This window comes from Paenibacillus sp. PvR098, assembly GCF_017833255.1.
Lineage (GTDB): Bacteria > Bacillota > Bacilli > Paenibacillales > NBRC-103111 > Paenibacillus_G.
The window spans coordinates 3433015-3490685 of the sequence record NZ_JAFIBU010000001.1; the positions used below are offsets into that span (position 1 = coordinate 3433015).

Sequence of the window (57671 nt, forward strand, 5' to 3'; positions counted from 1 at the left end):
CGGAATTATTGGGCGTAAAGCGCGCGCAGGCGGCTACTTAAGTTTGGTGTTTAAGCCCGGGGCTCAACCCCGGTTCGCACCGAAAACTGGGTGGCTTGAGTGCAGGAGAGGAAAGCGGAATTCCACGTGTAGCGGTGAAATGCGTAGAGATGTGGAGGAACACCAGTGGCGAAGGCGGCTTTCTGGACTGTAACTGACGCTGAGGCGCGAAAGCGTGGGGAGCAAACAGGATTAGATACCCTGGTAGTCCACGCCGTAAACGATGAGTGCTAGGTGTCGGGGATTCGATTCCTCGGTGCCGAAGTAAACACAATAAGCACTCCGCCTGGGGAGTACGCTCGCAAGAGTGAAACTCAAAGGAATTGACGGGGACCCGCACAAGCAGTGGAGTATGTGGTTTAATTCGAAGCAACGCGAAGAACCTTACCAGGTCTTGACATCCCTCTGAATACGGTAGAGATATCGTAGGCCTTCGGGACAGAGGAGACAGGTGGTGCATGGTTGTCGTCAGCTCGTGTCGTGAGATGTTGGGTTAAGTCCCGCAACGAGCGCAACCCTTGAACTTAGTTGCCAGCATTCAGTTGGGCACTCTAAGTTGACTGCCGGTGACAAACCGGAGGAAGGTGGGGATGACGTCAAATCATCATGCCCCTTATGACCTGGGCTACACACGTACTACAATGGCCGGTACAACGAGAAGCGAAACCGCGAGGTGGAGCGAATCTTTATAAGCCGGTCTCAGTTCGGATTGCAGGCTGCAACTCGCCTGCATGAAGTCGGAATTGCTAGTAATCGCGGATCAGCATGCCGCGGTGAATACGTTCCCGGGTCTTGTACACACCGCCCGTCACACCACGAGAGTTTACAACACCCGAAGTCGGTGGGGTAACCCGCAAGGGAGCCAGCCGCCGAAGGTGGGGTAGATGATTGGGGTGAAGTCGTAACAAGGTAGCCGTATCGGAAGGTGCGGCTGGATCACCTCCTTTCTATGGAGTCCATGTCGTCTGTAGGGCGACGGACAAATCTGCAGCGAAAGCTGTATCACACTCACTCGTTGTCAGTTTTGATGGAGCTTTCATTTGAAGTATGGGGCCATAGCTCAGCTGGGAGAGCGCCTGCCTTGCAAGCAGGAGGTCAGCGGTTCGATCCCGCTTGGCTCCACCATTCTTTCGAGAATGGAATACTTGAAACAACCCCATCAATATGCTAAAATATCATTCGTTGCCGCCAAAATCGGCAGCAGGTTTGTTCCTTGAAAACTGGATATCGAAACAAAGTAACAATGCTGAATCATCCTTAGATCTTTGATCTATAACTACGCTAAGACTTCATGTCGAAGCATTGGTTAAGCTATAAAGAGCACACGGAGGATGCCTAGGCACCAGGAGCCGAAGAAGGACGTGGCGAACGACGAAATGCCTCGGGGAGCCGTAAGCAGGCTTTGATCCGGGGATGTCCGAATGGGGGAACCCGCATGTGGTAATTCGCATGTACCATGCAGTGAATACATAGCTGCATTGGAGGCATACGAGGGGAACTGAAACATCTAAGTACCCTCAGGAAAAGAAAACAAAAGTGATTCCGTCAGTAGCGGCGAGCGAAAGCGGATTAGCCCAAACCAGGAAGCTTGCTTTCTGGGGTTGTGGGACGTCAATGTGGGTTGAGCAGAGTAAGTGAAGCGGTCTGGAAAGGCCGGCCAAAGAAGGTAAAAGCCCTGTAGCTGAAATTCTGCGAAAACCCTAGACGGATCCCGAGTACCGCGAGACACGTGAAACCTCGTGGGAATCCGGCAGGACCATCTGCCAAGGCTAAATACTCCCTGGTGACCGATAGTGAAGCAGTACCGTGAGGGAAAGGTGAAAAGAACCGCGGGAGCGGAGTGAAAAAGAACCTGAAACCGTGTGCTTACAAGAAGTCAGAGCCCGTTAATGGGTGATGGCGTGCCTTTTGTAGAATGAACCGGCGAGTTACGTTCCCGTGCGAGGTTAAGGTGAGAAGCCGTAGCCGCAGCGAAAGCGAGTCTGAATAGGGCGCTTGAGTACGTGGACGTAGACCCGAAACCGTGTGATCTACCCCTGTCCAGGGTGAAGGTGCGGTAACACGCACTGGAGGCCCGAACCCACGAATGTTGAAAAATTCGGGGATGAGGTGGGGGTAGCGGAGAAATTCCAATCGAACTCGGAGATAGCTGGTTCTCCCCGAAATAGCTTTAGGGCTAGCCTCGGGAGATGCGTCGTGGAGGTAAAGCACTGATTGGGTGCGGGGCCCGCCAAGGGTTACCAAGTCCAGTCAAACTCTGAATGCCACAGACGTTATCCCGGGAGTCAGACAGTGAGTGCTAAGATCCATTGTCAAGAGGGAAACAGCCCAGATCATCAGCTAAGGTCCCCAAGTGTGTGTTAAGTGGGAAAGGATGTGGAGTTGCACAGACAACCAGGATGTTGGCTTAGAAGCAGCCACCATTTAAAGAGTGCGTAATAGCTCACTGGTCGAGTGACTCTGCGCCGAAAATGTAACGGGGCTAAACACACCACCGAAGCTATGACTAGACGTCTATGACGTCATGGGGTAGGGGAGCGTTGTAATCGGGTTGAAGCTAGATCGTGAGGACTGGTGGACTGGTTACAAGTGAGAATGCCGGTATGAGTAACGAAAAGATCAGTGAGAATCTGATCCGCCGAAAGCCTAAGGGTTCCTGAGGAAGGTTCGTCCACTCAGGGTTAGTCGGGACCTAAGGCGAGGCCGAAAGGCGTAGTCGAAGGACAACAGGTTGAAATTCCTGTACCACCGTGAACCGTTATGAGCAATGGGGTGACGCAGAAGGATAGTGACGCGAGCTGATGGATGCTCGTCCAAGCAGTAAGGCTGATGTGTAGGCAAATCCGCACATCATTAAGGCTAAGCTGTGATGGGGAGGGAAAATTACAGTACCGAAGGTCATGAGTTCAGGCTGCCAAGAAAAGCCTCTAGCCAGGGAGAAGGTGCCCGTACCGCAAACCGACACAGGTAGGCGAGCAGAGCATGCTAAGGCGCGCGGAAGAACTCTCGTTAAGGAACTCGGCAAAATGACCCCGTAACTTCGGGAGAAGGGGTGCCTCGGTAGGGTGAATAGCCCGAGGGGGCCGCAGTGAAAAGGCCCAAGCGACTGTTTAGCAAAAACACAGGTCTGTGCGAAGCCGCAAGGCGAAGTATACGGGCTGACGCCTGCCCGGTGCTGGAAGGTTAAGGGGAGCGGTTAGGAGCAATCCGAAGCTGTGAACCGAAGCCCCAGTAAACGGCGGCCGTAACTATAACGGTCCTAAGGTAGCGAAATTCCTTGTCAGGTAAATTCTGACCCGCACGAATGGCGTAACGACTTGGGCGCTGTCTCGACGAGAGATCCGGTGAAATTTTAATACCTGTGAAGATGCAGGTTACCCGCGACAAGACGGAAAGACCCCATGGAGCTTTACTGCAGCTTGATATTGGACTTTGGTACGATCTGTACAGGATAGGTGGGAGCCTGAGAAGCATGAGCGCCAGCTTGTGTGGAGGCGACGTTGGGATACCACCCTGATCGTATCGGAGTTCTAACCTGGTACCGTGATCCGGTATGGGGACAGTGTCAGGTGGGCAGTTTGACTGGGGCGGTCGCCTCCTAAAGAGTAACGGAGGCGCCCTAAGGTTCCCTCAGAATGGTTGGAAATCATTCGAAGAGTGCAAAGGCATAAGGGAGCTTGACTGCGAGACAAACAGGTCGAGCAGGGACGAAAGTCGGGCTTAGTGATCCGGTGGTACCGCATGGAAGGGCCATCGCTCAACGGATAAAAGCTACCCTGGGGATAACAGGCTTATCTCCCCCAAGAGTCCACATCGACGGGGAGGTTTGGCACCTCGATGTCGGCTCATCGCATCCTGGGGCTGAAGTAGGTCCCAAGGGTTGGGCTGTTCGCCCATTAAAGCGGTACGCGAGCTGGGTTCAGAACGTCGTGAGACAGTTCGGTCCCTATCTGTCGTGGGCGTAGGAAATTTGAGAGGAGCTGTCCTTAGTACGAGAGGACCGGGATGGACGTACCGCTGGTGTACCAGTTGTCTCGCCAGAGGCACGGCTGGATAGCTAAGTACGGAAGGGATAAGCGCTGAAAGCATCTAAGCGTGAAGCCCCCCTCAAGATGAGATTTCCCAATTAGTAAGACCCCTTGTAGACGACGAGGTTGATAGGTTCGGGGTGGAAGCGCGGCAACGTGTGGAGCTGACGAATACTAATCGGTCGAGGGCTTATCCAAATACATGAACTTCAGCATGCTTTGTTTCGATCCAGTTTTCAGGGCGCAAGCTTTGGATTTGTATAATCTTGGAGAGATACCCAAGTGGCTCAAGGGGACCCTCTGCTAAGGGGTTAGACTGCGTAAGTGGTGCGAGGGTTCGAATCCCTCTCTCTCCGTTTGATAATATGGCGGCGTAGCTCAGCTGGCTAGAGCGTACGGTTCATACCCGTAAGGTCGGGGGTTCGATCCCCTCTGCCGCTACCAAATTTTTAATTGATTTTCATGCAATTTTTATGTTATGATTCGACATGTTGTACAAGAATGTATGGAGGCTTAGCTCAGCTGGGAGAGCATCTGCCTTACAAGCAGAGGGTCGGCGGTTCGATCCCGTCAGCCTCCACCATAATTTGCCGCTGTAGCTCAACTGGTAGAGCAACTGACTTGTAATCAGTAGGTTGGGGGTTCAAGTCCTCTCGGCGGCACCAGTTTTAATAATGCGGAGCCGTGGTGTAGAGGCCTAACATGCCTGCCTGTCACGCAGGAGACCGCGGGTTCGAATCCCGTCGGCTCCGCCATTATTTTAAAAACGGTATAATCAATATAAGACAAGCTATAGTACATAAGGCTCGGTAGCTCAGTCGGTAGAGCAGAGGACTGAAAATCCTCGTGTCGGCGGTTCGATTCCGTCCCGAGCCACCATTGCTTTATTATACGGAGGCTTAGCGAAGTGGCCAAACGCAGCAGACTGTAAATCTGTTCTCGTCCGAGTTCGGTGGTTCGAATCCATCAGCCTCCACCAGTTTATTTTAAGAGCCATTAGCTCAGTTGGTAGAGCACCTGACTTTTAATCAGGGTGTCGTAGGTTCGAGTCCTACATGGCTCACCATTAGGTGAATAGTTAAGAGACCTGTCAGGGTCTCTTTTTTGTTTTTTAACGGCCACAGGGCCATGATATTATCCTCTCTTGAGGTTAAATAGTCGGCTGCTCGAAGCGCTTCAAATGCACGAAGCGGCGAGAGTTTTGCCCGATAAGCCCAAAACTTTTCGCTTGTTCCGAAAACAGGAGGACAGGAGCCCCGGGCAGTACCGGAGGAAGCGGCAAGGCGGATACGTGATTTGGAGCTTGATTTAAACAAGACCGCTTCGGCCAGGTGCCGTGGCGGTCTTGTGTCTTGTCACGGGCCTATAATTCCATCCGGGATGCTCTTTTTTTAATATAGTCCGCAGTACGGGAGGCCAACGCCATGACGGTATTCGTCGGATTGCCAGCCCCCGAGGTCACGAATATGCTGGCGTCGCAGACGAACAGATTCGGAATGTCGTGAGTCTGGCCGTAGGAATTAACGACAGAGCTATCAGGGTCCGATCCCATGCGGCAGCCTCCCATGAGATGGGCTGTATCGGGCACGACGAACTCCGGCTTGCCCCCGGCTGCCTGTAGGATGCCCTTCATTGTACTTACGGCGTGATCGATGAGCAGCTTATCGTTATCTCCGTAGCTGAAAGTAACCTTGGCCCGCGGCATGCCGTTCAAATCTTTCTCATCGCACAGTGTGACGGTATTGTCGGGGCTGGGAAGCACCTCGCCGACCATGGTGATGCGAGCGTAGGCGTTGTAATCGAGCATCGCCTCGTGCAGCTTAGACCCCCAGACCGGGCGGTTTCCATCGGATTTGGAGATTCCTTTGGCGAAGCTGAGCGGCCTGACGCCATGGGCATGAAGCGTATAGCCCCGAGCTACCTCCCCCGATAGGTGATAGAAATCCTGCGTAGTCGCGAGCACCGGGGTTCCTTTATACAGCCGTACATCGTGATCGAACCGCGCGTAGACATCGTTGCTGCTGTGCGTCATGAACGCCTTGCCCACCCAGCCGCTGCGGTTTGCAAGCCCGTTGGGAAACTGGGCATTCGCCGAATTCAGCAGAAGCCTTGGCGTCTCCACCGCATAGGCGGATATAATGACCAGTTTAGCCCGCTGCTCGTACGCCGTGCCGTTATGAACGAAGGTGACCCCCGTCGCCCTGCCGTCCTTCCCCATATTCACTTGCGTGACCATACAGTCGGGAAGAACTTCCGCGCCGGCTTGAATCGCTTTAGGGATATGCACGATCAACGTGCTGAATTTGGCGTTCGGCATGCAGCCCTGCGTGCAGAAGCCGCGGTTGATGCAGGGCGGCCGGTCCTCGAAGGGAGCGGACAGAATGGCGAGCGGGCTGACGACCCAGCGGATACCGAGCTTTTCGCAGCCCTTGGCGAACAATTGGGCGTTCAGACTGATCGGATCCCGCTCCGGGTATGGATAGGGGCCGTGAAATGATCCCCAAGGATAATGCTTCGGACCCGATACGGCGATTTCTTTCTCGACTTTATCGTAGTAGGGGGCAAGGTCTGCATATCCGATTGGCCAATCCTCTCCTACGCCGTCAAGCGATTTGGCATTGAAATCGGTCTCGTGAAAACGCAAGAACACGCCGGTAAAATGCACGGTGCCTCCTCCTACGCCCTTGCCGCAATTGTTATGTCCCATCTGGAGTGGGTCGGCGCCGTCTACGATGCGCGTGTCCTGCCAGCCGAGCTGCTGCATGGCCAGCTCATCGCTAGCAAAGTCGTGCTGCGGGTCGCGCCATGGGCCCGCTTCCAGCACCACGACCCGCATCCCGGCTTCGCTGAGTTCCTTGGCCAGAACGCCTCCCGCCGCACCGGCACCCACAATGACGACGTCCACCGTCTCGCCCTCGTATTTACGCTTCATGCTTTTCTCTGCTCCTCCTTCGCTTCCCAAGGATCGAGCTGCTCCATACGCGCGTAACCGCGCGGATAAGCCGGTCCGCCGAATCCGATCTCCGACCATACTTCCGGATGGGAATAATACGCCTCTATGCTCATGGTCAGAAGCTTCTGGAAGAAAACCTGCTGGGGGACGTGCCTCCATACCTCGAGAGGAACGGCCTCGCCTTGACTGACCTCTTCCATGAGCTGTTTTTGCTGCTCCTCCTCCAGATGAAAGAAAAGCTCCGTATGTATGGATTGGCATGCCTTTTCCAACGCTTCAAGTCCCTTGCGAACCAGCACTTGAGCAGGCGGAATTCCGGGCTTGCGCTGGCTTTCCTCTCCCGATGAAAGCGACTGATCGATGTGGTCGAGCACGAACTGGATGATCTCCGGACGATGGTCATCCACTAACAGAGAGCACCACGATCGCAGCATTTCTGCTTCCACGACCGTAAGGAAGCTATGGTTCCCGGAGGTTTGCAGCCGGGAGTTTAGAATTTTTCGTGTATGCTCATCCCATTCATGCTGCTCGTTCATCACATTGTAAGAGGGATAGCGGGTTAAACGTTTCATAGGCAATCTCACCTCCAATAGTAAGCGATCAGGCCGAGCACGCTGATCGCCATATACATGATAGGCATCATGATGGGCGGGCCAACCAGGAAATTCCGCATACTATAGCCGCCGACACGCACGCCTACGCCGTGGAAGTGATAGTAGAATCCGACCGCTCCGGTCATCACGCCGAGCCACATCAGGAAGACGAACAAAGAAAGCAGCCAATCCGGCCGGGAGACCGCGATCCAAATGGCTGCCAAGCTGTAGATTGGCGATGAGATGACAGGCGACCACATTGATTTGTGGTGGAAGTTCTGGCGGTAATGCGAGAGAGTGACCTGTACCCAAACGGCCAAAAAAGCAATGCCAACAAATAAAAATACAACGCGCTCCAAGGACCAGCCGGTCCAATTCATAGGGATCTCCTCCATGTAATATTAGGAATGGGCATCGGTCTGTCCGGGATAGGTTAAGGAACCAAAAGGCATGATAGCCAATTCAAGCCCGGGTTCCTTCAACAGCTCTTTCAGCGTCGCTTCTAGATTGTCTGCCGGTCGGAAGCCCAGAAGCTCCGTCATATGACGTGGAAGGGAGGAATGCAAATAAACGGGATAACGGCTGAGAACCTCGTCCACGTGGAGTACTTTGTGGGCGCCGAGCACAAAGTGCTCCTTCAGTTTGGCCGTCATCCGCTGCCGGTCCGTCATCGTTTCCACCCAGTACTGGAACACGCCGTTGCCGAGCCCCTCGGAAAGCTCCGCTGCCATCACGATGGAACCTCCCGGTTTGGTGAATGCTGCGGCGTTGCGCAGCGCTTTTAATGCTTGATAGAGCTGCCGGTCCTTCGGGTCCCCGCCGGGAGCAACAATAGAGAGATCGTATTGCTTGCGTACGGGAATCACAAAACGGGACGCCGCGAGGGATACTCCGGCCCGATGGGCCATCGTCAATTGCCCTGCTACCGCATCCAGCACATGTTTGTCCATATCGACGATCACGTTCAGAAGAAAATGAATCGGGGCGAAGGTATGCGCCTCCTCCAGATCACGATGGATCGGATTATCCGGATCTCCTGCAGCAGCGCGGTGCTGCAGCGATAAACTGTGATTGCTCTCAATACAGGGTTGGGAGGCGACGCCGGGAATCAGGGCCTTTACTCCCCCGGAGATGCCGACCAAGGCATGCGGCTCGATGTTGCCCGTAGCGATGCGCAGCGGCGCCTCCACGACCCGCCTGTTGATCTCCACCGGCGTGCCGAGAGAGGTCATTCCGACACGTACGCAATCCTCAGGCGCTGCGGAATGATTATGCACCCGTATACGCTGATACACGGTCTCCCCGACGAGCCCTCGCAGTTCCTCGTCAGTATGCTTTCGGTGTACCCCAAGCGCTACGATGATATCGATCCCGTCGTCTTGAATTCCGGCAGCCCCGAGCTCCTCAAGCAGCGGTTCCAGCAGAAGAGGGGTTGGGCAGAGCCTTGTACCGTCACTGACCAGAATGACCGCCTGACTATGTCCGGCAGCCAACTCCCGGAGCCTGGGTGAACCGATCGGTGCTGCCATTGCTTCCCGAATCCGGTGTAAGGAGCGGTCATCCATGTCGGAACGCTCCTGCACATAAGTAATCGTTTCAAAAGAATAGGTTGAGGGGATTTCGAAAGAGACTGTCCCCCTGCCGTAATGTAAGCTATAAATGATCTTGTCCCCCTCGGAATGCTCTAAGATGAAGCTTGTTGTAAACACTTTAAATTATTGCCACATTCCAATAATTTATCCTGATTTGATGAGGTATTAAGCGAGGCTACCGCTTCCTTTTGGTTTAGGCGGCAGGGCAGTTGTGCTACAATATAGACAAGAAAAGCGAGAACATCTTCATATATTAGATAATAAGGGTTGGGAGCCAGGAGATGGATTGGGAACTGTTAAGGGAACAGCTCGAGAAAACGTTGAATGTCCCGGTAAAAGCAGTCAAATGGTCATGGGAAGACTGGCGGCGCGATGCGCGGGAGAACGGATCGGGCAGCTTGACCAAGGCTGGGGAAGTGTTTTTTCTCGTACAGAAGGAAGGGCCGGATGCCCGGCTGCTCTCCGTGCAGGAGGAAGCGGTTACTCCGGTAGAACGCCGGCTTATGGAGCTGATGATGGACACGCGGAAGGCGCAGGACAAAAAGAGCCCGGCTTCCGTAAGCGAATTGGAGCGCAAGGCGGGGCTTGTGCGCGAATGGTTTCGAGAGCAGCAGGAGCTCGGATTTGTCCAAGCCGAGATGCCGGATACGCTCATATCGCAGTTGTCGCTGTATTCTACCAAAATTCCGCTGCTGCTGTACGGCGATTATACGACGTCCCGCCGCGTGCAGTATCATGAGCTGAAAAAGCTGCTGGAATCGTTTTTTGATGCGGAAATTACTTTGGTTCCCTTGACGGACAAAGAATGGCTCATGCTGGCCCCGGAAAAAATACTATCCATAGATGACAAAGGGGAACGCGATCCTCATGAAGAATCGCAGGATGATCTGCTCGCGGCAGCAAGCTACGGCTTACATGAAATGCTGGAGAATGAATGGGTCGGCGAGTGTCACCTGGCTGTCCATTATCCGATCCTCCCTTCCAAATCGCTCTACTCTGCCATTTTGCAGCTGAGGGAGACGATGATGCTGGGACGAACGTATCAGGTCGGCAGTAATACGCATTTGCCCTGGGAGCTTCAGCTGGAAAAGTTGGTGCATCTGATCCCCGAAGCGGAAAAGGCCAGTTTTTTGGATCGCGCGCTGAAGCGTTTGGACGTGGCGTTCGACCCGGAGACAATCACCACGTTGGAGCATTTTTTTCAGCTCGACTGCAACGTTAGCGAAACGGCCAAAAAGCTGTATATTCACCGGAATACGCTTTTGTACCGTCTGGATAAGTTCAAGCAGGAGACCGGATGGGACGTTCGGACGTTCAACCATGCGGTATTGGTCAAGATTGCCATGCTATTGTACAAAGTAACGAAAAGAAAGTGATTTTTTTGTGAAGATTGTGCATAGTCATCTGATGGTGAGGTAGGGTATGATTTAACCATATCACGATACTATCTCGTAGGGGGAATTAATCATGGCAGGTGTACGCTTAAACCACGTCGTCAAAAGATATCCGGGTGCTGAAGAAGCAACGGTAAAGGACTTTCATCTTGATGTTAAAGACAAAGAATTCCTGGTCCTCGTAGGCGCTTCCGGTTGCGGTAAGTCTACTACACTTCGTATGATCGCCGGTCTGGAAGAAATTTCTGAAGGCGAACTGTATATCGGCGACCGTTTGGTGAATGACGTAGCACCGAAAGATCGCGACATCGCGATGGTTTTCCAATCCTACGCGTTGTATCCTCACATGAACGTGTATCAAAACATGGCTTTCGGTTTGAAGCTTCGTAAGTTCAAGAAAGCCGACATCGAAGCTCGTGTACGCGAAGCGGCGAAAATTCTCGACATCGAGCATTTGCTGGATCGTAAGCCGAAGGCGCTCTCCGGCGGTCAGCGCCAGCGTGTAGCCTTGGGTCGTGCGATCGTCCGTGAACCGCAAGTGTTCCTGATGGACGAACCGCTTTCCAACCTTGACGCCAAATTGCGCGTACAGATGCGTGCGGAAATCAGCAAACTGCACAAACGTCTTGAGACTACCGTTATTTACGTAACGCATGACCAGACGGAAGCGATGACCATGGGCGACCGGATCGTCGTTATGGATAAAGGCATCATTCAACAAGCGGCTACTCCTGAAGAAATCTACAACCACCCTGTGAACATGTTTGTAGCGGGCTTTATCGGTTCCCCGTCCATGAACTTCGTTACCGGCGGATTTGCGGATCAAGGCGGAAGCTTGTACTTCAAAGCTCCTGGCGTGGACGTAGAATTGCCAGAAGGCAAAGCAAAAGTCTTGCGTGAAAAAGGTTATGTAGGCAAGGAAGTTGTGATGGGCGTTCGTCCGGAAGATTTCCACGAAGAAGCCATCTTTATGGAAGCTTCTCCGAACACGATCGTCAACGCTCATATCGAGGTTGCTGAGAACCTGGGTCACGAAATGTTCCTGTACTTGAACGGGATCGGTACGCAAAGCGTAGTAGCTCGTGTTGACGGACGCGCAGGCGTGAAAGAAGGTACCAACGTGAAATTGGCTATTGATATGAACAAAGTTCATTTCTTCGATAAAGAAACAACGCTTTCCATCATGCTCCACTCTTAATTTCTACGAGTTTTCAAAGGCTAGCCCTGAGGGGTTGGCCTTTTTGGATTTTGCGTTATCCTAAGGGTATCTTCTTCCGGTTGATTTATGTGCCGGATTTCGTTAGGATGAGAATATTGGGATAAAAAGGAGAAAGAGCACGATGCCGAAAAAAGTGAAAGTATCCGATTTGGTGAGAGAGTTCCATTTGGAAATCATTTGTGGTGAAGAAGGACTCAAGCGACCGATTGCAACCTCAGATTTATACCGACCGGGCTTGGAAATGGCCGGCTATTATGAATTTCACCCGCACGATCGCGTCCAGATTTTGGGGAAGACGGAGCTCACTTTCTTTGATGGCTTGTCTGCCGATGAACGCATGGACCGAATGCAGAGGCTTTGTTCCCCGGTAGAAACGCCATGCATCATTATCAGTCGCGGGATGGAAACGCCCATCGAGTTGCTCGCAGCGGCGAATGAACATCAAATCACCGTGATGCGGACGAATATGGCAACGACGATCCTGGCCAGCAGACTGACGGGATTTTTGGAAAATCGGCTTGCTCCCTCGACAACGATACACGGGGTATTGGTTGATGTATATGGGATCGGTATGCTGATCTCAGGCTCAAGCGGCATCGGGAAGAGTGAGACGGCGCTCGAACTGGTCAAGCGCAGCCATCGGCTTATAGCTGATGATGCGGTGGAGATCCGGCAAACCGCAGACAACCAACTGATCGGCAATGCGCCTGAGCTGATTCGGCATCTGCTCGAGATCCGAGGTATCGGGATTATCAATGTAATGACGCTGTTTGGTGCAGGTGCGGTACGCACGGCGAAGAAAATCTCGGTGGTATGCAAGCTGGAAAACTGGCAGCAAGATAAGCAGTACGATCGACTAGGACTGGATGAGGAAACGACGCGTATCATCGATACCGACATTCCGCTGGTCACGATCCCTGTACGGCCTGGTCGTAACCTGGCGGTGATCATCGAAGTGGCGGCTATGAACTACAGATTGAAGCGAATGGGATACAACGCTGCGCTCCAGTTTACCAATAAGCTGACGGAATCGCTTGCCGAAGACATGGACGATATGGAATAGAAAAATTACGGCTCATCATTTTATGAAGGCAAAGGGAAGGGAGTCTAAGCATGTTTCTTGCGATTAATCCGGTTGCGTTCTCCATCGGTCCGCTGAGCGTTCATTGGTACGGCATTATTTTGGGTACGGCCGCTTTGATGGGTCTGCTGCTTGCTATACAAGAGGGTAAGAGATTCGGTATGTCGCCCGACTTTTTTATGGACTTGGTCCTGATCGGGGTACCCTCGGCGATCGTTGGTGCAAGGATTTATTATGTAGCATTCCAATGGGATGATTATAAAGACAATCTGTGGGATGTGTTCAAAATATGGGAGGGCGGTATTGCCATATACGGCGCTCTGATCGGGGCAATTGTGGCAGCGGTCTTTTATGTTCGGCGTAAAGGCTATTCGTTCTGGCGGATTGCGGACATTTGCGCTCCGGGTTTGATCGTGGGCCAAGCGATTGGCAGATGGGGCAACTTCATAAACCAGGAAGCGCATGGCGGACCGGTTACGGAGGCTTTCCTTAGGGACAACCTGCATCTGCCGAATTGGATCGTGAGTCAAATGCACATCGGAGGGCAGTACTACCATCCAACCTTTCTATATGAATCGGTATGGAATATTGTCGGGCTTCTCTTGTTGTTTGTTCTGCGTAGACAAAAGTTTGTACGGGCGGGAGAAATCTTTTTAAGCTATTTCATCTGGTATTCGATCGGACGTTTCTTCATCGAGGGACTTCGGACGGACAGCCTTGATTTCACGGGACCGGCATGGCTGGCGGGTTTGATGAACGGACTATGGTCGCCGATGAATGCACTAGGTTTCGAGCACGGCTTCATGACCTATGGCGGCAACGTGCGCATATCTCAGCTGCTCGCGGTGCTGATCATTTTCGCGGCGATTGCGCTGATCGTGGCGCGCCGCCGGAGCGGTGCTGCCGCAGTGCGTTACTCGGATCCAATTTACCGGATCGGGGAAGACCCGGATCGTTCCGGGGTTTCGACCGATAACGAAGCGACGAAAGCCGGCGGAGCTGCGAAAGCGGCCGGTGATCACGGTCAAGACAGCAAGACAAAGGAGCAGAAGAATGATTCGAACCATACTGTTTGATTTGGATGGAACGATTCTCGATACGAACGAGCTGATCATTCAATCCTTTTTACACACGTTTGAAGGTATGGGGGATGAACCACTGACCAGGGAGCATATTGTTCCGAATATGGGGCGGCCTTTAATCGAGCAGATGGTTTATTTCTCCGGTCGGGAACAGGTTGAAGATTTGGTGGCGAAGTACCGGGAATTTAATATTGGGCGTCATGATGAGCTGGTTACGGAATTCCCCTATGTGTATGAAACGTTAGCACTGCTGCATGCTGCAGGGGTGAAGCTCGGCGTAGTCACCAGTAAAATCCGCAGAACAACGGAGATGGGTTTGAGGCTGACTGGCATGTACGATTATTTTGGTACGATCGTAACGGTAGAGGATGTCGAGAAGCCAAAGCCCGATCCGGAAGGGATTCGGAGGGCGTTGCGTGAGCTGAGAGGAGATGCCTCCACGGCGATAATGGTCGGAGACAGTCATTATGATATCGAGGCGGCGCACAACGCAGGAGTTCAATCTGTTGCCGTGTCTTGGTCTTTGAAGGGTCGGGAATATTTAAAGCGGTATGAGCCTACGCATATCATTGACGATATTCGTGAAATTTTGCCGATTGCCGGCGTCGAGGGGAAGTAATCATTGAGACAAACGGACAAGTATCCGGTGGAAGGACCAAACTCGCTGTGGCAAATGTACAGCACCATCAGCCGATGGAAGGCTGTTCGCAATTTTATATTCATCCAAATCTCCAGATATGCTCCTTCCTTGCCTTTGAAGCGCTGGATTTACCGGCGGGTATTGGGAATGAAAGTGGGGGAGCAGGCTTCCTTTGCGCTGATGGTGATGGTGGATGTGTTTTTTCCCGAAAAGATTGAGGTCGGGGATAACACGATCATCGGCTATAACTCTACCATCCTGACGCACGAGTATTTGATCAAAGAGTACCGGCTTGGAGAGGTGCGTATCGGTTCCCATGTGATGATCGGCGCGAACACCACCATTTTGCCGGGGGTGACCATAGGGGACCATGCCATCATTGGAGCGGGCTCGGTCGTCCACAAGGATGTGGCGCCGTACAGCTTTGTTGCGGGCAATCCGCTGCAGGTAATTCGCGAGGATGTGCGGGAGGGGTAGGGCTTAGCGCTTAGGCTTTAACGGCATCGCAAGGGAACAAGTCGGTTTTGGAAGATGACCCCTCAATCGATCGTCTATATATTAGCTACATTACTTTGGGAGCTGGCCAGCCGCCGGCTCCCTTCATTGTATAGGGTTGAACCCATCTCGATTATTGACGAACCGAGGGTTCCATGGTAAACTAACGAATACATTCTTTATCTTGGTAGTATGGTAGCACATTATCGAACTAAAGCAATTATGGATTGAACGACAAAACTAATTTTATGAATAGTAGGGTGAAGACGGGTGTCCAAACCGAAGGTGTTTGAAAAGCCGACAGGCGTGAAGGACTATCTCCCCGAGGCGGCAGCGACGCTGCGCAGCATCGAATTCAAGGTGCTGCAGTGCATGGAGCGCTGGGGATACAGAGAAATCATAACTCCTACCTTGGAGTATTACGATACGGTCGGAGTCGCGAGCTCCACTGAAGATAAGAAGCTGTTCAAGCTGCTCGACCGCAACGGCACGACGCTGGTCATGCGCTCCGATATGACCGCGCCGATAGCCAGGGTGGTATCCTCGCTGCTGAGGGAGCACTCGTTTCCATTGCGCTTGTCTTATCATGCGAATGTGTTCCGCGCCATTGAGGCGGAAGCGGGACGGGATGCGGAGTTTTTTCAAACGGGCGTGGAGCTGGTCGGCGACGATTCCAGCGAATCGGATGCGGAAATGATTGCGCTAGCGATTGCGTGCTTGCAAGCTGCAGGCGTGAAGGAATTCAAGATTGCTCTGGGCCATGTCGGTTTCTTGAACGGGTTGTTTCAAGAGATGCTGGAGGGTCGTCCGGATGCGCAGGCCGCACTGAAGGCGTGTCTCTTAAACCGTGACTATGTGGGTTACCGCGAGACGATTAAAGCGCTTGAGCTTCCGGCGGATGTGGAGAAGGAGCTGGAAGGGATTCTTCGTCTGCGAGGAGGGCAGGAAATTTGTCGTTTGGCGCAACAAGTGACACAGGATCCCGTAGCCGAGCAGGCGATTGCTCATTTGTGTGAAATCTGGGATGTGCTGAAGGCGTATGATGTGAGCGAGCATGTGTTAATCGATTTGACGATGATCGGAGATTTTTCCTATTATACAGGCATGACGTTCGAAGGGTATGCCGCGGACCTTGGTTTTCCCGTTTGCAGCGGAGGGCGTTACGATAATCTTCTGTCACAGTTTGGGCGCCCGGCGCCAGCCACCGGTTTTGCGCTCAAGACGAACCGCATCTTAGAGGTGGTCGGTAAGAGATCGGCGGATGTAACGGCCCGGCGGGTGCTTGTCGCATATACGGCAGAGCGTCGTGAGGAGGCGCTTAGAGAAGCCTCGGCCCTTCGCGCGCGCGAAGGATGGATGGTAGAGACAAGACTGCTGGGGCAGGAAGGCGCATTGCAAGATAAAGAGCCGCAGGATGACGGAACCTTCTGCGTGTTGGGGACGGTCTATCAAGATGTCATCGAGTTTGTGAGGTAAAGGAGCGGCGAAAGCATGCAGGAACTATTGAAAGTGGCAATGCCCAAAGGGCGTATCTATAAGCAGGCCTCCAAGCTGCTCCGTGAAGCGGGCTTGTCGATTCCCGAGGAGGCAGATGATTCCCGTAAGCTGATTATTGCGGTACCGGAAGCGCGGATGGAGTTCATCATGGCGAAGCCGGTCGATGTGCCCACGTACGTGGAGTATGGCGTAGCGGATATCGGCGTGGTCGGTAAGGATGTGCTGATGGAAGAGAATCGGGATGTCTACGAGCTGCTCGATCTCGGCATCGCGCGCTGCCGCATGTCCGTGATCGGTTTGCCGGATTGGGAGCCGGTGCTGAACCCGCGGGTTGCGACGAAATACCCGAACGTGGCTTCCCAGTATTTCCGCGAGAGAGGACAGCAGGTGGAAGTGATCAAGCTGAACGGCTCCATTGAGCTGGCCCCTTTGATCGGACTTGCCGATCGAATCGTAGATATGGTGGAAACAGGCGGAACGATAAGGGAAAACGGACTAGCGGAGCATGAGCAGATTTTTGAGATTACAAGCCGGTTGATTGCAAACCGGGTAAGCTACCGGATGAAAAATGCCGCAATTCAAGCGCTTTGCGACCGGCTCCAGCCGGTGATCGCCGCAGTGATGGCAAAGGGACGGTAATCCGGAAACGTATGAATCAATGAAGCATCATAAGGGGGCAGGGAATATGAGGGTTATGCCTGCATCGGAGTTTTCGCTGAAGCGGGAGGTCGAGTACGGCTCCTCGGAGCAGAACGAGAGCGTCCGGCAGATCATCGAAGAGGTGCGCCGGGACGGGGATACCGCGCTGCGGAAATTTGCGCAGCAGTTTGACGGCGTTCGCGTGGACGAGCTGCGCGTGACGAAAGAGGAGATCGAGGCCGCATACGACGAGGTGGACGAGGAATTTTTGTCGGCCATTCGCGCCGCTGCGGTGAATGTTCGGAAATTCCACGAGAAGCAAATGCGTTCCTCGTGGATGGATTTGCAGGCCGACGGCACGATCCTCGGCCAAGTGATCCGCCCGCTGCGGCGGGTAGGTCTTTATGTGCCGGGGGGCAAGGCGGCGTATCCGTCTTCGGTGCTGATGAACGCCATTCCTGCTCAGGTCGCAGGAGTGCCGGAGATTGTGATGGTGACCCCGCCGGCAACCGCCGGAGCCGAGGGCATTAACCCGCATATTCTGGTAGCGGCTGCGGAAGCGGGCGTCAGCGAGATCTATCGCGTTGGCGGAGCGCAGGCGGTGGCGGCGCTCGCTTATGGAACGGAATCGATTCCGGCTGCGGACAAAATCGTTGGGCCGGGCAATATCTATGTGGCATTGGCTAAACGGTATGTGTTCGGCGCCGTCGATATCGACAGCATTGCCGGGCCGAGCGAGATTGTTGTGCTGGCAGACGAGACTGCCGATCCTGCTTACGTGGCTGCGGATCTGCTCTCTCAGGCGGAGCACGACGAGATGGCCTCGGCGATCTTGATCACGACATCAGAGCCGTTGGCCGAAGCGGTCCGCGTAGAGGTAGAACGCCAGCTGCACGAGCTGCCGCGGCGCGAGATTGCCGCGAAGTCGATTCGCGATTACGGAGCGATTCTGACGGTGGCCGCTCTCGACGAAGGTATTGATGCAGTCAATCACTTGGCGCCGGAGCATTTGGAAATTATCGTGCGGGAGCCGTTTCAATATTTGAGCCGGATTGAGAATGCAGGCGCCATTTTCCTTGGGCCTTACAGCTCCGAGCCGGTCGGTGATTATTTTGCCGGACCGAACCATGTGCTGCCGACGAACGGTACGGCGCGGTTCTCATCACCGCTCAATGTGGATGATTTTATGAAGAAATCGAGCGTCATCTATTACAGCAAGGAAGCGTTGTTGCGGGACGGCGATCAAATTATTTCACTTGCTCGTCATGAAGGGTTGGACGCGCACGCGCGGGCAATTCAAATTCGTTTGGAGAAAGAAGGGAACTCTCGTGGCTGAACAAGATTTTCAGGGAGCAGGGCGCCGGGCAGAGATCGCGCGCAAAACGAATGAAACCGACATTAAGCTGGGCTTCGCCGTCGACGGCTCGGGTGTATCCGAGATCGAGACCGATGTGCCATTTTTGAATCATATGCTTGATTTGTTTACGAAGCACGGCCAGTTTGATCTGAAGGTGGATGCCAGGGGCGATGTGGAAATCGACGATCACCATACGGTAGAGGATATCGGTATCTGCCTTGGGCAAACGCTGCGGGAAGCGCTGGGCGACAAGAAGGGGATCAAACGCTATGCGAGCGTGTTCGTTCCGATGGATGAGGCGCTGGCACAGGTTGTGATCGACATCAGCAACCGACCGCATCTGGAGTATCGTGCCGAGTATCCATCTGGAACAGTGGGCAGCTTTACGACGGAGCTGGTGCATGAATTTCTTTGGAAATTCGCGCTGGAAGCCCGCATTACACTGCACGTCATCGTGCATTACGGGCACAATACGCACCATATGATCGAAGCGGTATTTAAGGCGCTTGGCCGCGCATTGGACGAAGCAACGAGCATCGACCCGCGCGTACAGGGCGTACCGTCCACGAAAGGGGTTCTGTAAGCCATGATCGCGATCATCGATTACGGCATGGGCAATCTGCACAGCGTCCGTTCAGCGGTGGAGCGTCTTGGCTACAGCGCATTGGTTACGGCTGACGAGCGCGAGTTGATGGAGGCGGAAGGAGCGATCCTTCCCGGAGTAGGCGCGTTCGGCGATGCCATGGAGCATCTGCGCGATTCCAAGCTGGACGAAGCCGTAGTGCGTTACGCGCAAAGCGGAAAGCCGCTGCTGGGTATTTGTCTTGGGATGCAGCTGCTGTTCAGTAAGAGCGAGGAGCACGGCGTGCATGAAGGATTGAACCTGCTGCCGGGCGAAGTCGTCCGCTTCCGCGGCGGCTATAAGGTGCCTCATATGGGCTGGAACAAGCTGTCGTTCAAGCAGCCGAACCCGCTGCTCCAAGGTTTAGAGGAGGGTCACGTCTACTTCGTTCACTCCTATCACGCGCTTCCCGAGCGGAAGGAAGATCTGCTGGCCACGACGGATTATCATCAACAGGTCACGGCGGTTGTCGGCCGCGGGAACGTGTATGGCATGCAGTTTCATCCCGAGAAAAGCGGGCCGGTCGGCATGCAGCTGCTCGGCAACTTTTTGAATCTGTGCAATAAGAAACAGGTTGTAGGATAATGAGGCACAAGCAGGCTGCTTCCTGCGGGGGAACGAATTCCTTGTTTGCAGCCTGTACATATAAGATTCCAAGATGGAGGAACAGTCCATGTCTTCATTTATTATTTATCCCGCTATCGATATTCGCGGGGGCAAGTGCGTACGACTGATTCAGGGAGATTACAATCAGGAAACGGTGTATAACGAAAATCCGTTAGAAGTGGCTAAAGCTTGGGAAGCGCAGGGCGCGAAGTGGATTCACTTGGTGGACCTGGACGGAGCCAAAGCGGGCTATCCTGTGAACGATAAGCTGATCGGCGACATCGCTCGATCCGTTCAGGTTCCGGTGCAGATCGGAGGCGGCTTGCGCACGGAGGAGGACGTGGACCATGTGCTCTCGCTCGGCGTATCGCGCATTATACTCGGCACGGCTGCGATTGAAAACCGTGAATTCGTGAACCGCGTGCTGGCGAAGCACGGGGATAAGGTAGCCATCGGACTGGATGCCCGTGACGGCTACGTTGCTACGCGCGGCTGGCTGGAAACGTCCGCAGTCAAAGCGGATGAGCTTGCGGTGGAGCTGGCCCGGGAAGGAGCCCGTACGTTCATTTTCACGGATATTTCCCGTGACGGCATGATGGGCGGTCCGAACGTGGAGGCGATCGTGCACTTGGCTAAGGTGTCGGGACAGACCGTGATTGCGTCGGGAGGCGTTAGCCAATACGACGATTTGAAGCGTCTCGCGCAGCACGCATCCGAGGGTGTCGGCGGTGCCATCGTCGGGAAGGCGCTGTACACCGGCAGCATCAAGCTGGAGGAAGCGCACGGCCTGGTATAGCTGATCGTGAACGAGTGCCGCCCGTTGGAGAGCGAGGCGGCTTTACGGCAGAGAAAGGGGTACAGTAATGCTGGCCAAACGGATTATTCCCTGCCTTGACGTTAAGGACGGACGGGTCGTCAAGGGAGTTAATTTTGTAAATTTGCGCGATGCCGGAGACCCGGTGGAGCTGGCTTCGATCTATGATCGCGAGGGGGCAGACGAGCTTGTCTTCCTCGATATTTCCGCTTCGCATGAAGGCCGTGCCACGATGGTTGAAGTGGTGCAAAAAACGGCTGGAGAAATCACGATTCCGTTCACGGTAGGCGGCGGCATTGCCAGCGTGGACGATATGAAACGGCTGCTTAGGGCAGGTGCGGATAAAATCGGAATCAACACCGCCGCGGTCAGGAATCCTCAACTGGTGTCCGACGGCGCACGCCGGTTCGGATCGCAGTGCATCGTGGTCGCGGTCGACGCCCGTTACAATGCCGAGTGGGGCGAGTGGGAAGTATTCACCCATGGTGGACGGACCGGCACAGGCATTCGGGCTCTCGAATGGGTTAAGCGGGTGGAACAGCTTGGAGCAGGGGAGATTCTCCTGACCAGCATGGATGCGGATGGTACGAAGGACGGGTTTGATCTTCCTTTGACGAAGGCCGTGTCAGAGCTGGTGACGATTCCTGTCATCGCATCAGGCGGAGCAGGGAAGAAGGAGCATTTTTACGAGGTATTCGCGGAAGGCAAGGCCGATGCAGGTTTGGCCGCGACCATTTTTCACTATAAAGAAATGACGATTGAAGAGGTTAAGGATGACCTCAGGGGCAAAGGAGTGGAAGTACGATGAGTGGACAACAACAGACGTTGGTGGATAACGTGGAGGCTTTGCTGGCGGGCATTAAATGGGACGGCAGCGGGTTAGTGCCGGCGATTGTTCAGGACGCGGTCAGCAAAGAGGTTCTGATGATGGCCTACATGAACGAGGATTCGCTGAAGGCAACCTTGGAATCGGGCGAAACCTGGTTCTGGAGCCGCTCGCGCAGCGAACTTTGGCATAAAGGGGCTACAAGCGGTCATATCCAGAAGGTAAAGGCGCTGAAATACGACTGCGATGGGGATACGCTGCTGGTGCAGGTTGCCCAAACGGGTCCTGCGTGTCATACGGGCAGCTACAACTGCTTCTATAACGATGTCCGGATCGGGGCTTTGGCCGAGCAGGCTGAAAAACCGGCGTCCGAAGACGCAATGAAGGATCGCTTTGCCATGCTCAGCACGCTGGAATCGGTTATTGCGCAGCGCGATGCCGAGCGTCCGGAGGGCGCTTATACGACTTATTTGTTTGAGAAAGGCGTCGACAAGATTTTGAAAAAGGTTGGCGAGGAAACGGCAGAGGTTATTATCGCGGCCAAAAACAAGGACAACGACGAGCTGCGCTGTGAAGCCAGCGATTTGATCTTCCACCTCTTGGTTCTGCTTCGTGAGAGAAAACTGCCGCTGGATGAGCTGATGAAAGAACTCGATCGCCGTCACAACAAGTAAAGCTTAGGATAGATTTCCAATAATGAATCGCTCGCCGAGCAACGAGTAAGGGAGAGCCGCTCTATGCGCATTGATTATCATACGCACCATGTAAGGTGCGGGCATGCGTCGGGTGAATTGGAGGAATATGTGCTGAAGGGCATTGAGATCGGACTGACCCAGCTTGGGCTGTCCGATCACATGCCCTTACTGCATGTAGATCCGGCAACTTATTATCCCGGCATGGCCATGCCCATGGAAGAGCTGCCGCAATATGTCGAAGAAGCGCTGAAGCTGCAGCAAAAATATAAAGACCGGATCGACATTCGTGTAGGACTCGAAGGAGACTACATCGAAGGCTATGAAGACGAAATTCAGCGGATCATTCAAGCCTATCCTTGGGATTATGTGATCGGCTCCGTGCATTTTCTCGGTGAGTGGGATATTACCGACTATCGTCAAACCGACGGTTGGAAGGAGCGGGACGCTTACGAGGTGTATGAGCGGTACTATGATGCGGTCGGCAAAGCTATTAAAACCGGCTTTTATGATTACATCGGTCATATCGACGTGATCAAGCGGTTCGGCTTTAAACCGGAGCAGAGCGTAGAGCACCTCGAGCGCCAAGCACTGGAGGTTGTGAAGGCGGCAGGCATGGCGATTGAGCTTAATGCAAGCGGCCTGCGTATGCCGGTAAACGAAATGTTCCCGAGCCGCCGGATGCTGGAGTACGCGCTGAAGCTGGGCATTCCGCTTACCGTCGGATCGGACGCTCACCAGCCGGAGCGCTTGGGACAGTACCTCGATCAGGCCGTGGTCTTGCTTCGTGAAGTCGGTTTTAACGAATTAGCCACATTTAAGGGCCGGAAACGCCATATGGTGCCTATTGGATTCGACAAATATGATGTATAATGGGAAAGCAAACGTTTTAAAATGATCTAAAATACCATTTATTGCAATACTTGAGGCGTCGTTTGATGACCCATGAAACATAGCACAAAGCGGAGGTAACCATGTATAGCGACAAAATGAAGATTTTTTCGGGTTCGTCCAATCCGAAATTGGCGGAGCGCATTTGTAAGGAGCTTGGCGTGCCGCTCGGTCAGATCAAGCTGTCCCGTTTCAAGAGCGGGGAAATCTACTGTCTCTATGAAGAAAGCATCCGGAACTGCGACGTATTCTTGGTGCAGACCTTTTCCCATTCGATCAACGAGAATTTCATGGAGCTTCTCGTGATGATGGACGCCGCCAAACGGGCATCGGCGAGAACGATCAACCTTGTCGTTCCTTACTATGGTTATTCCCGCCAAGAGCGTAAAGCCGCTCCCCGTGAACCGATCTCGGCTAAGCTGGTGGCAGACCTGCTGACGGCAGCGGGTGCGGATCGTGTCATCACGATCGATCTGCATGCACCGGCGATTCAAGGCTTTTTCAATATTCCGGTGGACCATTTGACGGCGCTGGATTTGATCAGTGATTATATTAAGAAGAAAAACATTCCGAACCCGATTATCGTTTCTCCTGATGCGGGACGGGCAACGACGGCGGAGAAAATGGCCAACATTCTCGATGCGCCGTTCGCAATGATGATCAAGAAAAGACCCGCGCATAATGAAGCGGTGATCACGCATGTCATCGGCGAAGTTGAAGGAAGAACGCCGATCATCATTGAGGATTTGATCGACACGGGAACGACGATCGTCAATGTTGTTGAAGGCCTTAAGGAGCGAGGAGCGAACGACGCTTACGTGTGCGCAACTCACCCGGTGTTCTCGGGACCGGCGCTGCTGCGTCTGGACCATCCGAACATCAAAGAGTGTGTCATCACCGACTCCATCGCCATACCGGATGACCATTCGTCCAGATTCCAAGTGCTGACTGTCGCCAATTTGCTGTCGGATGCCATTAATATTATTATGTCCGGAGGATCGCTCAGTTCATTGTTTAAATACGGCGGCGTATAATTCATTTTAATGATTTACCAGATGACCCCTACGAACAGGATCTTACGGTTTGGGGTCATCTTGTGGTATACTTAAGAATCATTATTAACTCCGGCGATTGAGAGAGTGCCTTGCGAATCACGTTCAGGAAGGGTTTCTCATGAATTCCGGTCGGGTCATGGAGGTGCCTTATTAATGGAAAAGAAAAAACGTGCGATGCCCAAGCACAGCAATGTCGTACCGATGAAGATGGATGCCACGTTCTTTTTCGAAAAAGCCGTTCAGTCCTTGGACCGTTATCATTATGATAAGGCATTGAAGTATTTTCGTCGCGCGGCCGAATATGAGCCGGAAAATCCGGTGAATCACTGCAACTTGGCCGGGCTTCTGTCCGAGATGGGAAATTATGAGGAATCCAACCGCATTTTGCAGCATGTGCTTGAACGAATCGATCCTTCGATGACGGAATGCTATTTTTATATGGCGAACAATTTTGCAAATATGGAGAACTATGAATCGGCTGAGGAAGCGATTATTCATTACTTGGAGAATGATCCGAACGGACAGTTTTTAGAAGAATCCGAGGAAATGATGGAGCTGCTAAGCTATGAGCTCGACCGACCTACCAAGCTGACGACGATCAAGAGCCAGGAAGGGCTGTTCGAGCACGACCGGGCCCGTTCGATGCTGGAAGAAGGCCGATTCTCAGAAGCCGTTCGGGTGCTGGAGAAGATTATTCGCAAGCATCCCGATTTCATGGCCGCACGCAATAACCTGGCTTTGGCCTACTATTATATGGGGCACTTCGAGAAGTCTGTCGATATGATTGGCCAAGTGCTGGAGCTGGAACCAGGCAATTTGCACGCCTTGTGCAATCTGGCGATATTCTATCAGCACTTTGGTGATATAGAGAATTTGTCCGGGCTGCTTGAGATGCTTCGCAAAACCTATCCTTTCCATCAGGAGCATGCGTTTAAGCTCGCCACAACGATGGGGATTCTAAGCGAGCATGAGAAAGCGTATCTGCTGTTCAAGCGTCTTTTGAAGAACGGGGAAGTAGGTCTCGATCCCTCCCTGTGTCACTATACCGCCGTGGCCGCATACAATACGGGGCGTTATGAGGAAGCGGAGCGTTGGTGGCGGCAGGCCGAGAAGTTCGATCCGGGTTCGGAAATTCCAAAGTTTTATTTGAATTTGCTCAAGAAGAATTGGGACGAATCGGTGAAGCCATCTGTAAGCTATCATTATCATCTGCCGTTTGAGGAACAATTCCGGGGAGTGGAGCGTTCGGAGAACGGCATGCCGGAGCACCTGAAGCGCGATCCGTTGGTGCGTTCATCCTTTTTCTGGGCGCTGCGGCACGGGGATACCCATACAAAGCTGCAGGTCATTCAAGCGTTTGGCTTGATCGCGGACGATGAAGTGAAGGATGCGCTTCTCGAATTTATCGGACAACCGAACGAAGATGACTATCTGAAAAAGGTAGCCATCTTCGTGCTTCGGAGTATCGGTGTGAAGGAACCACTGACGGCGGTGCTGGAGGGAAGTCAGACCACGGTCGCGCCATCGCCCTTTGCCCCGGGACTTCCGATTTGGGAGCCCAAATGGCAGCAGGTGATGGAGACGGCGATGCGGCATATGTTCCGCCGCTATGATATGGTGCAGCAGTACGATTTACAAACCCTCTGGGTAGAATACTTATCCAGAGTATTTCCGAGCGTGCCCAAAATCACCAAAGTCGAGGGCTGGGCAGCCGCGCTGGAATACTTGATTGCGAAGATGCACCGCCGTCCCGTCAGCTATCAGGAAACGGCGGAACGCTATGGTGTATCGGTGGCTACGGTCAGCAAGAACGCGAAAATGATTGATGAAGCCTGCGGACTAAAAGAAAAGATGGATGCCATCTTCAACAAGTTTGCAAGCCTGGAGTCCTAAGATTAATATAAGGTATAGAAAAATACGCTGACAACCAGCCGTAAGAAAGCGGCTCAGCAGTTGCAGTCGATTGGGAGGAAACCATAATGTACAAATCAATCGTAATCGGAACCGGCCCTGCCGGATTGACAGCAGCCATTTACTTGGCACGCGCCAACCTAAACCCGCTCATTATCGAAGGTCCGGAGCCGGGTGGCCAGCTTACGACAACAACCGATGTGGAAAATTTCCCAGGGTTTCCTGAAGGCATTATGGGGCCGGAATTGATGGCCAACATGCGCAAGCAAGCAGAACGCTTCGGCGCTGAGTTCAAAACCGGTTGGGTAAATAAAGTGGATCTTTCCGAACGTCCATTCAAGCTCAATGTAGAAGGACTTGGTGACATTGTAGCGGAATCGCTGATCATCTCCACGGGTGCGTCGGCGAAGCTGCTCGGTATTAAGAACGAGAAGGAAAGTATGGGACGCGGCGTTAGCACCTGCGCAACCTGCGACGGCTTTTTCTTCCGCGGCAAGAAGATTATCGTGGTCGGCGGTGGCGACTCGGCGATGGAAGAAGCAAACTTTCTGACACGATTTGCAACAGAAGTGCGTGTTGTCAACCGCAGAGACGAACTGCGCGCTTCCAAAATCATGCAGGATCGCGCGCGTGAGAACGAAAAGATTGCTTGGAGCTTGAACCGTACGCCGCTGGAGGTCATATCTGGCGATAAAGGCGTTACCGGTCTGAAAGTGAAGAACAACGAAACCGGTCAAGAAGAAATTATCGAAACCGACGGCATTTTCGTAGCGATCGGCCATAAGCCGAATACGGATTTCCTCGACGGGCAAATCGTAACTGACGAAGTGGGCTACATTCTCGCGAAGCCGGGTTCATCCTTGACGAACGTGGAAGGCGTATTCGCCTGCGGCGACGTACAGGACAGCAAATATCGCCAAGCGATTACGGCTGCCGGCAGCGGTTGTATGGCTGCTCTGGATTGCGAAAAGTTTCTTGAGGGACATATGGTGCACGATTGGAGCAAGTCTCTCTAATCGATTGAACGTGGAACTTTGGTTCCGCGTTTTTTTTCTTTGGCCCTATCTTGACCTCTTGTATAGGTTGGCTTATAGTTGGAACAAGAGACAATGCATATGGACCGAGAAGCGTTATATTATAAGGTATTCCGAGGTCATGTGAAGATATAGATGGCAATCTTGTATGAGGTGATTAAGAAGTGGGACATCAAGTATACGTTGGAGTCGATTTGGGAGGTACCACAATTAAGGTTGGTTTGTGTGATGAGCAGGGCAAACTGCTGCTCTCGTACGAAGGCCCGACCGGTACCGAACACGGCGCCGACGTGGTGCTGGAGAATATCGCACAGTATGTGCGCAAGCTGGTGGCCGAGTCCGCCTACGAGTGGGATCAGGTTGGTGGAATTGGAGCGGGAATTGCCGGATTTATGGATATTTCCGAAGGCTTCATTAAGCTTTCTCCGAACCTGGGCTGGCGCAATGTACCTGTGAAAAAAATCCTTGAAGAAAAGCTTGGCAAAACTGTGAAAATTGACAATGACGCCAATGTTGCCGCCCTCGGCGAAGCATGGGCCGGCGCAGGCGAAAATATCCCAAATGTCGTTTGCTATACTCTTGGAACGGGTGTCGGCGGTGGGATCATCATTCATAGCCGAATTTACCAAGGCTTTAATGGTATGGCCGGCGAGCTGGGGCATATGGTTGTTGTTCCGGACCTGGAGGCCATCGATTGCGGGTGCGGCAAAAAAGGCTGCTTGGAGACTGTTTCTTCAGCAACGGGGATCATCCGTATGGCGAAAGAAGCGGTGGAACGAGGCGAGCATACTTCTTTGGCTCTCGTGGAGAACATCATGGCCAAGGACGTGTTCGATGCAGCCAAAACCGGTGACGAAACGGCGCTGCGTATTATTAACCGTGCTGCCTTGTATCTCGGCAAATCAATGGCTGCAGTATCCGTCATCTTGAACCCTCAGCGGTTCATCGTCGGTGGAGGGGTATCCAAAGCGGGCGACATCCTATTTGACGCTATTCGTAAATACTACAGAGAGTACGCTCAAGAAACCGCACAGGAAGGCGTGGACATCGTCCCGGCCGTTCTGGGTAACGATGCCGGTGTTGTTGGTGCCGCAGGTCTCAATCTGCGGGGATAGCTCCGAGCCGATCCGTCCTTCGGGTCTTCTGAGCACGGAAGGAGAAGAACCCCATGGAAAATATACAAACCCTCGGTAAACTGGTTATTATCACAGGCATGTCCGGAGCTGGTAAAACGATTGCGGTGCAGAGCTTGGAGGACTTGGGTTTTTTCTGCGTGGATAACCTTCCTCCGATTTTGATTCCAAAATTTGCCGAGTTGATTGAGCAGTCCAAAGGTAGAATCGGCAAAGTTGCGCTTGTGATCGATCTCCGTGGCCGTGAGTTCTTCACTTCGCTGTCGGAATCGCTTCGATATATTAATGAAAACTACACGTTAACTCACGAAATATTGTTCCTCGATGCGACGGACTCCGTTCTGGTTCAAAGGTATAAGGAAAGCCGGCGCAAGCATCCTCTCGCTCCGACAGGTGCCCCGCTTGAAGGGATCCAGCAAGAGCGGAAGCTGCTGGAAGAGTTAAAAGGTCACGCCACCCAAGTCATCGACAGCAGTACGTTGAAGCCCGCCCAACTTAAAGAGAAGATCGTGTCTCGTTTCACCAATCTGGAGGTAGGCGGCATATCTATAAATGTAATCTCATTTGGCTTTAAATACGGAATTCCGATTGATGCCGATTTGATCTTTGACGTGCGTTTTTTGCCCAACCCGCATTATGTCGATAACTTACGTCCGAACACCGGCCAGGATCCCGAAGTGTATGATTATGTTATGAAATGGACGGAGACGCAGGAGTTTCTGGCGAAGCTTCTCGATATGCTGCATTTCCTCGTTCCGCAGTACAAAAAGGAAGGCAAGAGTCAGGTCGTCGTCGGTATTGGTTGTACCGGCGGTAAGCACCGCTCGGTTGCTATTGCGGAATACTTAGGTAAAATGATGGGTAATAGCGAAACGGAGGTTATCAGAATCACTCACCGGGATTCGGAACGAGATCGGGTTGAGGTGAAGAGATGACACTTGTCCACGAAAGAGAAAACTACAGGCCGCGTATTGTTGTCATTGGTGGGGGAACGGGCCTGTCGGTGATGCTTCGCGGACTAAAACTGAAGCCCATGGATATTACGGCTATCGTTACTGTAGCTGATGACGGAGGGAGCTCGGGTATTTTGCGTTCCGAGCTTGAGATAATCCCCCCCGGCGATATTCGCAATGTGTTGACTGCGCTGGCGGATGTGGAGCCGCTGCTCGGTCAATTGCTCGAATATCGTTTTGATAAAGGGAATGGATTGGCCGGACACAGTTTGGGTAATCTAATGTTGGCTGCAATGCGAGATATTACCGGAGATTTCGTCACCGGTGTGCGGGAGTTGAGCCGTGTACTGGCCGTTCGCGGCCGTGTTCTTCCGGCTTCCGACCAATCGATTGTGCTTAAAGCGGAGATGGAGGACGGTACCTTCGTGGAGGGTGAGTCAAAGATCCCGCTAGCGGGTGGCGTCATCCGTCGTGTATCCATCGAGCCGGCCGACGTACGTGCCCTTCCGGAAGCTCTGGAGGCTCTTCGGCAGGCAGATGCTATTCTGGTAGGTCCGGGGAGTTTATATACCAGCATTTTGCCGAATTTATTGGTACCGGAAATCGCCGAGACGATTCTGTCATCCAATGCGCTGAAGATATTTATTTGTAATGTGATGACCCAACCCGGGGAAACGGATGACTACAAAGTCAGCGATCATTTGAAAGCGGTTCGAGATCATGTCGGGCACGATTTATTCGATTATGTCATTGTGAACAATGAAGAGATTCCCGTAAAGATACAGAACAGATATGCCGAACAAGGCGCGAAAGTCGTGCAGCTAGATCTGGATGAAGTGATGAAGCAAGGCTACAAGGTGATCGCCGACCGTCTCGTCTTGTTCCGAACTTATTTGCGACACGATGCGGAAAAGCTAAGTCAGCACATTTATCAACTGGTGGAGAGCTGGATGTTCAAGAAGAGGTGATTACCATGTCCTTCGCCGCCCAAACGAAAAAAGAGCTAACTCTGATGGAATCGGAGCGCTGCTGCGAGAAGGCGGAGCTGTCGGCCCTCATTCGTATGAATGGTGCTGTGCAGGTTTCCAGCCAGAAAATTGTACTGGATGTCTCAACGGAGAACGCTGCGATCGCAAGGCGAATTTATTCTCTTCTCAAAAAATCGTTTCAGGTGCACACGGAGCTACTGGTCCGCAAAAAAATGAGGCTTAAGAAGAACAACGTATATATTGTGCGTGTTCCCAATCAGGTGCAGGAGATTTTGAAGGAGCTGCAGATCGTCTCCGAGGGTTTCCTTTTCACTCCGGGCATAGAATCGGATATTATTAAAAGAGGCTGCTGCAAACGGGCTTATCTGCGGGGAGCTTTCCTCGCGGGAGGATCCGTCAACAATCCGGAGGGTTCCTCGTATCATTTGGAAATTTATTCGATGTATGAAGAGCACTGCCAATCATTGTGCCGATTGGCCAATGAATTTGATCTGAATGCCCGCTGTATAGAGCGGAAAAAGGGTTTTGTTCTTTATATCAAGGAAGGCGAGAAAATCATTGAATTTCTAAGCTTAATTGGGGCGCATCAGGCTTTACTGCGGTTTGAGGATGTGCGTATTATGAAGGACATGCGAAATTCCGTGAATCGGCTGGTCAATTGTGAAACGGCCAATTTGAACAAAACCATAGGTGCAGCAGTGCGGCAGATCGATAATATTCGGCTTTTGCAAAAAGAGCTCGGTCTCAATAATTTGCCGGATAAGCTTCGGGAGGTTGCGGAGATCCGTTTGAAGCATCCCGATATGAATCTGAAAGAAGTCGGTGACCTGCTGAAGGGTCAAGTCAGTAAATCCGGTGTCAATCATCGTTTAAGAAAAATTGATGAACTCGCAGAAAAACTGCGGAAAACCTGACGAAACTTGACCAAATGTAGATTTTTTGTGTAAGTTTTCAAAATTTCTAGTGTAAACTGCCGAAAAATGATATAATGATTGACAAATCGAATTGTAACGATTGTAAACGGAAACAGCCTAAGTGAGGCTTCCGTTCTGGATCGTTTCGGAATACCGTCTTTCCTTGATGGGACGGTGAATTCATTTACTCTTAGGGCGTTCTGCCCTTCATCCTTTGGGAATTTAAAGATTGTAGGGGGTATTGGTTGCATGTCGAGACGCCCAGTAGTCGTCAAATTAAAAACAGGCCTTCATGCCAGACCGGCGGCACTTTTCGTGCAAGAAGCGAATAAGTTTTCTTCGGAAATTTTTGTGGAGAAGGACGAGAAAAAAGTGAATGCCAAGAGCATCATGGGGATTATGAGCCTCGCGATCAGCACAGGGACTGAAGTGCACATAAGTGCAGAAGGTTCGGACGCAGAACAGGCTGTGACCGCGTTAGTTACATTGGTGAGCAAAGAGGAATTGGAAAACCAATAATAACAGCTATGGCTTCCGATAAGGAAGCTTTTTTTCTTCAGCGGCTCTCTCTTCCGTTTCAATGGTACAAGCAGAGATAATACAGGAAAGAGCGCAACCTTTTTTCGGGCAGCGCGTCTATATAGACGTGTCTTATGCCGGAAAAGGTTTTTTCTGTTGTTCAATAACATCAGTACATGTAAGCTGTATCCAAAGGATCTCTTTTTGGATGGCTGAAGGAAAAAACCTCCCGCTTGCAAAGCGGGGTTTGCTCTGCAATCTTGTAGTTCCGGCATCTTAGAAAAGACTTCGATGAGAAGTTTTTCTACAGATAAAGAAAGTATAAATTTTGCAGCGAAGTCAGACGCTTTCTTTATCACAAGAAAACCTGTTTTTGCATCGCGGCCTCAAAGCATGGTTGGCCTAGTTTGTGGTTTTCTTACGACACCAGAAGAGCTGCATAAAGAGGAGTAGAAAGATGAAGCGGATGAGGAAAGAGTTGGCCTTGTTACTGATCATGGCGATGATGCTTTCGTTTGCAGCAGCCCCGTTGGCTTCTGCAGAGCAAGAAGCGCCGATGTCCTCCGGGACAACGTATGTTTTGCTTTACATTGATAAGCAGGAAGCTTTCTTGAACGGGGAGCAGGTGACGCTCGAGGCGCCGGCGACCATTTTGAAAGACAAGACATTTGTACCTGCCAAGTTTTTGGGTGATTCTTTCGGAATGAAAGTGCAGTGGATCGCCGAGAAGCGGCAGATCCAAATGGAGACGCCTGGCTACAGCATCATGCTGGATATCGACAACAAATCCGTATGGATTAACGGGTACTGGCAGCATTTTGATGAAGTGGCTGCGATCGTGAATGGCAAGTTGATGATCAAGCTGACGTGGCTGGCTGATTACATGGGGGCAAAGTATACATATAACAATGAGCTAAGACGGGTGGATGTGCTTTACGTAAATCCTCCAAGGGGAATTTACGATCCCAATACAAGCAATTCCAACCCCGTAGCCAAGTTTACGTTTGCTAAGCAGACCTACAAGATCGGTGAGCCGGTCAATTTTGTGGATCTGAGCTACGATCCGGATGCGGAAGGTCTGCCGAAGTACGAATGGCAGGGGAAAGAAGAGGCCTATTTTAAACCTGGCACTTATCCGATAACGCTGACGGTGTGGGATCGCAATGGCAACAAAAGCGAGCCCTATACCCGCAATCTTATAATCACAAATGAAACACATCTGAATGCAGTAGAATATCCGATTTACATGAAGCCGGTAGGCGGCTACATCAAGACTAACTGGAGCATACTGTGGAGCAATTTTTGGGAGCTTCCTCAACTGCCTAAGCAGGTGACAGAGGATCGATCCCGTAAGCTGCTGGTCAGCGACAGTCCGGAAACCTTCACGGAACAAGGGATTTTGTATCAAGACAACGTGGAAGGCAAAGGGCGTCTGTATGCAGATCATATTAATGGAACGAAGGAAAAGCTGACGCTTGCGATTTTGGCAACCAACTTGACTGATAAACCGGTAACGGTCAAAACGACCAATAAAGGCGAGGTATGGCCTTCGGTTTATGCAAATCTGATCGGCAGCGAGGCTACCGTCGATTTCCTAATGGGTGATCCGCTTAACGAAACGCTGACGATTCCTCCCCAAAAGACATTTGTGTATAAGCAATTCCCGGATTTTTATCCCGATCAAGGGGTGAACTTGTTCTACGATGTGGAAACGAGCGGGCAGGTGCAGTTTACGTTTGCTGTCGCTCCGGAAATCTCGCAGAATACATTGCAGCTTCCGAAGCTTGCGTTTAACGGCCATGTTCGCGGAACGTTCCCGGTATCCGAGGTGAACTGGAACATCGATGCCAGCTCATTCACAACGCCATCACGGCTAATTATTGGGGATGGGAAAGCAGACCCGTTCCAGGCAGGCTATGATCCTCAGCGTGGTCAAAATGTGCTTAACGACGGTAACTATGGTGTCGTCTACAAAATTCACGCGGACAAACCGCGAAAAATGGCAGTCATGATCCTTCCGAAGGGCGGGGTATTCAAGGGGCCGTTCAAAATCAACGGTGAAATTCGTATGGTGCCTTTCTCCGGCGTGCTGACTGCATTTGACGGGATGCAAATTCTGGCGAAGACCACCGGAAAAGAAGAATCGCTGGACATCGAATTCAGTCCTCCGGCCGGTTCTGCATTCCCGATTGATTTGATCTTCTACCCGTTGGATGATCGAGCTGAGTAATTGGATCTGATGGAGACCCTTCTCCATCGCTCTTGAAGAGCGGTGGAGAAGGGTCTTTTTGCTTGACCTGTCAAGGTTCATCAGTGAAGAATCAGTCTGGCATACGGAACTTTTGTGGGCCTGTGGCCGCTTATTTTGTTACTTGAGCCTTTATTAACAGGGGGATGCTAATGAAGCCATGGATGAATAAGCCAGAAGCGCTGTTAGCGTTAGCCGAGTTTCATTGTTGTCGGGAGTCATTAGGGGTAAACGAAAAAGCCCTGCTTCGGCTCGTTCGCCGTTCAGGGCTTTCGTCTTGCTGCGGTTTACACGCGTTCGATGACTTTATCGATCAAACCATATGCCATTGCTTCTTCCGCTGACATGAAGTTATCGCGGTCCGTATCTTTCTCGATACGCTCGAACGATTGTCCGGTACGCTCGGCCAAGATTGTGTTGAGCTTATCTCGCAACTTGAGAATGCGCTTCGCGCGGATCTCGATATCGCTGGCCTGTCCTTCGGCTCCGCCGAGCGGCTGATGGATCATCACTTCGCTGTTTGGCAGGGCAAAGCGTTTGCCCTTGGCGCCGGCAGCGAGCAAGAATGCTCCCATTGAAGCGGCCATGCCCACGCAAATCGTGGATACGTCCGGTTTGATGAACTGCATCGTGTCGTAAATCGCCATCCCCGATGTGATCGAGCCTCCGGGGCTGTTAATGTACACATGAATATCTTTGTCTGGATCGCTTGCGGCCAAGAACAACAGCTGTGCGATGATCGAATTGGCTACAACATCGTTGATCCCAGTACCGAGAAAAATGATGCGGTCCTTGAGTAGACGGGAGTAAATATCATAGGCGCGTTCCCCTCTTGCATCCGGTTCAACAACCATAGGAATAAAACTCATGAGCTGCAGCCTCCTTATAATTAAAACTATAACCATAATAACGGAAAATCAAACAAAGGTCAAGAAAGGTCAAACGAGGAAATAAAAAAAATCAGCCATAAGCTGATGTTGTTGGTAAGAATGGCGCGCCCGCAAGGAATCGAACCTTGATCTCAGGCTCCGGAGGCCTACGTCATATCCATTGGACCACGGGCGCTTAGTATTTAGTTCGCTGACTTAAGGTGACAGCAAAAGTTATTATAATCTATCGCGATGAGAAAAGCAACTCTATAAACCAAAAAAAGTTGTGGATCAATATGACAATGAATATTGGGCTGGATTCTCCAGGCAGTCCTCTTGAAGCGAGGAACATAATGGGTTATAATAAACTTATCTAAGTGAGAGTGCTTAGTTCTTTTTTTGGAGTATGTGGGACTAAAAATGCAGTACCGGGACAAAAATCGTCCATGTAACGAGCGGAGTGAATCCATGAGAGACATCCTAACCATTCAACAGCAGCTTCTTCCTGATTTGGTTGATACGATGAAGAAACGGTATTCCATTCTTCACTACATCCTGGTTTCCGGAATGGTAGGTCGAAGGACGCTGGCGGTCTCACTGAACATGACGGAGCGGGTGCTTCGCGGGGAAGTGGATTTTCTCAAAGAGCAGGGGCTAATCGATGTAGAGGCCTCCGGGATGCGTATCAGCGCGGCCGGAAGAGAGCTGCTGGAGAGGATCGAACCGTTGGTGAAAGACTTATTCGGGCTTACCGAGCTGGAGGAACGTATTCGCTCGCATTATGGCTTGAAGCAGGTTGTGATTGTGCCGGGAGATTCAGACCTCTCGCCCCATACAAAGAAGGAGCTTGGCCGCGCAGGCGCTTCCGTGCTTCGCAAGCTGGTTAGGGAAGACGAAGTCATTGCCGTGACCGGCGGATCAACGATGGCCGAAGTCGCTTACCACTTGACGGCCGCAAGCCCCATGAAGGGATGCTGGTTCGTTCCGGCCCGCGGAGGGTTAGGAGAGAGTGTGGAGCTTCAAGCGAATACGATTGCTTCTACGATGGCCAAGAAAGCGGGAGCGCGTTATCGGCTGCTTCACGTACCTGATCATTTGGGCGAGGAAGCTTACCAATCGCTCATGCAGGATGACCACATTGCCGAAATCATTCAATTTATCCGTAAGGCACGGATGGTCATTCACGGCATAGGAGAGGCTATGGTCATGGCCAGACGCCGCAAGGTGGACCAGGAAACGACGGGGAACCTGCAGCGTGACGGAGCGCTTGCGGAAGCGTTCGGGTATTATTTTGATCGAGAAGGACACATCCTTCACAAAATGCCGACCATCGGGCTGCGTATGGAAGACATCCAGAGCATGGATACGGTCATCGGGATCGCCGGTGGCAAAAGCAAAGGCGAAGCGATCGTCTCGGTTCTGAAGCACGGGCACGAGGATGTGCTTATCACCGATGAGGCAGCAGCGCAATACATTGTACAACGATTGACATCTTGATAGGCTCCGGCCTGTCTTGACATATGTTGCAGCGGCCGTGGCCGTTTGACGACACATCATAAACCCATTTTTAGGAGGCTATTACTCATGGTAAAAGTAGGAATTAACGGTTTTGGACGTATCGGTCGTAACGTATTTCGTGCGGCGCTTGGCAACCCGGAAGTAGAAATCGTAGCGATCAACGACCTGACAGACGTAAGCACATTGGCGCACCTGCTTAAATATGACACGACGCACGGCAGATTGGATGCAACGGTTGAATCCACAGAAGGCGCACTGATCGTCAACGGAAAAACGATCAAGGTGTTTGCAGAGCGTAATCCAGAGAACCTTCCTTGGGGAGCTAACGGTGTAGAAATCGTCGTAGAATCCACGGGTATTTTCACAGCTAAAGAAAAAGCCGAGCTTCACTTGAAAGGCGGAGCTAAGAAAGTCATTATCTCTGCACCGGCTACAAACGAAGACATCACAATCGTTATGGGCGTGAACGAAGATAAATATGACGCTTCCGCTCACACGGTCATTTCCAACGCATCCTGCACAACCAACTGCTTGGCTCCGTTCGCGAAAGTGTTGAACGACAAGTTTGGTATCGTAAAAGGAATGATGACAACCGTTCACTCCTATACGAATGACCAACAAGTGCTCGACCTGCCGCATAAAGACCTCCGCCGCGCCCGTGCCGCTGCTGAAAATATCATTCCGTCCACTACGGGTGCAGCGAAAGCCGTTTCCCTGGTTCTGCCGGAGCTGAAAGGCAAGCTGAACGGTATGGCTATGCGCGTACCAACACCTAACGTGTCTGTAACAGATCTGGTAGTTGAACTCAGCACGAACGTAACGGTTGACGAAGTGAACGCAGCGTTGAAAGCAGCTGCTGATGGCCCGCTGAAAGGGATCTTGAACTACTCCGAAGAGCCATTGGTATCCAGCGACTACAACGGCGACCCTGCTTCCTCCACCATCGACGCGCTGTCCACGATGGTTGTCGGCGACAATATGGTCAAAGTTGTATCCTGGTATGACAACGAGTGGGGTTACTCCAACCGCGTTGTAGATTTGGCAAACTTTATCGCTAAAAAAGGTCTGTAATGATAAAATTGTGGTAATGCTCTGATTATCGTTAAAAGAAACTCATCTTCGTAGGCAATGGGGTGAACGTTGGGCTCGCAAATCATTCGTTTCTGTATACCAACCAGAATCCGGTTGAAACGAAAGATGGAAGCTAACGCTCTGCGGCCACCCGCCTATGATGGATCGAGCCATTCTTTGAACGATGAAGAGACATTCCCACATTTTTTATGTGCGGGCAGGATAAAACCGGTTGGGGGGCATGGATAAAATGAGTAAGAAAAGCGTTCGTGACGTAGAAGTAAACGGCAAAAGAGTGTTTGTCCGGGTCGATTTTAACGTGCCACTCGAAAAGGGCATCATCACCGACGACACGCGGATTCGTGAGACGCTGCCGACGATCCAATATTTGACGGAGCGCGGAGCGAAAGTGATCCTCGCAAGCCACATGGGCCGCCCGAAAGGCGAGGTTGTGGAAGAACTGCGTTTAACCCCTGCGGCGGAGCGTTTGTCCGAGCTGCTCGGCAAGCCGGTTGCCAAGGCAAATGAAGCGATCGGAGACGCGGTGAAGGCGCAAGTTGCGGAGATGAAGGATGGCGACGTGCTGCTGTTGGAGAACGTGCGGTTCTATGCCGGGGAAGAGAAGAACGATCAGGAATTGGCCAAGGCGTTTGCCGAGCTTGCTGATTTGTACGTGAACGATGCCTTCGGTGCTGCGCACCGCGCGCATGCATCTACGGAAGGGATTGCGCATCATTTGCCAGCCGTGTCCGGCCTCCTTATGGAGAAAGAGCTGGATGTGCTTGGTAAAGCGCTGAACAATCCGGATCGTCCTTTCACGGCGATCGTAGGCGGAGCGAAGGTTAAGGATAAAATCGCCGTCATCGAGAAGTTGATCGAGATTGCCGACAACATCATTATTGGCGGAGGCTTGTCCTATACATTCTTCAAAGCCAAAGGCTATGAAATCGGGAAATCTCTAGTGGATAACGATCGTCTTGAGCAGGTACAGGAGTTCGAGCGTAAAGCGAAAGCCAAAGGCGTTAATTTCTTATTGCCGGTGGACATTGTGGTAGGCGATGCATTCAGCGCGGATGCGAATACCAAGATCGTTCCGGTGGACTCCATTCCAGCAGATTGGGAAGGATTCGATATTGGTCCGAAAACCAGTGAGCTCTACGCCCAAACGATCGCCGGGTCGAAGCTGGTCGTATGGAACGGTCCTATGGGCGTATTTGAGCTCGAGCCGTTCAAGAACGGAACTAAAGCAGTGGCGGAAGCATGCGCGAAAACATCCGGATACACGGTCATTGGAGGCGGCGACTCTGCGGCTGCAGTTGAGAAGTTCCAGCTTGGAGACAAGATGGATCACATCTCCACGGGTGGCGGCGCTTCTTTGGAATTTATGGAAGGCAAGGCGCTTCCGGGCGTCGTAGCCTTGAACGATAAGTAAGGAGGCAGCGAAACATGCGTAAACCGATAATTGCAGGCAACTGGAAAATGTTCAAAACGGTGCAGGAAGCCGAAGCTTTCGTAGGCGAAGTCAAAGGCAAGGCAGAAGTGGATGGGGTGGAAAGCGTGATTTGCGCACCATTTACGAATCTGCCTGCATTGGTGGAAGCGGTAAAAGGAACCTCACTTAAGGTGGGCGCTCAGAACCTTCATTTTGAAGATAACGGTGCCTTTACCGGCGAAATCAGCGGAGTGATGCTGAAGGATCTCGGCGTAGATTATGTCATCATCGGACACTCCGAGCGCCGCGCTTATTTTGCGGAGACGGATGAAACGGTTAACAAAAAAGTGCTTGCCGCGTTCAAGCATGGTTTGACGCCGATCGTCTGCGTTGGAGAGAAGCTGGAGGAAAGAGAAGCTGATCAAACCAAGGCTGTGTGCAAAGTGCAGACGGAAGCGGCTTTCGCAGGCCTTAGCGCAGAGCAAGCGGCGCAGGTCGTTGTCGCTTACGAGCCGATCTGGGCGATTGGAACGGGCAAGTCTTCTACGGCTGCGGATGCCGAAGATGTGATTGGATACATTCGTGAGCTGATCTCCGGCTTGTATGGTCAGGAAACAGCAGAGGCCGTTCGCATTCAGTACGGCGGCAGCGTGAAGCCGAACAACATTGCCGAGTACATGCAGCAACCGAACATCGACGGCGCCTTGGTAGGCGGCGCGAGCTTGGAACCGGCATCGTATATTGCGCTGGTTGAGGGGGCCAAGTAAGATGGCCAGACCGAAACCGGTAGCCGTTATTATCCTTGACGGCTTTGGACTGCGCGGAGATGTGCAGGGTAATGCCGTGGCGCAAGCGAAGAAGCCGAATTATGACCGGTATTGGAACCAGTTTCCGCATACGACGCTCACGGCCTGCGGAGAAGCCGTAGGACTCCCAGCGGGTCAAATGGGCAACTCGGAAGTGGGTCACTTGAACATCGGTGCGGGCCGGATCGTATATCAGGATTTAACGCGAATTTCCAAGTCGATTCGGGAAGGTGAATTTTTCGAGAACAGTACGATTCTCGGAGCGATTCACCATGCCCGCGATCATGGGAAGAAGCTTCATTTATACGGGCTGTTGTCCGATGGTGGCGTACATAGCCATATCGCTCATCTGTTCGCTTTGCTGGAGGTTTGCAAAAAGGAGCAGTTTGAAGAAGTGTACATTCATGCGTTTTTGGACGGCCGCGACGTAGCCCCGGACAGTGCGGTAAATTACATGGAGCAGCTGCAAAACAAGATTGCAGAGCTCGGCGTAGGGCGGATTGCTACCGTGCAGGGCCGCTATTACGCGATGGACCGCGATAAGCGCTGGGAACGTACCGAGAAGTCCTACCGTGCGATGGTGTACGGCGACGGGCCGACATTCGAGGATCCGATGAATGCCATTAAGGATTCTTATGTACGTTCGGTGTTCGACGAATTCGTCATGCCGACCGTCATCGTGAAGGCAGACGGGACACCTGTAGGTTTGGTCGAATCCGGCGATGCGGTGGTCTTTTTCAACTTCCGGCCGGACCGTGCGATTCAACTGTCCCAGGTATTTACCAACAGTGATTTCCGCGGCTTCGATCGGGGGGACAAGGTTGCGAAGGATTTGTATTACGTTTGCTTGACCTTGTTCAGCGAAACCGTAGGCGGCTACGTTGCTTATAAGCCGAAGAACCTGGATAACACGCTTGGGGAAGTGCTGGTGCAGAATGGTCTGAAGCAGCTGCGCATCGCCGAAACGGAGAAGTATCCGCATGTTACGTTCTTCTTCAGCGGTGGACGGGATGTGGAACTGCCCGGGGAAACCCGGATCTTGATCAATTCGCCTAAGGTGGCCACGTATGATATGCAGCCGGAGATGAGCGCTTACGAGGTGGCGGCTGCTGCGGTCGCGGAGATCGAAGCAGAAAGACAAGACGTCATTATTCTTAACTTCGCTAATCCTGATATGGTCGGACACTCCGGTTTTCTTGAGCCTACGATTAAAGCGGTGGAAGTAACGGATGATTGCCTGGGTCAAGTGGTCGATGCGATTCTGGCCAAAGGCGGTGTGGCGCTGATTACAGCAGACCACGGCAACGCAGACCTGGTAACGAATCCGGATGGGTCCCGCAATACCGCGCATACGACGAACCCAGTCCCTTTCATTCTCACCGACAATCGTGTTACACTAAGGAACGATGGCATTCTGGCGGATATCGCCCCGACGGTGCTGGAGCTGCTCAGCGTAGCCCAACCGACGGAAATGACCGGTAAAACGCTTTTAGCAGCACGAGTTTAACATAACCGAAAATTGATTAAAAAAAGACAAGGAGTGTATCTAGCAATGACTGTTATCTCCAATGTGTACGCCCGTGAAGTGCTTGACTCCCGCGGAAATCCGACGGTAGAGGTGGAAGTATTCCTGGAATCCGGAGCGCGCGGTCGCGCGATCGTTCCTTCCGGCGCATCGACAGGCGCTTATGAAGCGGTAGAGCTTCGCGACGGTGACAAATCTCGTTACCTCGGCAAAGGCGTGATCAAAGCCGTTGACAACGTGAACGACATCATCGCACCGGAAATCATCGGAATGAATGCGCTGGATCAAGTCGGTATCGACAAGCGCATGATCGATCTTGACGGCACGCCGAATAAAGCCAAACTCGGCGCGAATGCGATTCTTGCGGTTTCCATGGCCATTGCCCGTGCAGCAGCAGAAGCCCTCGATGTTCCGCTATACGTATACCTCGGCGGATTTAACGCCAAAACCTTGCCGGTGCCAATGATGAACATCATCAATGGCGGCGCGCACGCGGATAACAACGTGGACGTACAGGAGTTCATGGTATTGCCGGTAGGCGCTCCATCCTTCAAGGAAGCCCTGCGTACAGGCGCGGAAATTTTCCACAGCCTGAAAGCAGTCCTGAAGGAAAAAGGTCTGAACACCGCTGTTGGTGACGAGGGCGGCTTCGCTCCAAACCTCAGCTCTAACGAAGAAGCAATCCAAACGATCATTACGGCCATTGAGCGTGCAGGCTACAAGCCAGGCGTGGATGTATTCCTAGGCATGGACGTAGCTTCCACCGAATTCTTCAAAGATGGGAAATATCATCTTGAGGGCGAAGGTAAATCCTACACTTCTGCGGAATTCGTAGATTTCCTAGCTGCTTGGGTTGAGAAATATCCGATCATCACGATTGAAGATGGCTGCTCCGAAGATGACTGGGAAGGTTGGAAGCTGCTGACCGAGAAGCTGGGCAGCAAAGTACAGCTTGTGGGCGACGACTTGTTTGTTACGAACACAAACCGTCTTTCCCAAGGTATCGAGCAAAACATCGGTAACTCGATTTTAATCAAAGTGAACCAAATCGGTTCCTTGACCGAGACATTCGACGCGATCGAAATGGCGAAGCGCGCAGGTTACACGGCTGTCATCTCCCACCGTTCCGGTGAGAGCGAAGATAGCACCATTGCGGACATTGCCGTAGCTACCAATGCCGGCCAAATCAAAACGGGTGCACCTTCCCGTACAGACCGCGTAGCGAAGTACAACCAATTGCTTCGCATCGAGGATCAACTGTCCGACGTAGCCCAATACGCTGGCAAATCGGCCTTCTACAACCTGAAAAGCTTTAAGTAATATCGGCTTTTTATAATATCATAGCCGTCAGACGAATGAACTTTAGCAACCCCAACTGCCTCAGCGGACGGTCGGGGTTGCTGAAAATTGACAGAGTATGGCGCATCCGGGAGGGAATCCAATGAGTAATTTGATAAAGACCGTATTGTTACTGTTTGCATCGGCCTTTCTTACCCATTTGATTCCCTTTAATCATTTTTTTCGCAGCTTGAATACGATGGTTCACGAATTCGCGCATGCGATCATGACTCTCGCGCTTTCGGGCCATGTGATGTATATCGAGTTGTACGCGAACCACAGCGGAGTCACTTATTCGCAAATATCCAGCACGTGGAGCTTGATTCCGATTTCTATGGCCGGGTATACGTTTGCTTCGCTGTTCGCTTGGTTTATGTTCTATGCCAGGTCTAAGGGCAAAGACAGATTAGGCTTACAGATGGTAACTTTGGTGGCCATTCTGTCGCTGGTTCTGTTTGTCCGTAACGAATACGGCATCGTTTGGCTGGCAGGCTTCGTACTGCTGAACGCCCTGATGCTTGCCTTTATGCCTCGCTGGCTTCGTGACGGATACTATCTTCTGCTGGCGTTTCTGATGCTGGAGGAGGCTGTATTCGGTTCGTTCTCGTTAATACTGTATGCTTTGCAAGATCCTGGTGCGGCAGGGGATGCAACGAACTTGAGTCAGGCTACTCCTATTCCAGCTATAGGCTGGGCATTCTTTTTTACCGTGTTTTCTCTCTGGTGTGCGACCAGATCGCTTCGCATATTTCTTGGCGGCCGGAAATCGAGGAGAAGTAAAGCTCCCGCAGTTCAGCCGCGTTATGAGGATTAACCGCTGTGACCACTGAACAATGGGTAGGATTTGTCACTGAGTTTGTTATGTGTTATAATATGTATGCTGTCTATTTTTAGGACAAGATCGGTGTTATCCTGCAGGGGGTGGAATCATGGAAGTAGTATTGAAGATTATACTGGTGATCGCATCGCTTGGATTGATTGCGGCGGTTCTTCTGCAGCAAGGCAAAAGCGCGGGTTTATCCGGTGCCATCTCCGGGGGTGCGGAACACCTGTTCGGTAGACAAAAGGCACGCGGCATGGAGCTCTTTTTATCCCGTCTGACGATGGGGCTCGCAGCAACATTTTTTGTCTTGTCTGTAATTGTGGCTTACTTCGTAAGAGCCTAATCCTAATAAATATGTGACAGCAGGGGAATGATACTCCTGCTGTTTTTTGTTTCTTATGTATGGATTGAGGACCTGGTCCATAGGGTACTTACTCAGCATCCTATTCATTGGTTGAGCTATGATTTGGATCGAACATGGCTATACTGTGAATATGCGATCATTGATAGGGAGATGCTCCCAATGTGCTGCTGTACAATTACGGAACCTAATGTTAGAAGAAGCTTGTACATAGCTCATTTGGATGAGTGGGTATTTTAGGCAGTGCCTCCATGCTTAATTAGCCGCGGAAGCGGGTATACGAAGAATATGCGTTGTTTTTGCTGAAGCTGGAGTCAGCGGGGACAAGGAAACAGACAGCCGTCAATGATTCAACATAGTTTATAGTAAAAAGAGGTTAAGAACATAAGAAGGCAGGTGAGAATCAATGATAAAAAAAGAAGAATTACTTGATTTTATGAAGGAAACGGCATATAAACCGATGACGTATAATGAGCTGGAGCTGCATTTTCAGTTGGAGAGCGCACAGGACTTTAAAGATTTTCTGAAGCTGCTCAACCAGCTTGAGAATGAGGGCTTGATTGTGCGTACTCGCAACGATCGCTACGGTGTACCGGAGCGAATGAATCTGCTTCGGGGCAGGCTGCAGGCGCATGCCAAGGGGTTTGGGTTTCTGATTCCGGATGATCGCGATCACCCGGATGTATATATCCATGCTAATGATATGGGCACAGCCATGAACGGAGACATCGTGCTTGTGCGTATCAACTCCAAAAGTCCCTCCGGCGGACGAATGGAAGGAGAAGTCGTGCGTGTCGTTACCCGCGGCAATACGCAAATCGTCGGGCTGTTCCAAGCCCATGAAGAGTATGCTTTCGTTATTCCCGATGATAAACGGGTTGTGCGTGACATCTTCATTCCGAAGGGATTGTTCGGTGGAGCAATGGACGGTCACAAGGTCGTTGTGAAGATCGTAACTTACCCTGAAGGCCGCGCGGCCGCGCAAGGTGAAGTTGTCGAAATTCTCGGTCATAAGAATGATCCGGGCGTGGATATTTTATCGATTATCCGTAAGCATGGTTTGCCAGAGGCATTTCCCGATGAAGTGATAGATGAGGCCACAGCAGCTCCAGCCGTCATTTCTGAAGAAGAGCTTAAAGGGCAAGGCAGGCGGGATTTGAGAGACAAACGGATCGTCACGATCGACGGCGAGGATGCCAAAGATTTGGACGATGCGGTAAATGTAGAGCGGCTGCCAAACGGCAACTATGTGCTGGGTGTTCATATTGCTGATGTCAGCTATTATGTAAGGGAAGGCTCAGCGCTGGATAGTGAAGCGTACAACCGCGGCTGCAGCGTGTACTTGGTTGATCGGGTCATTCCCATGCTGCCACATCGGCTGTCTAACGGGATTTGTTCACTGAATCCTCAGGTAGATCGGCTGACGATGTCCTGTGAGATGGAATTCGATGCGGACGCGAATGTGGTGCGCCACGATATTTTCACAAGCGTCATCAAAACCAGCGAGCGGATGACCTACACGAACGTGCGGAAGCTGTTGACCGAGGAAGAGCCAGAGGCTGAGCTTGTTGAAAAGTACGGCTACCTGATGGATGATTTCCGTTTAATGGAAGAGCTGGCTATGAAGCTGCGCTCCAAACGGGTGCGGCGGGGCGCCATCGATTTTGACTTCCAGGAATCAAAAATTTTGGTCGATGAGAATGGAAAGCCGACGGATATCGTCAAAAGGGACCGGACCATCGCTGAGATGATGATAGAAGAGTTTATGCTGGCGGCCAATGAAACAGTCGCAGAGCATTTTCACTGGATGAAGGTGCCATTTTTGTACCGGATTCATGAGGACCCGGATGGGGAAAAGCTTCAGCATTTTATGGAGTTTATTACGAACTTCGGATATGTGGTACGGGGTAAAGGCAATTCGGTGCATCCTCGGGCGCTGCAGTCGCTGCTCGAAGAGATTAAAGGGACCAAGGAAGAAACGGTCATTAGTACCGTCATGCTGCGCTCCATGAAGCAGGCGAAATATGACTCCCAGAGCTTGGGGCACTATGGGTTGGCGGCGGAGTACTATTCGCACTTTACTTCGCCGATTCGCCGGTATCCGGATTTGATCATCCACCGCGTAATTCGCGAAGTGCTGGAAAGCGGCGGCACATTAAGCGATGCAAGGCATGAATACCTTGCCTCTCGAATGGACGATATTGCGAAGCAATCGTCTGAACGGGAGCGAATGGCGGTGGATGCGGAGCGGGAGACCGAAGCGCTGAAGAAAGCCGAATTTATGCTCGACAAGGTCGGAGAAGAATTCGACGGGATCATCAGCAGCGTGACGAGCTTCGGTATGTTCGTTGAGTTGGACAATACGGTGGAAGGGCTCATTCGTCTGTCTGATCTCACGGACGATTATTACCATTACCATGATGCACAGCACGCATTGATCGGAGAGCGGACCTCCAAAATTTATCGCTTGGGCGATGAAGTGAAGGTACGTGTGGCGCGCGTGAACAAGGACGAGCGTACCATTGACTTTGAAATGGTGGATATGAAGCCTCGGCCGCAAAAGGTGAGCTTGGTGGACGCGCTGAACAACGTCCGCAAGAATAACAAACGGTCCAGCCGCGGCGGCCAAGAAGGCGGCAGATCCGGGCGGCCTGCTGCTAGTGGCAGCAGTCGTGCGGGACGCAGCGAGCGGAGCGGTAAGCCGGGCTCTGGCGGCGCTACCCGTAGCGCTCGCGGCAAAGGTCCGGGTGCGGCAAAGACCCGCGCTCTAGAGCCGGTTAAAAGCGGCTCGAGTACGGGTACGGGTTCTAGCGTTGTTAAGAAAAAGCGCAAAAAGACCGTCAAGCGGTAACCTCTTGATTTCCCGGGATGGAGTTGGTACAATGGACTCCATCCCTCTGTTTGGAAATCATTGCAGGAAGGAGCGGGAGCGGAGGATATGAGCAAAAAAAGCGAAAACAAAGTTCTAGCGCAGAACAAGAAAGCTTCTCATGATTATTTTATCGAAGATACCTATGAGTGCGGCCTCGTCCTAACGGGAACGGAGATCAAATCGCTGCGGTTGGGCCGGGCGAATATTGGCGATTCGTTTGCAACGATTCGCAACGGCGAAGCATTTGTACATAATATGCACATCAGTCCATTCGAACAAGGTAACCGTCATAATCCTAGTGACCCGACAAGGGCCCGTAAGCTCCTCCTCAAGAAAGCCGAGATCAGCAAGCTGCTCGGTCAAGCCAAGCAGGAAGGTTATACGATAGTGCCGTTGAAGATTTACGTACGAAACGGATATGCCAAGCTGCTAATCGGACTTGGTAAAGGGAAGAAGCAGTACGATAAGCGTGATACTGCGGCCAAACGCGATGCCCAGCGCGACATTCAACGGGCGCTTCGCGAGAAGCAGAAAGTGGCCAGATAAACGGCAGATAACGCCATTATGCCAAGGATATGGCGGTGCTTCCATGAATCGAGGGTTCTTTTTACTCCGATGTGTGTTATAATAAAAGAGCATCAGGGAAGTGCACAGCATCATCAGCAAGATCAGCAGCAAATGTCTTTCTTTTTGCAGGTAAGTTTTATTTCATAACCTTACGGGGCCCATCTACAGGGCCCCCTTATGCGGGGACGTTCTTGGATTCGACGGGGATAGTTCGAGCATGGGTTGCGGGTAGTGGGGACGCGTCCACTTCATCAACGCTAAAGCCTATTAAATGGCAAACAACAAAACAACTACGCTTTCGCAGCTTAATAACCTGTGAGCGTGCCTCTACTCTCCATCGCCCATGTGGCGGGATAGGGGCTCAACCTTAGTGGGATACGCTGTCTAGTCTCCGCCTGCGGCTAGCTGAAGAAGACAATCAGGCTGACCCAACGCAGAGCCGGTTACGGGGCGCTGCTCGGGTGACATCAAAACTGTGACTACACCCGTAGAGGCCTATGTGGCGTTATCTTCGGACAGGGGTTCGACTCCCCTCGTCTCCATATGCTAAATCCACAACGGGGACCTTAAAGATGACTTCTACATGCTTTTCGTAGACAATCACCTTTTCCACATAGCTGCCGATGAACTTCTTGATTTCAGGAAGATCACGGTTTGCGATGTGGGTCCCGAACTGAGAAAGCAGTTGTCGCAGAGATTCCTCTGTGATGGCTGCTTTTTCGTTTTGCGCCCGGGCCTCCAGCAGCTTCTGCTCAAGGCCGAGCTTCTGCTTCTCCAATTCCCCCAGCTTGTCGACCAGCGTGGCGTTGGAAACGCCGCTGGCGATGGCGTTGACGATGTTCGCGATTTGCCGCTCGATGCCCTCCAAGCTCTTTTCCTGCCGCTCTTTCACTTCTTTGATGCCCGTTTCCTTGGACTTTTGGTAATCGTTTAGCTGCTTTGCGAGCAGGGGAATGGCCTCGTCGTTGAAGATTTTCTCCTGCAGCTGGGACAAGACGTAGGTTTCGATGTACTCCCGGCGCAGCTCCGGGTTCTTGCACTCCTTAGTCCGATCCCGGTTTCCGCAGCGGTAGGTGACGTATTTTAGCTTATTGCGCCCGCTGAACTTGGTATTGCCCATCATGGAAAAGGCAGTGCCGACATTCTTTAGGCATTCCCCGCATACGATCAGTCCGCTTAGCAAGTACATTTCCTTCGCTTTGTATGATCCCGGCGATTTCTTGTTGGCGTTCATTTTTTCTTGGGCCTTTTCAAAGTCAGCCTTAGAAATGATGGCTGGCATGCCGCCCTCTACTCGGATCACGTCTTCGTCGCTTTTCTTGCGGTTGCTGTTCCGCTTGCCCTCTGCGTCTTTCCCGTCCGTCAGATTGAAAATGTATGTTCCGGTGTACTTTTCGCAGCTGAGAATGGTGTACAAGGAACCTTTGCTGATGGGGCGACCGTATCGCGACTTGTAGCCTTTCTCAGCCAGCCCCCGGATGATTTGGTTGTATCCGTATCCCGCGAGAAACATGGAGAAAACCATTTCGACGATGCCACGCTCGTCTTCGTTGATGACGTATTGCTTTGTTAACGGATCGACAGAATAGCCGATTGGAGGTAAGCCGCCGGTGTGCTTACACTGGTACGCGGTTTCTTTCAGGCCCTTCATCACTTCGCGGGCGAGATTCTTGGAGTAGTATTCTGCCATGCCTTCAAGCAAGGATTCCAGAATGACACTTTCCGGCGAACCGTCCAGGTTCTCGGTCACGCTCAGCAGTTGGACGCCGTTTTTCTTCAGCTTGCGCTTGTATTTTGCGCTATCGTATTTGTCGCGGCTGAAGCGGTCCAGCTTATGGACGATTAGCACGTCGAAGTGGCCCTTTTCGCTATCCTCGATCATCTGTAGAAATTCGGGGCGCTTGTCCGATGTCGCAGACTTGGCCCGATCCGCGTAAACTTTAATAAGCTCGAAGCCCTTTTGCTTGCAGTAGATTTCGATGGCCCTCACTTGAGCGTCGATAGATTCATCACGCTGGTTATCGCTAGAGAATCGAGTGTAGGCAACTGCACGTTTAATGGTCATGGTTAAGATCTCCTCTCAATTGTAAATGCATTTTAGGGGGATTTCCCATTTATAGAAGGTTGGTGAAATTAGATTTCTACTGAGTCGAACTCTTTCATTTCTTCTAAACGGTGGATTAAAGGTCCAATAATTGCTTCTAAAATGGAATTTGCAAACATGTCCTGTGGGGCTACCTGCTTTGTTTGCTCAGCGATTACAAGCTCAACCCCATTATCGGTAAGACGCTGTTTGAAAATCGCCACATCCAGCACGTCACGCCCGATGCGGTCTGCACGCTGAACGATGATGACATCGAACAATCCCTTCTTACTGTCTGAGAGGAGCTTTTGGAACATGGGCCTTTGGCTTAGAGGAGTGGAGTTTGCAACTTCGCTGTAGATTTTCACAATTTTCAGTTGGGTCGATTTTGCGTGATTTTCACAAGCGTATTTTTGATGATCGAAGGCTTCTTCTGTCTGGGACGGACTTCCGACGCGGATGTAGATGGCTGCTCGTTTTTGGGACATATGGCGGTTCCTCCTTTAAGGTGTCGCTCCTCGGGGGAGGGGCGGATGATTGATTGGATTAGTGTCAGCGGTACTTTTCAGTACGACTATTTGGTTCGTTTTTTTGTTAGCATGGCGTTAAGCATTTCAACGGTAGGTTGAAAATATGATTCCGGTGTTTCTCGAACCTGATCAATTGCCTCATTGGTGATCTTATCCGGTTCTGTGGAATTGCTTTTGAGCTTTTCGCGCGAAATGCAGGTGTGAAGGCGTGCGATTTGCACGTTCGTTTCCCCCTATTCGTAACGTTCGCTCTAAGTTGTAGATCAGGGTGGGAACAGTATTTTTATTTTGCGATCAAAAATCTTGGAAAGGCTTCCCGAATTCTAGTGGGCTGGATTCGCGACCGTGAGCGTCGCCCCTAGATCGTCATAATTGATGATCCATGCCTCAATATAATCTTGGGAAATATTGAAGCCTTCCAATAGGTGATCTTCTTTTCTAGCCGGATTGTTCTGGCTATGAACGATGCGAAGCTGATTTTCATCAATTTTGTGCAGTTCGAAAAACTGCCAATGATCCATTTCTAGTCCACGTTCGATTTGCGAATCGATTAGTCGATATAGATGGAGCTGCAAACCTAGCGGGAGGAACTTATGAGCCTCGCTTGTGGCTCCCCTTGGCACGAATTTCGGCATCATAGAAATTTGCTCCTTTTGAATTCGTTTTTTGTGGGTCCTAGAATCAAATACATTCTTCGCGTTTCTCGTCCGTTACGGAGACGCGGCACTTTGCGCGGACGCTAGAAGTGTCGAGCTTCAACCATTCGCAGGCCTTCTTGCGGAACGCTTCTTCGTATTGCAGGAGCTCATCGTGATACAAGATATAATCGCCGTCCCATGGCTTGAACTCCAGCTCAACGAATTCGTCTTGCGTTTTCTTGCCGACAAAAGCGCCTCCAAGATGTCGGCCTAGCCTAGCAGCTATGGAGTTGCTCATGGGAACGCTGGCTGATACGGTGACGGCTATACCGGTAAGGAGGCAGACATTTTCTTCGATTAGCTTTACGATGTTTTCCATGCGCTTAAAGGCCTCCGATTTATTTGGTTTAGTATTTTTCTGGCTGCTAAGTTTCGTATGGGAAATGATCGAGAAATAGCGGGCTGTATGCAAGGAGATTTTCCCCTTATTTCGTTTACACTTCTTTGATTCGCCATTCAAATCCGAGAACTTGATTGAGTTTTTCCGGCAAATAGACCTGATCTCTGTATGTGTCTTCTTCGCTTTTGAATGGATCATCGGCAACAGCTATGCAAACCTCATGCGAGAAATCGGATAGCGGACGCAATAGTTTTTTAAAGTTGTTTTCAAGCATCTTGATCTCGGCTTCGGTCATTCTGCTTAAGTTTATGGGATGTGGCAGAAACCATTGCGCAGCGACTCCATCTTGATCAATGTAGAGGTTTCTTGGTGGAACGATCAGATTTTTAAGCTTTTTAACAAGCATCCTTTGAGCACGTTCAAGTGCAAATGGATGCTCGATTTGGACGAAGGGGACATCGAGGAATCCTGTGAATTCTACTATGAAGCTATCCAAGATGTCGTCATTCTTATGTCTATTTAGGAAGTCATTTTGATCATTGATTTGGTTACAATCATAGATAACTTTAGGTAAGGGCATTGAGCACAACTCCTTTTGATTTAGTATTCTGATGGCAACATCATGGTACAGTAGGGGCCGCTGTCGACAATCCAGACGGTGACGTCTCGAACCGGAAGTTGTCCGGAATCCCACTGCCACGATTTCTTGTAAGGCGGCTGCTCTTGGCGGTGAACAATCCGCTGGATTTTGATTCCCGCGAATTGCTGCGTACTTAGCTCGAATACTTGAAGGTAATCCATTACCGCTTTCTGCTTTAACCTTAGATCAATTAGGCGCCAGAGCAACTGCTGTAAGTCTGGGGCAATTGCCCTATCGATTCCAGAAGTCTTGTACCGGGAGTGTTTTGGGAACAATCACATCAGCCCCCGTTCTTTCATGCTGACGAACGTTCCGTCGCCGAGGATGATGTGATCCAACAGTTCAATGCCGAGTAAGGTGCCGCTGTCTTTAAGTCTCTCGGTAAGTTCCACATCTTCAGGGCTCGGAGTCGGCTCGCCGCTCGGATGGTTGTGGCAGGCGACAATCGACGCGGCGTTTGCAAGCAGCGCAAGCTTGAACGTTTCCCTAGGATGGACGAGGGAGGCATTCAGCGTTCCGATACTCACGGTATGAAGGGCCGTCGGCTCGTTCTTGGTGTTCAGGCACATGATGCAGAACTGCTCCCGGTCGCTATCGCCGATGAACTGGCGGAAAAGGTCCGCCGCGTCCTTCGGGCTTCGAATGAACCGGTTCGGGTAGAAGATCGTCGACGATTCTTTGACCATTCGCAGGCTCAGAACCTGGATTCGCTTGGCTGGCAATAGCTTTTCGCTATTCTGTTGAGCTCGCCATTTGAGTGCACCATTCATGCGATCTGCCCCCTCTCAACATGGTCGGCAAACCATTTTTCCAGTTCGCTTACTTGCGTACCGGCAACGGAAATGACGAACGTGAAATTTTCGTTGTCGTCCATTAGACAAGCTTTGAAAAGCTGTACATCCTCCAAAACGATCCGTTCCGCATACTCCGCATGAGCTTCGGGAACGGATATTCCAGCGAATTGAACGTTGGGGAGTGATTCCATTGGCTCTAGCAGGATCAGCGTGTACCCGTGATCGGACAGGCAGAACGGTTCGCCAAGCTCGCCCTGTCCCAGCAGTCCGCGAAGGTCCTCGAAAAAATCCTCAAGAAACCTTATAGCGGAATGTGGGAGAAGGGGGTGGAAACTCGTAATATCTTGCAGTGAATTCATGTAAATCATCTTTGCTCGCCTCCAGTTAATTTCCATATCATGGTAATATTAACTGCTTTCAGTTTGAGCAAAAACGGTTTTTCGGTCGCTTGATGAGGCGTTTTAGGCCCCATTTCGTTCTTTCTGGTATCCATGGGTGATCGGTTCGAAAGTCTGCCTATTTGCATCCTACCCGCAATATGGACGGTTAAAGGTGTCGCAAGCTGTATCGTCGCAGCCGATGGTATCCGTTCCTATGAAATTACCGGCTTGGAAGTACGTCTTTCCATCCTTTTTTAAACTTGTCGCGTTGCGAAAAGTTCGTAGCTAAGTCGAAGAATAACCAATCGAACGTTGAGGTTAGATCCTCCCCTTTCATTAGCCGCCAAGTTACCTCAACGTGATCCTCGTGTACCTTTACCAATTCGGGAATGGGTTCTGCGGAAAGTACGCTTTCCTTTATGTTTTCGAACCAGATGTAGCGCAGATTCTCCGGCAAGTCCTTAATGGCGAGATCGAGAAAAGAATCAATTTTTGCAGTTATTGTGGCTTCTCGCGGTCCCCAGATGTTATGGCACGACGGGATTCTTTCCAAATAATACGATTTGTTCATCTCTGTATCATCTTTCCTGTAGGCTACAAGTTGGATAGCGAACTCAAAATCGGACACTCGTTCCTCTAGCACCTCCTTCATTAACTCCCAGATATTACGGTAAAGTTGCTTCAAGGCAGCTTCGTCGTCGGCTGCGATCGGGGAATCCAAAGCCCAAGTAGCCATATGCTGCTTGCCGTTATAGGGGTATATTTTCGTATGTGTTGCAATTTGAACGGGTTGCGTGGGGAACCTCCTCATGAGCTGCCGGAATCTGGCTTCCGACATCCCGTGAGGAAAACACATTATGGTATATGCTTTAACAACAGCCTGCTTATCGTTAACAAGCTTGTAAAATCCGACAATATCAAAGTCAGAATCGGTTACGGGGTAAAAATAATGCATGATCAACACACTCCCTAATGTGAATTTGTTTTTGGGCTTCCGCTCGATGAAATTTGGCAAAGACTTTCCTGAATTGTCCCAGGCTGCACCTAGGAAAGCTGGTTGCCCGCCCCCCTTGGCTACGGATTCGAGGGGAGGCAAGGGGGATGCCCCCTTTTTTCGCCCCCGTCTCGCAACCAGCCCCCGCGCAAACATCTTGCGGAATTCCTGCCTCGCATGCTCTTGTCGAGATCGCCCCCGTTTCCCCCGGCTTTGGCGGGGGAGAGAGTTCGGTTTTTTTTTTTTTTTGCCGTCAGGGGGGGACAATTTTTTTTGTTTATTGATTTTTTTGCGGGGGAAACGAGGGCGATTTCGTCGTCACCCTTGCCCCGCCTAGGTTTTCAGGCGTCCCCGAACAGCTCGCTTAGGGGGTCGTCGCCCCCGCTTTCGGGGGCGTTGTCCCCGTTCCTGAGGCCAAGCAGGTCCTCCGTGTCCGTTGTTTGTGTTGGTTTGCGGCGCTTCGCGGAAGCGATCTCTACCTTTCCATTCCCTCGCAAAGCGTCTGCTATCACGCACAGCTTCCGGGAACGGTTTCCGCGAATCTCCTTTTTGACGAGGTTGTGCCGCCTGTCCTTGCCGTTCTCCTTGTAGGTCTCCGTCTTGGTGAGGCCTTCCTCGGCCAACTGCTTCCAAAGCGTGTGGCTCGTGACGGAAAAATGCGTACCCTCCGCGGAGAGGAAGCGGCTGACCGTGTTGTACAGAACTTCCGGCAAGAAGTAGAAGTAGGCGTCGTCGTGCCAGCCGACGTGTGTGCTGCTTTTGGGAAAGTCGTCAGGGTGCAGCGGCTTTGTAGGCTCAGTGTAAATCGTTCGGTTGGCCAGAAGCTCGGACACGATGCTGACGAAGCGCGTCGTAGGTTTGACTTCCGTGACCTGCTGTCCCTGATCGCCTGCTATGATAAGGAAAATGTCCCAAGCTTCATTGAGCAGCTGTTGCTTGCGGTCAGGTCCGATTGCCCCGACGTCGACGGCGTACTCCAAGCCGAAACTCAGCCCCATGTAAAGCCATGAGGCGGCTTCGGTCAGCCTTCCATGTACGTTCAGGCGGCTAGCCTCATTCCTTCGATCGTAGAAAATCTGCGTAAGACGCGCGTCGTCGCGCTCGTCCATTGCGGCTGCAATCCACTCTAGGTAGCCTACCATCGCTTCGCTCAGTGCGCTGGCTTGCTGCTGCGCAGCAGTCAGTTTTTCGAGATCGATGTCGTCAATTTGGATCTCGACGGGAAACAGGCGAGCGACGCTGGAGCTGCCGCTTAGAACATCCTCGGCGGTCACTACTCCCATGCCGCGTGGAGGATAGTCCTGTCGAAGGCTTGTATCCTGTTTCATCCTTCCGCGTCCGATCCGATCGCCGTAGCCCCTGAGGATCTGCTGCGCCAACTGCATCATGGCCTTCGCTTCCCTGGGGTTTTCCGTCGGGTGGTAGTCGTCGATGAGCAGGAGCGAATCTTTCGCGTCGAAGCCGCGCTTCTCAACCGAATTCGCCGTGTCTTTGAAACTGGCTGGAGGATGTTCCAGCAAATCCCCGAAATGGCATGTCAGCAGCTTGGCAAACGTCGTTTTGCGCGTTCCCGTGTAGCCGTAGAACCAAACCAAAAATTTAGGCTCCAGCCGCGCTCTACGCAGCCACTCGCACAGCGGGGCGAGGAAAACCAGCGACCATAGCGCCAGCGTTACCCGATGGGGAGCGATGTCTAGCAGCCGAAGGCTTGACTTCATTGCCTCCTTGGGGTTTGCCGGTTTGGCGGGGAGGGCGAAGGTTTTTAATCTCTCATCCAGCTCCACTTTGACGTTTTGGGCACCCAAGGCTCCGCCTGCGTGCAAGTACTTCCAGCTTCCGTCTATTTCCACCCAGCCAAGATGCTTGAAGATTTGTTCTTTTATTGCCCCGCTCGCCGTCGATTGGATGGCGTGGCGGACGGTATCCCTGACCTTGTTGCCCGGCTGGATGTTCGGCTCAGGCCCCATCCAGCAAGCCATTTCATGCTCTCGAAGTCGCTGGCAGGAACGAGTATTGGGGGCAGTCGCTTTCCGTTGTACAGGATGCAGCCCTCCAGTTCGTAGAACCGCTGGCGTTCCGCGCCGTCGTCCTTCACGATGTCTTTGTTGATCCAGGCAAAAAAATTGGCCTGGGGAACGAATGTTTGCTCGCCGTCTTTGTCCTTTAGCGCCAAACAAAGATTGCTTCCCCTAACCGAGTATCGCTCCGGAAGCAGGTCTGCCTTCGCTCTGATCTTTGCGGAGAAGGCGCTGGCCTTTTTCGCCTTTCTAGGCGACACAAACAAGGCGGGGGAGTTGGTGATTTCGTCTTCGCCATTTGTTCGTACGGTGCCGAAGCATTTGGAGATTTGCTCCTCGCCGCATCCGAAAGTCCTGCAGCGAGTTGGCCCGTAGCTCGCGCTGTCGCCTTCCGCAGCCATTTGAGCGATCCGCTGCTCGTTTCGTGCGTCGTGCTTGCCACTAAGCTGCGAGAAGGCGCGTGCCGCTTCGGGGTATCCCGCACGGACGAGCATGGCGGTGACCTTATGCCAAGAGTCTTCATCGCAGCCGATGCCCTTCTGCTCCTCGACGAAGTTGCGCATTTTTTCGCATTTCTTCGTTAGTACATCCAGTATCTGATCTGCCGATGGCGAGCTACCTGTAATTGTATCTTGGTCGCGTTTCGGCACAGAAGGTCGCTCGAAAGGCTCGGCCTCACCGTCGAGGGTTGTTTTGACTGTGGTTTTCGGCGACAAGAGTTTCAGAATGGCTTGGGGCGCGTCTGCCAAAGGCACATCGCCCGGACCCCTGCCGGGAAGCCATTCGTACCTACCACCGTTTCGATGCAAGGAAGGCGGAAGAACGGTCAATTGACCATCCGCAAGAATCGACAACTCCTCGTGTCCCCCATTGGGACCCCGATCGGTGTACTTTTGGTAAGCCGTACCTTTCGGAATCCCGAGCAGGTATCTCGCGCCGCCTCCCGGCGTGGAAAATGCCCAAGTTAGCGGCGGCTCGCCTCCGAACAACTCATGCACCCTCGATTCGCCGTAAGCGCCGTCAGCGTCGATTCCGACAATGCCAGCTTTGGAACCAGTTAGCATCCCGACGTTGCTTTCGGGCCATTCCCCGAACCATTCGCTGATGGTTTCGGGATCGTCAGTTCCCCTCGCAGACCAGTTGCCGATCCGTGGCGCTTTACCCGGATTGCCGCATGTTGCCTTATGGTGCTCGGAAGCCCCTTCATGACGAGGATGGCAAACAGGGATTAGCAAAAAGTTGGCGCTTGCGTAGGCGAGCGCTGCCTCTTGCGTCGTCATTGCATTTAGTTGATTTGAGGAGAGTGTTGCATGGATTCTTCTTCTATCGCCATGTCCGACACCGCTTTCTGTCATGTTGGCAGGCGGGATTGACCCCGCCTGCTGGTAGAACTTAATGATCCTCGTTGGGATCAAAGCTATCCAATTTCAGTTCATCAAGTTCATGATCAGGTTGCTCATGCTCGGTAGTAGCCTCGGATTCAAGTATCGCTTGCTCGGCATAAGACTCGTGTTTATCCTCATCCTGAAGCTTCCCCTGTAGGGTTACAATGGCAACGGGCTTCCCTTCGAGATTCGTGATCTTCACGTTGTCGTAGGAAATGGTGGATCTGCCCTTGAAATCGAGTCCAAAGGTTTCCACGATTTCCTGAGCCAGCCCGCCGGAGTAGATGACGGATTTTTTTCCGCTAGTACGCAGCAGGAAACGCTTGTCGTCGAGGCCGAGGTCATTGCCGATCACCACCCCGCTGTTGGTATATGCAAATTGTACGGAGTCCGGGGAGCCGATTGCCCCAATCACATCGGGCGCAATCGTAACTCTCTTGCCGTTTTTTTTCGTGTAAACGATGGAAAACTTGCTTGGTGCGAGAAACTCTCTAGGTACGTGCGTACTTCCGGCTGGCTTGAGTTGCTGAAGCTTGATCTCCTCTAGGATCAAAGAATCTTGATTGCTTGTCATGTCGATTCACCCTCCAAATGGTTTGATGATGATTCTGTGCTCGTCGATGCTTACTGAGATCAACTGAGCGCCATGCTTGCCCGCGATGACTTGTTCAAAGCGTTTAGTTATCGGAGCTATTTAGTTTTCAAGGAGCATTGATTTCAAGGACCTGAAGTTTTTCCTCGATTGCTCTTGAAACCTTATGATCCAATGATAGCTTCGTAATCAAATGAAAAAAATGTACGTATTTTCATG

General features: G+C 51.8%; 52 protein-coding genes, 10 tRNA genes, 2 rRNA genes and 1 other RNA gene (1 of these 65 running past the window's edge). 46 read left to right on the forward strand and 19 right to left on the reverse strand.

Going from position 1 to position 57671, the window contains the following annotated elements:
• From JOE45_RS17010 to JOE45_RS17060, 11 genes are all read left to right on the forward strand, one after another.
• A 16S ribosomal RNA gene (locus JOE45_RS17010) occupies positions 1-986 on the forward strand (it extends 555 nt beyond the left edge of the window).
• A gap of 102 nt (positions 987-1088) precedes the next feature.
• Positions 1089-1164 (forward strand) — tRNA-Ala (locus JOE45_RS17015).
• 179 nt (positions 1165-1343) lie between these two features.
• Positions 1344-4265: ribosomal RNA gene (locus JOE45_RS17020) — 23S ribosomal RNA — on the forward strand.
• The 16S and 23S rRNA genes sit together here with 9 tRNA genes alongside, the layout of an rRNA operon.
• Before the next feature lie 70 nt (positions 4266-4335).
• Positions 4336-4423 (forward strand) — tRNA-Ser (locus tag JOE45_RS17025).
• Between the two features lie 11 nt (positions 4424-4434).
• Positions 4435-4511 (forward strand) — tRNA-Met (locus tag JOE45_RS17030).
• Between the two features lie 63 nt (positions 4512-4574).
• A tRNA-Val gene (locus tag JOE45_RS17035) sits at positions 4575-4650 on the forward strand.
• 6 nt (positions 4651-4656) lie between these two features.
• Positions 4657-4732: transfer RNA gene (locus JOE45_RS17040), tRNA-Thr, on the forward strand.
• A 13-nt stretch (positions 4733-4745) separates the two neighbouring features.
• Positions 4746-4822: transfer RNA gene (locus JOE45_RS17045), tRNA-Asp, on the forward strand.
• Positions 4823-4870: 48 nt separating this feature from the next.
• A tRNA-Phe gene (locus tag JOE45_RS17050) sits at positions 4871-4946 on the forward strand.
• Between the two features lie 14 nt (positions 4947-4960).
• Positions 4961-5046, forward strand: a tRNA-Tyr gene (locus JOE45_RS17055).
• Between the two features lie 11 nt (positions 5047-5057).
• A tRNA-Lys gene (locus JOE45_RS17060) sits at positions 5058-5133 on the forward strand.
• Positions 5134-5430: 297 nt separating this feature from the next.
• Here JOE45_RS17060 and JOE45_RS17065 read toward each other — a convergent pair.
• The 4 genes from JOE45_RS17065 to JOE45_RS17080 are packed head-to-tail and all read right to left on the reverse strand — an operon-like array spanning position 5431 to position 9322.
• The gene (locus tag JOE45_RS17065) at positions 5431-6999 is read right to left on the reverse strand and encodes a GMC family oxidoreductase (RefSeq protein ID WP_210023175.1); all 1569 of its coding nucleotides are present in this window, start codon (positions 6997-6999) and stop codon (positions 5431-5433) included.
• A complete protein-coding gene (locus JOE45_RS17070) occupies positions 6996-7592 on the reverse strand; it encodes a gluconate 2-dehydrogenase subunit 3 family protein (RefSeq protein ID WP_210023174.1) in 597 nt (198 codons plus the stop codon). The genes JOE45_RS17065 and JOE45_RS17070 overlap by 4 nt, the downstream gene beginning before the upstream one ends.
• An 8-nt stretch (positions 7593-7600) precedes the next feature.
• Positions 7601-7993 carry a hypothetical protein gene (locus tag JOE45_RS17075; protein WP_210023173.1) on the reverse strand — a complete coding sequence of 131 codons (393 nt, stop codon included), beginning with the start codon at positions 7991-7993 and terminating at the stop codon, positions 7601-7603.
• A 21-nt stretch (positions 7994-8014) separates the two neighbouring features.
• Positions 8015-9322: a nickel-dependent lactate racemase family protein gene (locus JOE45_RS17080; protein WP_348632552.1), complete on the reverse strand. Its 1308-nt coding sequence runs from the start codon at positions 9320-9322 to the stop codon at positions 8015-8017.
• Positions 9323-9486: 164 nt separating this feature from the next.
• Between JOE45_RS17080 and JOE45_RS17085 the strand changes: the two genes are divergently transcribed.
• From JOE45_RS17085 to JOE45_RS17200, 24 genes are all read left to right on the forward strand, one after another.
• Positions 9487-10581 carry a PucR family transcriptional regulator gene (locus JOE45_RS17085; protein WP_210023172.1) on the forward strand — a complete coding sequence of 365 codons (1095 nt, stop codon included), beginning with the start codon at positions 9487-9489 and terminating at the stop codon, positions 10579-10581.
• 91 nt (positions 10582-10672) lie between these two features.
• A complete protein-coding gene (locus JOE45_RS17090) occupies positions 10673-11797 on the forward strand; it encodes an ABC transporter ATP-binding protein (protein WP_210023171.1) in 1125 nt (374 codons plus the stop codon).
• Between the two features lie 142 nt (positions 11798-11939).
• Positions 11940-12881: an HPr(Ser) kinase/phosphatase gene (hprK, locus tag JOE45_RS17095; protein WP_210023170.1), complete on the forward strand. Its 942-nt coding sequence runs from the start codon at positions 11940-11942 to the stop codon at positions 12879-12881.
• A 50-nt stretch (positions 12882-12931) separates the two neighbouring features.
• Entirely contained in the window at positions 12932-13975 is a 1044-nt protein-coding gene (lgt, locus tag JOE45_RS17100) for a prolipoprotein diacylglyceryl transferase (RefSeq protein ID WP_210023169.1), read from the forward strand.
• Positions 13953-14600, forward strand: coding sequence for a pyrophosphatase PpaX (ppaX, locus tag JOE45_RS17105; RefSeq protein ID WP_210023168.1), 648 nt, complete (start codon positions 13953-13955; stop codon positions 14598-14600). The genes lgt and ppaX overlap by 23 nt, the downstream gene beginning before the upstream one ends.
• A 3-nt stretch (positions 14601-14603) precedes the next feature.
• Positions 14604-15098 carry an acyltransferase gene (locus JOE45_RS17110; protein WP_210023167.1) on the forward strand — a complete coding sequence of 165 codons (495 nt, stop codon included), beginning with the start codon at positions 14604-14606 and terminating at the stop codon, positions 15096-15098.
• A gap of 288 nt (positions 15099-15386) precedes the next feature.
• Positions 15387-16592: an ATP phosphoribosyltransferase regulatory subunit gene (locus JOE45_RS17115; protein ID WP_210023166.1), complete on the forward strand. Its 1206-nt coding sequence runs from the start codon at positions 15387-15389 to the stop codon at positions 16590-16592.
• Positions 16593-16607: 15 nt separating this feature from the next.
• Entirely contained in the window at positions 16608-17252 is a 645-nt protein-coding gene (gene hisG / locus JOE45_RS17120; protein ID WP_210023165.1) for an ATP phosphoribosyltransferase, read from the forward strand.
• 46 nt (positions 17253-17298) lie between these two features.
• Positions 17299-18588, forward strand: a complete 1290-nt coding sequence (gene hisD, locus JOE45_RS17125) for a histidinol dehydrogenase (RefSeq protein WP_210023164.1) — start codon at positions 17299-17301, stop codon at positions 18586-18588.
• On the forward strand, positions 18581-19192 hold the full coding sequence (hisB, locus tag JOE45_RS17130; protein ID WP_210023163.1) for an imidazoleglycerol-phosphate dehydratase HisB: 612 nt from the start codon (positions 18581-18583) through the stop codon (positions 19190-19192). Before hisD ends, hisB begins: the two co-directional genes overlap by 8 nt.
• 3 nt (positions 19193-19195) lie before the next feature.
• Positions 19196-19816, forward strand: coding sequence for an imidazole glycerol phosphate synthase subunit HisH (gene hisH, locus JOE45_RS17135; protein ID WP_210023162.1), 621 nt, complete (start codon positions 19196-19198; stop codon positions 19814-19816).
• Between the two features lie 88 nt (positions 19817-19904).
• Positions 19905-20633, forward strand: coding sequence for a 1-(5-phosphoribosyl)-5-[(5-phosphoribosylamino)methylideneamino]imidazole-4-carboxamide isomerase (hisA, locus tag JOE45_RS17140; protein ID WP_210023161.1), 729 nt, complete (start codon positions 19905-19907; stop codon positions 20631-20633).
• A gap of 67 nt (positions 20634-20700) precedes the next feature.
• Complete coding sequence (gene hisF, locus JOE45_RS17145; RefSeq protein WP_210023160.1) at positions 20701-21459, forward strand: imidazole glycerol phosphate synthase subunit HisF; 759 nt, start codon at positions 20701-20703, stop codon at positions 21457-21459.
• On the forward strand, positions 21456-22151 hold the full coding sequence (gene hisIE / locus JOE45_RS17150) for a bifunctional phosphoribosyl-AMP cyclohydrolase/phosphoribosyl-ATP diphosphatase HisIE (RefSeq protein WP_210023159.1): 696 nt from the start codon (positions 21456-21458) through the stop codon (positions 22149-22151). Before hisF ends, hisIE begins: the two co-directional genes overlap by 4 nt.
• 63 nt (positions 22152-22214) lie before the next feature.
• Complete coding sequence (hisJ, locus tag JOE45_RS17155; RefSeq protein WP_210023158.1) at positions 22215-23042, forward strand: histidinol-phosphatase HisJ; 828 nt, start codon at positions 22215-22217, stop codon at positions 23040-23042.
• Between the two features lie 101 nt (positions 23043-23143).
• Positions 23144-24094 carry a ribose-phosphate diphosphokinase gene (locus tag JOE45_RS17160; RefSeq protein ID WP_210023157.1) on the forward strand — a complete coding sequence of 317 codons (951 nt, stop codon included), beginning with the start codon at positions 23144-23146 and terminating at the stop codon, positions 24092-24094.
• A gap of 174 nt (positions 24095-24268) precedes the next feature.
• A complete protein-coding gene (locus JOE45_RS17165; protein ID WP_210023156.1) occupies positions 24269-26008 on the forward strand; it encodes a tetratricopeptide repeat protein in 1740 nt (579 codons plus the stop codon).
• Positions 26009-26094: 86 nt separating this feature from the next.
• Positions 26095-27042, forward strand: coding sequence for a thioredoxin-disulfide reductase (trxB, locus tag JOE45_RS17170; protein WP_210023155.1), 948 nt, complete (start codon positions 26095-26097; stop codon positions 27040-27042).
• Positions 27043-27224: 182 nt separating this feature from the next.
• Positions 27225-28175, forward strand: coding sequence for an ROK family glucokinase (locus JOE45_RS17175; RefSeq protein WP_210023154.1), 951 nt, complete (start codon positions 27225-27227; stop codon positions 28173-28175).
• 53 nt (positions 28176-28228) lie between these two features.
• Positions 28229-29128 carry an RNase adapter RapZ gene (rapZ, locus tag JOE45_RS17180; RefSeq protein WP_210023153.1) on the forward strand — a complete coding sequence of 300 codons (900 nt, stop codon included), beginning with the start codon at positions 28229-28231 and terminating at the stop codon, positions 29126-29128.
• A complete protein-coding gene (locus JOE45_RS17185) occupies positions 29125-30114 on the forward strand; it encodes a gluconeogenesis factor YvcK family protein (RefSeq protein WP_210023152.1) in 990 nt (329 codons plus the stop codon). Before rapZ ends, JOE45_RS17185 begins: the two co-directional genes overlap by 4 nt.
• Positions 30115-30119: 5 nt before the next feature.
• Positions 30120-31049 carry a DNA-binding protein WhiA gene (gene whiA / locus JOE45_RS17190; RefSeq protein WP_210023151.1) on the forward strand — a complete coding sequence of 310 codons (930 nt, stop codon included), beginning with the start codon at positions 30120-30122 and terminating at the stop codon, positions 31047-31049.
• Positions 31050-31298: 249 nt separating this feature from the next.
• Entirely contained in the window at positions 31299-31568 is a 270-nt protein-coding gene (locus JOE45_RS17195; protein ID WP_210023150.1) for an HPr family phosphocarrier protein, read from the forward strand.
• 457 nt (positions 31569-32025) lie between these two features.
• The gene (locus tag JOE45_RS17200; RefSeq protein ID WP_210023149.1) at positions 32026-33798 is read left to right on the forward strand and encodes a stalk domain-containing protein; all 1773 of its coding nucleotides are present in this window, start codon (positions 32026-32028) and stop codon (positions 33796-33798) included.
• A gap of 305 nt (positions 33799-34103) precedes the next feature.
• Here the strand turns inward: JOE45_RS17200 and clpP are convergent, their stop codons facing one another.
• Positions 34104-34685: an ATP-dependent Clp endopeptidase proteolytic subunit ClpP gene (clpP, locus tag JOE45_RS17205; RefSeq protein ID WP_210023148.1), complete on the reverse strand. Its 582-nt coding sequence runs from the start codon at positions 34683-34685 to the stop codon at positions 34104-34106.
• 121 nt (positions 34686-34806) lie between these two features.
• Positions 34807-34881: transfer RNA gene (locus JOE45_RS17210), tRNA-Arg, on the reverse strand.
• Positions 34882-35153: 272 nt separating this feature from the next.
• Here JOE45_RS17210 and JOE45_RS17215 point away from each other — a divergent pair.
• The 11 genes from JOE45_RS17215 to ssrA all read left to right on the forward strand — a co-directional run bounded on the left by JOE45_RS17215 (position 35154) and on the right by ssrA (position 47543).
• Entirely contained in the window at positions 35154-36182 is a 1029-nt protein-coding gene (locus tag JOE45_RS17215; protein ID WP_210023147.1) for a sugar-binding transcriptional regulator, read from the forward strand.
• 87 nt (positions 36183-36269) lie between these two features.
• A complete protein-coding gene (gap, locus tag JOE45_RS17220) occupies positions 36270-37274 on the forward strand; it encodes a type I glyceraldehyde-3-phosphate dehydrogenase (RefSeq protein ID WP_210023146.1) in 1005 nt (334 codons plus the stop codon).
• A gap of 250 nt (positions 37275-37524) precedes the next feature.
• Positions 37525-38706: a phosphoglycerate kinase gene (locus JOE45_RS17225; protein WP_210023145.1), complete on the forward strand. Its 1182-nt coding sequence runs from the start codon at positions 37525-37527 to the stop codon at positions 38704-38706.
• Between the two features lie 14 nt (positions 38707-38720).
• On the forward strand, positions 38721-39473 hold the full coding sequence (gene tpiA, locus JOE45_RS17230; RefSeq protein ID WP_210023144.1) for a triose-phosphate isomerase: 753 nt from the start codon (positions 38721-38723) through the stop codon (positions 39471-39473).
• Position 39474: 1 nt separating this feature from the next.
• A complete protein-coding gene (gene gpmI, locus JOE45_RS17235; RefSeq protein WP_210023143.1) occupies positions 39475-41019 on the forward strand; it encodes a 2,3-bisphosphoglycerate-independent phosphoglycerate mutase in 1545 nt (514 codons plus the stop codon).
• Between the two features lie 45 nt (positions 41020-41064).
• The gene (eno, locus tag JOE45_RS17240) at positions 41065-42357 is read left to right on the forward strand and encodes a phosphopyruvate hydratase (RefSeq protein WP_210023142.1); all 1293 of its coding nucleotides are present in this window, start codon (positions 41065-41067) and stop codon (positions 42355-42357) included.
• 121 nt (positions 42358-42478) lie between these two features.
• Positions 42479-43189 carry a M50 family metallopeptidase gene (locus tag JOE45_RS17245; protein WP_210023141.1) on the forward strand — a complete coding sequence of 237 codons (711 nt, stop codon included), beginning with the start codon at positions 42479-42481 and terminating at the stop codon, positions 43187-43189.
• A gap of 115 nt (positions 43190-43304) precedes the next feature.
• Complete coding sequence (gene secG / locus JOE45_RS17250; RefSeq protein WP_210023140.1) at positions 43305-43541, forward strand: preprotein translocase subunit SecG; 237 nt, start codon at positions 43305-43307, stop codon at positions 43539-43541.
• Between the two features lie 424 nt (positions 43542-43965).
• Positions 43966-46410 (forward strand): ribonuclease R, encoded by a 2445-nt coding sequence (rnr, locus tag JOE45_RS17255; RefSeq protein WP_210023139.1) that lies wholly within the window; start codon positions 43966-43968, stop codon positions 46408-46410.
• Positions 46411-46497: 87 nt separating this feature from the next.
• The gene (smpB, locus tag JOE45_RS17260) at positions 46498-46977 is read left to right on the forward strand and encodes an SsrA-binding protein SmpB (RefSeq protein ID WP_210023138.1); all 480 of its coding nucleotides are present in this window, start codon (positions 46498-46500) and stop codon (positions 46975-46977) included.
• A 202-nt stretch (positions 46978-47179) separates the two neighbouring features.
• Positions 47180-47543: a transfer-messenger RNA gene (gene ssrA / locus JOE45_RS17265) on the forward strand.
• On the opposite strand, the gene JOE45_RS17270 is transcribed toward ssrA, so the two are convergent.
• From JOE45_RS17270 to JOE45_RS17330, 13 genes are all read right to left on the reverse strand, one after another.
• Positions 47504-49063 (reverse strand): recombinase family protein, encoded by a 1560-nt coding sequence (locus tag JOE45_RS17270; RefSeq protein WP_210023137.1) that lies wholly within the window; start codon positions 49061-49063, stop codon positions 47504-47506. The genes ssrA and JOE45_RS17270 overlap by 40 nt on opposite strands.
• A gap of 68 nt (positions 49064-49131) precedes the next feature.
• Positions 49132-49569, reverse strand: a complete 438-nt coding sequence (locus tag JOE45_RS17275; protein WP_210023136.1) for a recombinase family protein — start codon at positions 49567-49569, stop codon at positions 49132-49134.
• An 86-nt stretch (positions 49570-49655) separates the two neighbouring features.
• A complete protein-coding gene (locus JOE45_RS17280) occupies positions 49656-49832 on the reverse strand; it encodes a hypothetical protein (protein ID WP_210023135.1) in 177 nt (58 codons plus the stop codon).
• 102 nt (positions 49833-49934) lie between these two features.
• Positions 49935-50249 (reverse strand): DUF960 family protein, encoded by a 315-nt coding sequence (locus JOE45_RS17285; RefSeq protein WP_210023134.1) that lies wholly within the window; start codon positions 50247-50249, stop codon positions 49935-49937.
• 43 nt (positions 50250-50292) lie between these two features.
• Positions 50293-50628: a hypothetical protein gene (locus JOE45_RS17290; protein WP_210023133.1), complete on the reverse strand. Its 336-nt coding sequence runs from the start codon at positions 50626-50628 to the stop codon at positions 50293-50295.
• A gap of 115 nt (positions 50629-50743) precedes the next feature.
• Positions 50744-51229, reverse strand: a complete 486-nt coding sequence (locus JOE45_RS17295; protein ID WP_210023132.1) for a hypothetical protein — start codon at positions 51227-51229, stop codon at positions 50744-50746.
• Between the two features lie 20 nt (positions 51230-51249).
• A complete protein-coding gene (locus JOE45_RS17300; RefSeq protein WP_210023131.1) occupies positions 51250-51564 on the reverse strand; it encodes a DUF960 family protein in 315 nt (104 codons plus the stop codon).
• A complete protein-coding gene (locus JOE45_RS17305; RefSeq protein ID WP_210023130.1) occupies positions 51565-52059 on the reverse strand; it encodes a JAB domain-containing protein in 495 nt (164 codons plus the stop codon).
• A complete protein-coding gene (locus tag JOE45_RS17310; protein ID WP_210023129.1) occupies positions 52056-52451 on the reverse strand; it encodes a hypothetical protein in 396 nt (131 codons plus the stop codon). The genes JOE45_RS17305 and JOE45_RS17310 overlap by 4 nt, the downstream gene beginning before the upstream one ends.
• Before the next feature lie 232 nt (positions 52452-52683).
• Positions 52684-53418: a hypothetical protein gene (locus JOE45_RS17315; protein WP_210023128.1), complete on the reverse strand. Its 735-nt coding sequence runs from the start codon at positions 53416-53418 to the stop codon at positions 52684-52686.
• 380 nt (positions 53419-53798) lie between these two features.
• A complete protein-coding gene (locus tag JOE45_RS17320; protein WP_210023127.1) occupies positions 53799-55424 on the reverse strand; it encodes a hypothetical protein in 1626 nt (541 codons plus the stop codon).
• Complete coding sequence (locus tag JOE45_RS17325) at positions 55337-56755, reverse strand: bifunctional DNA primase/polymerase (RefSeq protein ID WP_210023126.1); 1419 nt, start codon at positions 56753-56755, stop codon at positions 55337-55339. The genes JOE45_RS17320 and JOE45_RS17325 overlap by 88 nt, the downstream gene beginning before the upstream one ends.
• Positions 56756-56867: 112 nt before the next feature.
• Positions 56868-57434, reverse strand: coding sequence for a hypothetical protein (locus JOE45_RS17330; RefSeq protein ID WP_210023125.1), 567 nt, complete (start codon positions 57432-57434; stop codon positions 56868-56870).
• Between the last annotated feature and the right edge of the window lie 237 nt (positions 57435-57671).

Bases quoted from the DNA above. Each gene is read 5' to 3' on its own strand.
- eno (WP_210023142.1), top strand. From the start codon at position 41,065: ATGACTGTTATCTCCAATGTGTACGCCCGTGAAGTGCTTGACTCCCGC.
- JOE45_RS17165 (WP_210023156.1), top strand. From the start codon at position 24,269: ATGGAAAAGAAAAAACGTGCGATGCCCAAGCACAGCAATGTCGTACCG.
- JOE45_RS17215 (WP_210023147.1), top strand. From the start codon at position 35,154: ATGAGAGACATCCTAACCATTCAACAGCAGCTTCTTCCTGATTTGGTT.
- JOE45_RS17225 (WP_210023145.1), top strand. From the start codon at position 37,525: ATGAGTAAGAAAAGCGTTCGTGACGTAGAAGTAAACGGCAAAAGAGTG.
- JOE45_RS17315 (WP_210023128.1), bottom strand. From the start codon at position 53,418: ATGCATTATTTTTACCCCGTAACCGATTCTGACTTTGATATTGTCGGA.
- secG (WP_210023140.1), top strand. From the start codon at position 43,305: ATGGAAGTAGTATTGAAGATTATACTGGTGATCGCATCGCTTGGATTG.
- JOE45_RS17245 (WP_210023141.1), top strand. From the start codon at position 42,479: ATGAGTAATTTGATAAAGACCGTATTGTTACTGTTTGCATCGGCCTTT.
- rnr (WP_210023139.1), top strand. From the start codon at position 43,966: ATGATAAAAAAAGAAGAATTACTTGATTTTATGAAGGAAACGGCATAT.
- hisJ (WP_210023158.1), top strand. From the start codon at position 22,215: ATGCGCATTGATTATCATACGCACCATGTAAGGTGCGGGCATGCGTCG.
- JOE45_RS17070 (WP_210023174.1), bottom strand. From the start codon at position 7,592: ATGAAACGTTTAACCCGCTATCCCTCTTACAATGTGATGAACGAGCAG.
- gap (WP_210023146.1), top strand. From the start codon at position 36,270: ATGGTAAAAGTAGGAATTAACGGTTTTGGACGTATCGGTCGTAACGTA.
- JOE45_RS17270 (WP_210023137.1), bottom strand. From the start codon at position 49,063: ATGACCATTAAACGTGCAGTTGCCTACACTCGATTCTCTAGCGATAAC.
- trxB (WP_210023155.1), top strand. From the start codon at position 26,095: ATGTACAAATCAATCGTAATCGGAACCGGCCCTGCCGGATTGACAGCA.
- JOE45_RS17320 (WP_210023127.1), bottom strand. From the start codon at position 55,424: ATGGGGCCTGAGCCGAACATCCAGCCGGGCAACAAGGTCAGGGATACC.
- JOE45_RS17085 (WP_210023172.1), top strand. From the start codon at position 9,487: ATGGATTGGGAACTGTTAAGGGAACAGCTCGAGAAAACGTTGAATGTC.
- clpP (WP_210023148.1), bottom strand. From the start codon at position 34,685: ATGAGTTTTATTCCTATGGTTGTTGAACCGGATGCAAGAGGGGAACGC.
- JOE45_RS17290 (WP_210023133.1), bottom strand. From the start codon at position 50,628: ATGGAAAACATCGTAAAGCTAATCGAAGAAAATGTCTGCCTCCTTACC.
- hisH (WP_210023162.1), top strand. From the start codon at position 19,196: ATGATCGCGATCATCGATTACGGCATGGGCAATCTGCACAGCGTCCGT.
- JOE45_RS17305 (WP_210023130.1), bottom strand. From the start codon at position 52,059: ATGAATGGTGCACTCAAATGGCGAGCTCAACAGAATAGCGAAAAGCTA.
- hisD (WP_210023164.1), top strand. From the start codon at position 17,299: ATGAGGGTTATGCCTGCATCGGAGTTTTCGCTGAAGCGGGAGGTCGAG.
- JOE45_RS17090 (WP_210023171.1), top strand. From the start codon at position 10,673: ATGGCAGGTGTACGCTTAAACCACGTCGTCAAAAGATATCCGGGTGCT.
- JOE45_RS17075 (WP_210023173.1), bottom strand. From the start codon at position 7,993: ATGAATTGGACCGGCTGGTCCTTGGAGCGCGTTGTATTTTTATTTGTT.
- tpiA (WP_210023144.1), top strand. From the start codon at position 38,721: ATGCGTAAACCGATAATTGCAGGCAACTGGAAAATGTTCAAAACGGTG.
- JOE45_RS17200 (WP_210023149.1), top strand. From the start codon at position 32,026: ATGAAGCGGATGAGGAAAGAGTTGGCCTTGTTACTGATCATGGCGATG.
- smpB (WP_210023138.1), top strand. From the start codon at position 46,498: ATGAGCAAAAAAAGCGAAAACAAAGTTCTAGCGCAGAACAAGAAAGCT.
- JOE45_RS17295 (WP_210023132.1), bottom strand. From the start codon at position 51,229: ATGCCCTTACCTAAAGTTATCTATGATTGTAACCAAATCAATGATCAA.
- hprK (WP_210023170.1), top strand. From the start codon at position 11,940: ATGCCGAAAAAAGTGAAAGTATCCGATTTGGTGAGAGAGTTCCATTTG.
- hisIE (WP_210023159.1), top strand. From the start codon at position 21,456: ATGAGTGGACAACAACAGACGTTGGTGGATAACGTGGAGGCTTTGCTG.
- hisF (WP_210023160.1), top strand. From the start codon at position 20,701: ATGCTGGCCAAACGGATTATTCCCTGCCTTGACGTTAAGGACGGACGG.
- JOE45_RS17325 (WP_210023126.1), bottom strand. From the start codon at position 56,755: ATGACGACGCAAGAGGCAGCGCTCGCCTACGCAAGCGCCAACTTTTTG.
- JOE45_RS17310 (WP_210023129.1), bottom strand. From the start codon at position 52,451: ATGATTTACATGAATTCACTGCAAGATATTACGAGTTTCCACCCCCTT.
- JOE45_RS17330 (WP_210023125.1), bottom strand. From the start codon at position 57,434: ATGACAAGCAATCAAGATTCTTTGATCCTAGAGGAGATCAAGCTTCAG.
- JOE45_RS17285 (WP_210023134.1), bottom strand. From the start codon at position 50,249: ATGATGCCGAAATTCGTGCCAAGGGGAGCCACAAGCGAGGCTCATAAG.
- ppaX (WP_210023168.1), top strand. From the start codon at position 13,953: ATGATTCGAACCATACTGTTTGATTTGGATGGAACGATTCTCGATACG.
- JOE45_RS17185 (WP_210023152.1), top strand. From the start codon at position 29,125: ATGACACTTGTCCACGAAAGAGAAAACTACAGGCCGCGTATTGTTGTC.
- JOE45_RS17065 (WP_210023175.1), bottom strand. From the start codon at position 6,999: ATGAAGCGTAAATACGAGGGCGAGACGGTGGACGTCGTCATTGTGGGT.
- JOE45_RS17195 (WP_210023150.1), top strand. From the start codon at position 31,299: ATGTCGAGACGCCCAGTAGTCGTCAAATTAAAAACAGGCCTTCATGCC.
- whiA (WP_210023151.1), top strand. From the start codon at position 30,120: ATGTCCTTCGCCGCCCAAACGAAAAAAGAGCTAACTCTGATGGAATCG.
- JOE45_RS17160 (WP_210023157.1), top strand. From the start codon at position 23,144: ATGTATAGCGACAAAATGAAGATTTTTTCGGGTTCGTCCAATCCGAAA.
- rapZ (WP_210023153.1), top strand. From the start codon at position 28,229: ATGGAAAATATACAAACCCTCGGTAAACTGGTTATTATCACAGGCATG.
- hisA (WP_210023161.1), top strand. From the start codon at position 19,905: ATGTCTTCATTTATTATTTATCCCGCTATCGATATTCGCGGGGGCAAG.
- gpmI (WP_210023143.1), top strand. From the start codon at position 39,475: ATGGCCAGACCGAAACCGGTAGCCGTTATTATCCTTGACGGCTTTGGA.
- JOE45_RS17275 (WP_210023136.1), bottom strand. From the start codon at position 49,569: ATGTCCCAAAAACGAGCAGCCATCTACATCCGCGTCGGAAGTCCGTCC.
- lgt (WP_210023169.1), top strand. From the start codon at position 12,932: ATGTTTCTTGCGATTAATCCGGTTGCGTTCTCCATCGGTCCGCTGAGC.
- hisG (WP_210023165.1), top strand. From the start codon at position 16,608: ATGCAGGAACTATTGAAAGTGGCAATGCCCAAAGGGCGTATCTATAAG.